Annotated in this window: 56 protein-coding genes (1 of these 56 running past the window's edge); 35 read left to right on the top strand and 21 right to left on the bottom strand. The window is 64.5% G+C overall.

Translation table 11 applies throughout. From position 1 onward, the window contains the following. Window positions 1–11: 11 nt before the first annotated feature. Together E4K64_RS40135 and E4K64_RS01575 are read right to left on the bottom strand one after the other, a co-directional pair. Complete coding sequence (locus E4K64_RS40135; RefSeq protein ID WP_167771740.1) at window positions 12–179, bottom strand: hypothetical protein; 168 nt, start codon at window positions 177–179, stop codon at window positions 12–14. Window positions 180–319: 140 nt separating this feature from the next. Further along, window positions 320–682 carry a hypothetical protein gene (locus tag E4K64_RS01575; RefSeq protein ID WP_126255597.1) on the bottom strand — a complete coding sequence of 121 codons (363 nt, stop codon included), beginning with the start codon at window positions 680–682 and terminating at the stop codon, window positions 320–322. Window positions 683–1,046: 364 nt separating this feature from the next. Between E4K64_RS01575 and E4K64_RS01570 the strand changes: the two genes are divergently transcribed. The 3 genes from E4K64_RS01570 to E4K64_RS01560 are packed head-to-tail and all read left to right on the top strand — an operon-like array spanning window position 1,047 to window position 4,573. Then, window positions 1,047–2,000: a sugar-binding protein gene (locus tag E4K64_RS01570; protein WP_126255596.1), complete on the top strand. Its 954-nt coding sequence runs from the start codon at window positions 1,047–1,049 to the stop codon at window positions 1,998–2,000. A gap of 33 nt (window positions 2,001–2,033) precedes the next feature. Continuing rightward, window positions 2,034–3,551: a sugar ABC transporter ATP-binding protein gene (locus E4K64_RS01565; RefSeq protein ID WP_135161848.1), complete on the top strand. Its 1,518-nt coding sequence runs from the start codon at window positions 2,034–2,036 to the stop codon at window positions 3,549–3,551. Further along, window positions 3,548–4,573, top strand: coding sequence for an ABC transporter permease (locus E4K64_RS01560; RefSeq protein WP_135161847.1), 1,026 nt, complete (start codon window positions 3,548–3,550; stop codon window positions 4,571–4,573). The genes E4K64_RS01565 and E4K64_RS01560 overlap by 4 nt, the downstream gene beginning before the upstream one ends. A gap of 80 nt (window positions 4,574–4,653) precedes the next feature. Here the strand turns inward: E4K64_RS01560 and E4K64_RS01555 are convergent, their stop codons facing one another. Continuing rightward, a complete protein-coding gene (locus E4K64_RS01555) occupies window positions 4,654–7,125 on the bottom strand; it encodes a TonB-dependent receptor (RefSeq protein ID WP_209311925.1) in 2,472 nt (823 codons plus the stop codon). A gap of 163 nt (window positions 7,126–7,288) precedes the next feature. Continuing rightward, window positions 7,289–8,647: a histidine kinase gene (locus E4K64_RS01550; RefSeq protein WP_167771739.1), complete on the bottom strand. Its 1,359-nt coding sequence runs from the start codon at window positions 8,645–8,647 to the stop codon at window positions 7,289–7,291. 218 nt (window positions 8,648–8,865) lie between these two features. Between E4K64_RS01550 and E4K64_RS01545 the strand changes: the two genes are divergently transcribed. Further along, a complete protein-coding gene (locus tag E4K64_RS01545; RefSeq protein WP_135161844.1) occupies window positions 8,866–9,486 on the top strand; it encodes a response regulator transcription factor in 621 nt (206 codons plus the stop codon). Between the two features lie 77 nt (window positions 9,487–9,563). Further along, complete coding sequence (fghA, locus tag E4K64_RS01540) at window positions 9,564–10,409, top strand: S-formylglutathione hydrolase (protein ID WP_135161843.1); 846 nt, start codon at window positions 9,564–9,566, stop codon at window positions 10,407–10,409. Between the two features lie 158 nt (window positions 10,410–10,567). Here the strand turns inward: fghA and E4K64_RS01535 are convergent, their stop codons facing one another. Beyond that, window positions 10,568–11,140 (bottom strand): DUF3280 domain-containing protein, encoded by a 573-nt coding sequence (locus E4K64_RS01535; RefSeq protein WP_135161842.1) that lies wholly within the window; start codon window positions 11,138–11,140, stop codon window positions 10,568–10,570. Window positions 11,141–11,200: 60 nt separating this feature from the next. On the opposite strand from E4K64_RS01535, the gene E4K64_RS01530 reads away from it, so the two are divergent. The 6 genes from E4K64_RS01530 (at window position 11,201) to E4K64_RS01505 (ending at window position 16,233) form a co-directional block, all read left to right on the top strand. Continuing rightward, the gene (locus E4K64_RS01530) at window positions 11,201–12,382 is read left to right on the top strand and encodes an ABC transporter substrate-binding protein (RefSeq protein WP_135161841.1); all 1,182 of its coding nucleotides are present in this window, start codon (window positions 11,201–11,203) and stop codon (window positions 12,380–12,382) included. Between the two features lie 193 nt (window positions 12,383–12,575). Beyond that, the gene (locus tag E4K64_RS01525; protein WP_167771777.1) at window positions 12,576–13,544 is read left to right on the top strand and encodes a YVTN family beta-propeller repeat protein; all 969 of its coding nucleotides are present in this window, start codon (window positions 12,576–12,578) and stop codon (window positions 13,542–13,544) included. Further along, window positions 13,541–14,347, top strand: coding sequence for an ABC transporter ATP-binding protein (locus tag E4K64_RS01520; protein ID WP_135161839.1), 807 nt, complete (start codon window positions 13,541–13,543; stop codon window positions 14,345–14,347). The genes E4K64_RS01525 and E4K64_RS01520 overlap by 4 nt, the downstream gene beginning before the upstream one ends. Beyond that, complete coding sequence (locus tag E4K64_RS01515) at window positions 14,344–15,192, top strand: ABC transporter permease (RefSeq protein ID WP_135161838.1); 849 nt, start codon at window positions 14,344–14,346, stop codon at window positions 15,190–15,192. The genes E4K64_RS01520 and E4K64_RS01515 overlap by 4 nt, the downstream gene beginning before the upstream one ends. Continuing rightward, complete coding sequence (locus E4K64_RS01510; RefSeq protein WP_135161837.1) at window positions 15,189–15,797, top strand: BAR domain-containing protein; 609 nt, start codon at window positions 15,189–15,191, stop codon at window positions 15,795–15,797. Before E4K64_RS01515 ends, E4K64_RS01510 begins: the two co-directional genes overlap by 4 nt. 136 nt (window positions 15,798–15,933) lie before the next feature. Continuing rightward, window positions 15,934–16,233, top strand: a complete 300-nt coding sequence (locus E4K64_RS01505) for a copper-binding protein (protein WP_126255585.1) — start codon at window positions 15,934–15,936, stop codon at window positions 16,231–16,233. Between the two features lie 53 nt (window positions 16,234–16,286). On the opposite strand, the gene E4K64_RS01500 is transcribed toward E4K64_RS01505, so the two are convergent. Together E4K64_RS01500 and E4K64_RS01495 are read right to left on the bottom strand one after the other, a co-directional pair. Continuing rightward, a complete protein-coding gene (locus E4K64_RS01500) occupies window positions 16,287–16,844 on the bottom strand; it encodes a PQQ-dependent catabolism-associated CXXCW motif protein (protein WP_135161836.1) in 558 nt (185 codons plus the stop codon). Beyond that, the gene (locus E4K64_RS01495; protein ID WP_135161835.1) at window positions 16,841–17,722 is read right to left on the bottom strand and encodes a substrate-binding domain-containing protein; all 882 of its coding nucleotides are present in this window, start codon (window positions 17,720–17,722) and stop codon (window positions 16,841–16,843) included. Before E4K64_RS01495 ends, E4K64_RS01500 begins: the two co-directional genes overlap by 4 nt. A gap of 127 nt (window positions 17,723–17,849) precedes the next feature. Here E4K64_RS01495 and E4K64_RS01490 point away from each other — a divergent pair, with 127 nt between their 5' ends. Further along, window positions 17,850–18,776: a quinoprotein relay system zinc metallohydrolase 2 gene (locus E4K64_RS01490; RefSeq protein ID WP_135161834.1), complete on the top strand. Its 927-nt coding sequence runs from the start codon at window positions 17,850–17,852 to the stop codon at window positions 18,774–18,776. Between the two features lie 162 nt (window positions 18,777–18,938). Continuing rightward, a complete protein-coding gene (locus E4K64_RS01485; RefSeq protein WP_135161833.1) occupies window positions 18,939–19,757 on the top strand; it encodes a quinoprotein dehydrogenase-associated SoxYZ-like carrier in 819 nt (272 codons plus the stop codon). A gap of 118 nt (window positions 19,758–19,875) precedes the next feature. On the opposite strand, the gene E4K64_RS01480 is transcribed toward E4K64_RS01485, so the two are convergent. Next, entirely contained in the window at window positions 19,876–20,235 is a 360-nt protein-coding gene (locus tag E4K64_RS01480) for a hypothetical protein (protein ID WP_135161832.1), read from the bottom strand. Window positions 20,236–20,322: 87 nt separating this feature from the next. Here E4K64_RS01480 and E4K64_RS01475 point away from each other — a divergent pair, with 87 nt between their 5' ends. Genes E4K64_RS01475 through E4K64_RS01455 form a run of 5 tightly spaced genes read left to right on the top strand, consistent with a single transcriptional unit; the run spans window position 20,323 to window position 24,007 of the window. Continuing rightward, window positions 20,323–21,321, top strand: a complete 999-nt coding sequence (locus E4K64_RS01475; protein ID WP_167771776.1) for an ABC transporter substrate-binding protein — start codon at window positions 20,323–20,325, stop codon at window positions 21,319–21,321. Window position 21,322: 1 nt separating this feature from the next. Continuing rightward, window positions 21,323–22,060 (top strand): ABC transporter permease, encoded by a 738-nt coding sequence (locus E4K64_RS01470; protein WP_126255579.1) that lies wholly within the window; start codon window positions 21,323–21,325, stop codon window positions 22,058–22,060. Further along, window positions 22,050–22,790 (top strand): ABC transporter ATP-binding protein, encoded by a 741-nt coding sequence (locus tag E4K64_RS01465; RefSeq protein ID WP_135161831.1) that lies wholly within the window; start codon window positions 22,050–22,052, stop codon window positions 22,788–22,790. Before E4K64_RS01470 ends, E4K64_RS01465 begins: the two co-directional genes overlap by 11 nt. 48 nt (window positions 22,791–22,838) lie before the next feature. Then, a complete protein-coding gene (locus E4K64_RS01460) occupies window positions 22,839–23,633 on the top strand; it encodes a pentapeptide repeat-containing protein (protein WP_167771737.1) in 795 nt (264 codons plus the stop codon). A gap of 26 nt (window positions 23,634–23,659) precedes the next feature. Then, complete coding sequence (locus E4K64_RS01455) at window positions 23,660–24,007, top strand: hypothetical protein (protein ID WP_135161829.1); 348 nt, start codon at window positions 23,660–23,662, stop codon at window positions 24,005–24,007. A gap of 149 nt (window positions 24,008–24,156) precedes the next feature. On the opposite strand, the gene E4K64_RS01450 is transcribed toward E4K64_RS01455, so the two are convergent. The 5 genes from E4K64_RS01450 to lanM all read right to left on the bottom strand — a co-directional run bounded on the left by E4K64_RS01450 (window position 24,157) and on the right by lanM (window position 26,643). After that, window positions 24,157–24,366, bottom strand: coding sequence for a hypothetical protein (locus E4K64_RS01450; RefSeq protein WP_135161828.1), 210 nt, complete (start codon window positions 24,364–24,366; stop codon window positions 24,157–24,159). A 180-nt stretch (window positions 24,367–24,546) separates the two neighbouring features. Beyond that, window positions 24,547–25,452: a DUF6662 family protein gene (locus E4K64_RS01445; RefSeq protein WP_135161827.1), complete on the bottom strand. Its 906-nt coding sequence runs from the start codon at window positions 25,450–25,452 to the stop codon at window positions 24,547–24,549. Between the two features lie 24 nt (window positions 25,453–25,476). Next, window positions 25,477–25,557 (bottom strand): pyrroloquinoline quinone precursor peptide PqqA, encoded by an 81-nt coding sequence (pqqA, locus tag E4K64_RS01440; RefSeq protein WP_008562446.1) that lies wholly within the window; start codon window positions 25,555–25,557, stop codon window positions 25,477–25,479. 227 nt (window positions 25,558–25,784) lie between these two features. Further along, window positions 25,785–26,123: a hypothetical protein gene (locus E4K64_RS01435; protein WP_135161826.1), complete on the bottom strand. Its 339-nt coding sequence runs from the start codon at window positions 26,121–26,123 to the stop codon at window positions 25,785–25,787. Window positions 26,124–26,250: 127 nt separating this feature from the next. Beyond that, window positions 26,251–26,643 (bottom strand): lanmodulin LanM, encoded by a 393-nt coding sequence (gene lanM, locus E4K64_RS01430; protein WP_135161825.1) that lies wholly within the window; start codon window positions 26,641–26,643, stop codon window positions 26,251–26,253. A 322-nt stretch (window positions 26,644–26,965) separates the two neighbouring features. Between lanM and E4K64_RS01425 the strand changes: the two genes are divergently transcribed. From E4K64_RS01425 to E4K64_RS01405, 5 genes are all read left to right on the top strand, one after another. After that, window positions 26,966–28,630 (top strand): methanol/ethanol family PQQ-dependent dehydrogenase, encoded by a 1,665-nt coding sequence (locus tag E4K64_RS01425; RefSeq protein WP_135161824.1) that lies wholly within the window; start codon window positions 26,966–26,968, stop codon window positions 28,628–28,630. A gap of 11 nt (window positions 28,631–28,641) precedes the next feature. Beyond that, the gene (locus E4K64_RS01420) at window positions 28,642–28,998 is read left to right on the top strand and encodes a c-type cytochrome (RefSeq protein ID WP_135161823.1); all 357 of its coding nucleotides are present in this window, start codon (window positions 28,642–28,644) and stop codon (window positions 28,996–28,998) included. After that, window positions 28,995–29,927, top strand: coding sequence for a type 2 periplasmic-binding domain-containing protein (locus E4K64_RS01415; RefSeq protein WP_135161822.1), 933 nt, complete (start codon window positions 28,995–28,997; stop codon window positions 29,925–29,927). Before E4K64_RS01420 ends, E4K64_RS01415 begins: the two co-directional genes overlap by 4 nt. A 159-nt stretch (window positions 29,928–30,086) precedes the next feature. After that, window positions 30,087–31,088, top strand: a complete 1,002-nt coding sequence (locus E4K64_RS01410; protein WP_135161821.1) for a tripartite tricarboxylate transporter substrate binding protein — start codon at window positions 30,087–30,089, stop codon at window positions 31,086–31,088. 117 nt (window positions 31,089–31,205) lie between these two features. Next, window positions 31,206–31,631: a hypothetical protein gene (locus E4K64_RS01405; protein WP_135161820.1), complete on the top strand. Its 426-nt coding sequence runs from the start codon at window positions 31,206–31,208 to the stop codon at window positions 31,629–31,631. Between the two features lie 154 nt (window positions 31,632–31,785). Here the strand turns inward: E4K64_RS01405 and E4K64_RS01400 are convergent, their stop codons facing one another. Further along, on the bottom strand, window positions 31,786–32,754 hold the full coding sequence (locus tag E4K64_RS01400; RefSeq protein WP_126255566.1) for a helix-turn-helix domain-containing protein: 969 nt from the start codon (window positions 32,752–32,754) through the stop codon (window positions 31,786–31,788). Between the two features lie 514 nt (window positions 32,755–33,268). Here E4K64_RS01400 and xoxF5 point away from each other — a divergent pair. The 7 genes from xoxF5 to E4K64_RS01360 all read left to right on the top strand — a co-directional run bounded on the left by xoxF5 (window position 33,269) and on the right by E4K64_RS01360 (window position 41,243). Further along, window positions 33,269–35,074, top strand: coding sequence for a lanthanide-dependent methanol dehydrogenase XoxF5 (xoxF5, locus tag E4K64_RS01395; protein ID WP_135161818.1), 1,806 nt, complete (start codon window positions 33,269–33,271; stop codon window positions 35,072–35,074). A 110-nt stretch (window positions 35,075–35,184) separates the two neighbouring features. Next, complete coding sequence (locus E4K64_RS01390; RefSeq protein ID WP_135162064.1) at window positions 35,185–35,676, top strand: c-type cytochrome, methanol metabolism-related; 492 nt, start codon at window positions 35,185–35,187, stop codon at window positions 35,674–35,676. A gap of 60 nt (window positions 35,677–35,736) precedes the next feature. After that, window positions 35,737–36,846: an S-(hydroxymethyl)glutathione dehydrogenase/class III alcohol dehydrogenase gene (locus E4K64_RS01385; RefSeq protein ID WP_135161817.1), complete on the top strand. Its 1,110-nt coding sequence runs from the start codon at window positions 35,737–35,739 to the stop codon at window positions 36,844–36,846. A gap of 32 nt (window positions 36,847–36,878) precedes the next feature. Beyond that, window positions 36,879–37,442, top strand: a complete 564-nt coding sequence (gene gfa, locus E4K64_RS01380; protein ID WP_135161816.1) for an S-(hydroxymethyl)glutathione synthase — start codon at window positions 36,879–36,881, stop codon at window positions 37,440–37,442. A 722-nt stretch (window positions 37,443–38,164) separates the two neighbouring features. Beyond that, entirely contained in the window at window positions 38,165–38,617 is a 453-nt protein-coding gene (locus E4K64_RS01370; protein WP_126255883.1) for a (2Fe-2S)-binding protein, read from the top strand. Between the two features lies 1 nt (window position 38,618). Then, window positions 38,619–40,931 (top strand): xanthine dehydrogenase family protein molybdopterin-binding subunit, encoded by a 2,313-nt coding sequence (locus E4K64_RS01365; RefSeq protein WP_135161815.1) that lies wholly within the window; start codon window positions 38,619–38,621, stop codon window positions 40,929–40,931. Between the two features lie 54 nt (window positions 40,932–40,985). Beyond that, on the top strand, window positions 40,986–41,243 hold the full coding sequence (locus E4K64_RS01360) for a hypothetical protein (RefSeq protein ID WP_135161814.1): 258 nt from the start codon (window positions 40,986–40,988) through the stop codon (window positions 41,241–41,243). 250 nt (window positions 41,244–41,493) lie between these two features. On the opposite strand, the gene E4K64_RS01355 is transcribed toward E4K64_RS01360, so the two are convergent. The 4 genes from E4K64_RS01355 to E4K64_RS01340 all read right to left on the bottom strand — a co-directional run bounded on the left by E4K64_RS01355 (window position 41,494) and on the right by E4K64_RS01340 (window position 45,730). Further along, window positions 41,494–43,221, bottom strand: coding sequence for a methanol/ethanol family PQQ-dependent dehydrogenase (locus E4K64_RS01355; RefSeq protein ID WP_135161813.1), 1,728 nt, complete (start codon window positions 43,219–43,221; stop codon window positions 41,494–41,496). Window positions 43,222–43,363: 142 nt separating this feature from the next. Then, window positions 43,364–44,017 carry a QcrA and Rieske domain-containing protein gene (locus E4K64_RS01350; protein ID WP_135161812.1) on the bottom strand — a complete coding sequence of 218 codons (654 nt, stop codon included), beginning with the start codon at window positions 44,015–44,017 and terminating at the stop codon, window positions 43,364–43,366. A 263-nt stretch (window positions 44,018–44,280) separates the two neighbouring features. Continuing rightward, complete coding sequence (locus tag E4K64_RS01345) at window positions 44,281–44,745, bottom strand: group III truncated hemoglobin (protein ID WP_135161811.1); 465 nt, start codon at window positions 44,743–44,745, stop codon at window positions 44,281–44,283. A 133-nt stretch (window positions 44,746–44,878) separates the two neighbouring features. Beyond that, window positions 44,879–45,730 (bottom strand): 3-hydroxybutyryl-CoA dehydrogenase, encoded by an 852-nt coding sequence (locus tag E4K64_RS01340; protein ID WP_135161810.1) that lies wholly within the window; start codon window positions 45,728–45,730, stop codon window positions 44,879–44,881. Between the two features lie 295 nt (window positions 45,731–46,025). Here E4K64_RS01340 and E4K64_RS01335 point away from each other — a divergent pair, with 295 nt between their 5' ends. Continuing rightward, complete coding sequence (locus E4K64_RS01335; protein WP_135161809.1) at window positions 46,026–46,724, top strand: ABC transporter permease; 699 nt, start codon at window positions 46,026–46,028, stop codon at window positions 46,722–46,724. Here E4K64_RS01335 and E4K64_RS01330 read toward each other — a convergent pair. Beyond that, the gene (locus tag E4K64_RS01330) at window positions 46,698–47,507 is read right to left on the bottom strand and encodes an ABC transporter substrate-binding protein (protein ID WP_135161808.1); all 810 of its coding nucleotides are present in this window, start codon (window positions 47,505–47,507) and stop codon (window positions 46,698–46,700) included. The two genes, E4K64_RS01335 and E4K64_RS01330, sit on opposite strands and share 27 nt — an antisense overlap. Window positions 47,508–47,669: 162 nt before the next feature. Here E4K64_RS01330 and E4K64_RS01325 point away from each other — a divergent pair, with 162 nt between their 5' ends. The 4 genes from E4K64_RS01325 (at window position 47,670) to E4K64_RS01310 (ending at window position 52,126) form a co-directional block, all read left to right on the top strand. Continuing rightward, window positions 47,670–47,942, top strand: coding sequence for a hypothetical protein (locus tag E4K64_RS01325; protein WP_135161807.1), 273 nt, complete (start codon window positions 47,670–47,672; stop codon window positions 47,940–47,942). Window positions 47,943–48,171: 229 nt separating this feature from the next. Continuing rightward, a complete protein-coding gene (locus E4K64_RS01320) occupies window positions 48,172–49,455 on the top strand; it encodes a hypothetical protein (RefSeq protein WP_347338618.1) in 1,284 nt (427 codons plus the stop codon). A gap of 63 nt (window positions 49,456–49,518) precedes the next feature. Beyond that, window positions 49,519–49,800, top strand: a complete 282-nt coding sequence (locus E4K64_RS01315; protein ID WP_135161805.1) for a Plug domain-containing protein — start codon at window positions 49,519–49,521, stop codon at window positions 49,798–49,800. Window positions 49,801–50,116: 316 nt separating this feature from the next. Further along, complete coding sequence (locus tag E4K64_RS01310; protein ID WP_135161804.1) at window positions 50,117–52,126, top strand: putative bifunctional diguanylate cyclase/phosphodiesterase; 2,010 nt, start codon at window positions 50,117–50,119, stop codon at window positions 52,124–52,126. Between the two features lie 7 nt (window positions 52,127–52,133). Here E4K64_RS01310 and hutU read toward each other — a convergent pair whose 3' ends face one another. Both hutU and hutH read right to left on the bottom strand, forming a co-directional pair. Further along, window positions 52,134–53,804, bottom strand: a complete 1,671-nt coding sequence (hutU, locus tag E4K64_RS01305) for a urocanate hydratase (RefSeq protein ID WP_135161803.1) — start codon at window positions 53,802–53,804, stop codon at window positions 52,134–52,136. Further along, window positions 53,801–54,861: the 3' portion of a histidine ammonia-lyase gene (gene hutH / locus E4K64_RS01300; protein ID WP_135161802.1), read on the bottom strand. Its footprint extends 511 nt past the window's final position; 1,061 of the gene's 1,572 nt are visible here — the last part of the coding sequence; its start codon lies off the right edge, out of view — the gene reads right to left on this strand; it ends in the stop codon at window positions 53,801–53,803. Before hutH ends, hutU begins: the two co-directional genes overlap by 4 nt.

The following is a 54,861-nucleotide window of genomic DNA, read 5'->3' as shown; positions in this document are numbered from 1 at the left end:
CTAAGAAAGCGTTAATTTCGCGGCCCGTTCCATTCCGGTCTGTCCTTGCGCAGCTCGGCTTCGAGCTCCTCGACGATGTCGTGAAGCAGACACGCGGCCAGCGGATCCGTCACCTCCCGCTCCAAACGCCGATAGCGGGCGATCCGGCATTCCTGCTCTCTCAATTGATGCTCTGTCATCACGCGGGCCCTCCGTCGAGTTGACGCGGAGAGTGCCGGGCAGTTTCGTTAAAGTTTTCAGATCATTTTTGATGGTTTCTGATTGGTAAAGACAGCGCTGCGCGGAACGGGACCAAAGCATAGCCAGGGCGCTATCGCCTCTACGTGGACAGACGAAGCCAGACGTCCTTGCTTGCCAGCGTGCCGTTGGGCGTTGCGATCTCCATGTCCACGACGTGGAGGGAACCGGGCTCGTCTGCATAGATGTACTTGAGATGCCACATCAGACCCAGGTCCGGTGAAACGACAAAATCGTCCAATGCGTCCGTGATATCTCGAACCGCCTCGCGGTGCGTCAAGGGCGCGGAAAACATCGCATCGATCAGGTCGGCGAGGCTCATGCCCTCGACGAGCATCAGTCGCGCGATCTCGTCGCCGTAGACGTGCCGAAGCGCTGAAACGATCGCAGCGACGGCATCCGGATTCTTCAACGACACGGCAAAGCAGGCCTCCGAAGCTATCATGCCGGAGGCGGAATATTCTGCAAGATCAGCGAGCACTCCAGCAGAGCAATGGACGCGGCGTCCGAGAGCGCGGCTGAGCCGGGCTCAGCGAGCGCGGGTCGGTGAGCTCGGCGCCACCGTTGCTGCGCTTAGGCAAGGCCTCGCGGTCGGCGCCGCGACCGTGCTTCCGATTGCACGCCCGGCGTGCTTCTGCTATCTTGAGGTACGTGCCTCATTTCACCTCGCCGGCCGCCGGAGAGTCGGCCCCGCCGCAACGATGCGGATGGCGGCTGATCGCCGCGCAGCTTGGGGTGAGACGTGCGTCCAATTTGGGCACAAGCAGAGTTGGCCTTCATCAAGGGCCGACCGCCTTAGGGAGGATAATATGCAGCGTCTCTTGGTTGCAGGTGTCTCTATTGCCTTCGCGATAGCATCGGGTGTCGGCTCGGCCGGTGCGGCAGACAAGAAGGTTCTGGCCTTCGTCGTCAACGGCGCATCCGACTTCTGGAAGATCGCTGAGGCCGGCGTGAAGAAGGCGCAGGGCGAGCTACCCAACTACGACCTCCAGTTCAAATATCCGGAACAGGCTGCGGCCGCCGTGCAGCAGCGCGTGATGGACGACCTCGTCGCCGCCGGCGCCGCCGGCATCATGGTCAGCGCGGTCGATCCGAAGAACCAGACCGATCACCTCAACAAGGTTGCGTCCCAGACGGTGCTGTTCACCACCGACAGCGACGCGCCGCAGTCCAAGCGCGTGGCCTATATCGGCTCCTCCAACACCGATCTCGGCAAGGAGGCAGGAAAGCTGATGGTCAAGGCGCTGCCTAACGGCGGCAAATGTGTCGGCTTCGTCGGCCTACCCGGCGCCGACAATGCGCGCGAGCGCATCGAAGGCGTGAAGGAGACGATCAAGGGCTCGAAGGTCGAGCTCGTCGATGTCCGCGGCGACGAGATCGACCAGACCCGCGCCAAGCGCAACGTCGAGGACATCCTTGCTGCGATGCCCGATGTGAGCTGCCTCGTCGGCTTTTATTCCTACAATACGCCGCGCATCTACGAGGTGCTCAAGGAAGCCGGCAAGCTCAACAAGATCAAGATCATCGGCTTTGACGAGGATCCGATCACGCTCGGCGGCGTCAAGGAAGGCAGCATCGTCGGCACGGTGGTACAGCAGCCGTTCGAATGGGGCTATCAGGGCATGAAGCTGATGGCGAACTACATCGGCGGCAACAAGTCTGGTGTTCCGGCCAACGGCATCATCATCGTGCCCGGCAAGGTCATCGAAAAGGAGAATGTCGACGACTTCATGGCCTCGATGAAGCAGATGCTGAAGAAATAGGAGCCATCCCCGCTGCCCGAGCCGCAGCCCGCCATGTCAGGACCGTTCCTCGAACTGATTGACATCAGCAAGAGCTATCCTGGCGTGGTCGCGCTCGATCGAGTCAGTTTGCAGGTGTCGCCCGGCGAGGTCATTGCGCTGATCGGCGAGAACGGCGCCGGCAAGTCGACGCTCATGCGCGTGCTTGGCGGGGTCGTGGAGCCGAGCGGCGGCGTCATCCGTGTGGACGGCGCCGCGCGAAGCTCGCTCACCGTGGCGGATGCGATCAAGGCCGGCATCGCCTTCGTCCATCAGGAGCTGAACCTCTTCGACAATCTGGACGTCGCCGCCAACGTCTTCATCGGCCGCGAGCCCGTGCGCGGCGGGCCCTTGCGGCTGATCGACCGCAAACGGATGCATGCCGGCGTCGCTCCGCTGCTCGATCGGCTGGGCTGCGATTTCGCCGCCGATGCGCCGCTCGCTGAATTGTCGCTGGCGCAGCGCCAACTCGTCGAGATCATGAAGGCGCTCTCGCTCGATGCTCGTCTCGTCATCATGGACGAGCCGACCTCGAGCCTGACGCTCACGGAGACCGACCGCTTGATGCGGATCGTCGCCGGCCTGAAAGCCCACGGGGTCAGCATCATCTTCATCACCCATCGGCTCAACGAGGTGATGCAGTGCGCCGATCGCGCGGTCGTGCTGCGTGACGGCCGCGTGGTAGGCACACTGACGCGCGCGGAGCTCTCGCCGGCGGCGATGATCCGCCTGATGATCGGCCGCGACCTGAAATCGCTTTACGTTCCCCCGGCCGCCCCCCCTGGGGACAGCGTGCTCCAGATCATCGATGCCGCCACCGACACCTACCCCGACCGCACCGTGAGCCTGTCGGTCCGCCGCGGCGAGATCCTCGGGCTTGCCGGCCTCGTCGGGTCCGGCCGCACGGAGCTCGCGCGCGCCGTCTTCGGCATCGACCGATTGCGTGGCGGCGCGATCAGACTAGATGGCGAACTGATCCGTATCGCAAACCCGAGAGCCGCCATCGAGCAAGGCATCTATCTGGTTCCGGAGGACCGCAAGGGCTCGGGCCTGTTGCTCGACGTCTCGATCACCGAGAACATCTCGCTGCCCGATCTCGCGTCCTATTCGCGCTTCTGGCTGGTGGATACGGCGCGCGAGAAGGAGAATGCGATGCGCCAGCGGGAGCGTCTCAATATCCGCGCACCCGACGTCGAGACCGCCGTCGGCTCTCTGTCCGGAGGCAATCAGCAGAAGGTCGTGCTCGCCAAATGGCTGTCGATGCGGCCGAAGGTCCTGATTTTCGACGAGCCGACGCGTGGCGTTGACGTCGGAGCCAAGCAGGAAATCTACGACATGCTGCGCCGTCTGACCGACGCCGGCGTCGCGATCCTGATGATCTCCAGCGACATGGAGGAGGTGATCGGGATCAGCGACCGGATCGCGGTCATGCATGAAGGCGCGATCTCGGGCTTCCTTGATCGCAGCCAGTTCAGCGAGCACAATGTGCTGCAGCTTGCCGTCGGTCACGCAATTGAGCCGGAGGGACCTTGAGCAAGAAAGACCTGAGCCTTCTGGTCCTGATCCTCTTGGTCGGGACCGTCGTCGCCCTCATCAATCCGAGATTCCTGTACGTTGGCAACCTCTCCAATACCGCCAACCAGGTCGGGCTGTTCGGCATCTTCTCCATCGCGCAAGCCTTCGTCATCATCATCGGCGGAATCGAACTGTCGGTTGGTTCCGTGATCGCATTGCTGGGCGTCCTGTTCATCGACCTCATCGTCAATCACGACGTCGACTGGTTGGTGGCAACCGCCATCATCGTTGCGGCCGGGCTCGTGATCGGCCTGGTTCATGGCACGCTGGTGACCAGGATGCGGATCCAGGCTTTCGTGGTAACGCTGTGCGGCCTCCTGATCTATCGCGGCGCGGCACGCTATTATACCGAGGACGCGACGGCGGGGTTCGGCTTCGGTGCGAGCTTTCCGATGCTGGAATGGCTGGCCGCTGGCCGCACCAACGTCCTCGGCTTTCCGCTGCCGCACAGCGTGGTGGCGCTTGGCGTAGTGACCATCATCGCTTGGGTGGTGCTGCACCGCTCCGTGTTCGGCCGCTATCTCTATGCCGTCGGCAAGAACGAGGAGGCGGCACGCTACTCCGGCATTCGCTCCAGCCGCGTGATCATCTCGGCCTATGTCATTTGCGGCGGGCTGACAGCATTTTCAGCCATCCTGATCGCGATGTACACCCGTTCGATTTCGCCGGCCGTGCACGGCTCGTTCTACGAGCTCTACGCCATCGCCGCCGCTGTGCTCGGCGGCTGCTCCTTGCGCGGCGGCGAAGGCTCGATCATCGGCGTCGTGCTCGGCACCGTGCTGCTCCAGATGCTACAGAATCTGGTCAACCTGCTGGGCATTCCGAGTTCGCTCAATTTCGCAGTGATGGGAACGGTGATCCTGGCCGGAGTGCTCGGCGATCAGTATCTGGTGCAGCGACGCCACCGCGTGGGCGCGGCCAAAGGCCGAGGGCAGGCGAGCGCCGCGGCCGTACCGATCGAGAAGATGAAGGCGGAGTGAAAGCGGCGGTTTGCGGGGGCGTACGTCCGACACAGACGGGTCAATCACGAGGGGACGCCAGCACTTCCAGAGTATCTAGTCTAGAACGTCACCCGCATCCCCGCGTAGAACGCGCGCGGCCTGGCCGGGCTCAGCGAGCGCGGGTCGGTGAACTCGGCGCCGCCATTGGTGAAGTTGGGCAAGGCCTCGCGATCGAAGAACTGTCCATAGGTCGCGTAGCGCTTGTCGAAGATGTTGTCGACGCGGCCGTAGAGCTGGACGTTCTTCGTCACCTGGTAGGAGGTGTGGAGATTGAACACGGTATAGGACGGCAGCTTGGCATATTGGTTGGACTCGTCGCCGACCAGATATTGGCTGGAGACGAACAGCGCGTTGCCGCCGACCTTCCAGACGTCGGTCAGGGCGTAATCGACGCCGACCTTGACGCGGTGGCGCGGGATCGCGGGGATCTGGTTGCCGGGCCTGACCTGGATGGTCTCGGTGGCGTCATCGGCAAACGGGCTTTCCGAGCCGAGCTCGAGCGGATCGAGGAAGCGCGCGTCGACGAAGGCGTAGCTCGCCTGGAACTGGAGCGTCGGCGACTTGATGTTGACCTCGGCCTCGAGGCCTTGCCGCCGCGTCCGGCCGACATTGGTGAAATAGCCGAAGCCCGTGCGCCCGACGACGGGGACCGCGACGATGTCGTCATAGTTGGTGGCGCGAAAGCCGCCGATTTTCCAACCGAGAGTGCCGATATTCAGCTCCTTGGTGCCGCGGAAGCCGGCCTCCACGGTCTTGGAGACGACCTGCTTCAATGGCGGATCCGCAACCAGGAAGGCCGCGATGAGGCAGGGCCGGGCCGGATCTGCGCAGCCAAGCTCGAGCGGGGTCGGCACGCGGTTGGCCTCGGAATAGCCGGCATAGGCGGTCAGTCCCGGCGTGATCTTGTAGGTGCCCCCGATCATCGGATTGAAGCGGGTGAAGGTGTGATCGCCGTTGAGCGCGGTGCCGAGCTGGTCCTCCAGCGAGATCCGCGCCGCGTTGAAGCGACCGCCGCCGGTGATCGCGAAGGCGTCCGTGACGTTGAACGTGTCCATCGCGTAGAGGCCATTGTATTGATTGACGGTCCGCAACGAGACGGGGCCGGCCACGGGATCTGCCGTGGGAGTCGCCCCCAGGAAAACGCCGCTGCCGCTGACGACGTAATTCTCACCCATCGAGCCGATCTCGGCGGTCGCGTTGTAGCGCGTCACGCTGGCGTCATAGGCTGCGCCCACCACGAAGCGGTTGTCATGGCCGAACAGTTGATCGGTGTTGGTAGCCTGCCCTGACACGCCGAACGTGGTCGAACGGATCGAGCTCCGATCGATCTCGCCGAGAATCGTTCCCGGTGCGAAGGGATTGGCGAGCTGCACGCCGCCTGCGCCGTTGGCGGGCGTGGCGTCATCGCCGAAGCAGAGCAGCGCCGGATCGGCGCATTCCTGCACGTCGGTCGGATTGCCGTCGACGAGCTTCTGCTCGTACCTGCGCACATGCGCGGTACTTTCGAGCGTCCAGGTCGGCGTCGCATCGACCTTTCCGGTCAGATTGAGATAGCCGACACGGTTGGACGTCGTCTGCGGGGTGGTGTAGGTCGCGCCCCAATATTTGTCGAGCAGTTCGGCCGGGACGGTGGCGCTGGCGCCGAAATCGTTCTTGGCGACGCCCATATTGGCATGGAATTCGCTGTCGCCGGCCTTGTAGCCGATATCGCCGTAGAACCGCCGCACGGTGGATTGAGAGTAGTTGCGGAAGCCGTTGTCGCGCAGGCCTTCCAGCGCGGCATAGACGGCGTAATTGTTGTCGACCTGCTTGCCCCATTGCGCCGAGCCCTGGATGCGGCCGAACGAGCCACCCATCAGATCGAGTTCCGCACCCTGATAGTTGAAGCCGTCCTTCATTTGCAGATTGAGCGCGCCGCCCAGGGCGTTGAGGCCGAAGGCGGGATTGTTGGTCACCAGCGTCACCGACCTGATCGCGGCGGTGGGGATAAGGTCCCAATTGACCGCGTCAGAGAAGGCCTCGTTGATGCGGACGCCGTTCTGATACACCGCAAGGCCCTGCGGCGTGCCCGTCACGGGTGAGGCGACGAAGCCGCGGAATTCGACATCCGGCTGGAACGGATTGCCGGTGACCTCGGTGATGTTGACGCCGGCGATGTTGTCGCGGAGCGCGTCGGTGACGTTCAGCGAACCGGTGCGCTTGATCTGGCTCGGATCGACGGCGTTGATCGCCGACGGCACCTTGTCGACATCAAGACCTCTGCCGATGCCGGGCGCGGTGGGGTAGACGTAAAGGCGTGTCCTGGGGCTGGCTGACGCCGGCGCCCCTATGCGCGCGACCGGTCGCGCCGGTGAGACGCGCCTCGCCGCCGAAGGCGGCGGCGCCGCCACCTCGACCGGCGGCAAATTCTGGACGTTGGTCTCCTCGTCTTGCGCGGCCCCCGCGGGGCTCGCGAAGAGCATCCCGGACACCAGACCGGTCGACACCGAAGCCATCAACAAACGACGCTTGAACCAAAGAACCTTGCCCATCCCCGCCTTCCCATCCGTGACCACCGGCTGTTTTGACCTTCGCCGATTGGTCGGGACGAGTGTAATCGGAGGCAAGTCGCGCGCCAGCCACAAAAGGTCGGGCAATATCCGCACCCGTTTTCCCGACCAAATCGGGAATTATTCCCGATCGCCTCGGGCGCGGTCAGGCGGCCGCGGTTGGAACCAGCGCCTCCACCGTCAAGCCGCCTGCGCCGGAGACGACGTTGAGCGTGCCACCGAGTGCCAGAATCCGCTCACGCATGCCGACGAGGCCGAAGCCGAGCTTCTGGCCCGGCTCCATGCCGCGGCCATTGTCGCTGACCCGGACCCGGGCGCAGCAGCGGCCATCGTGAGCCGATTGCTCCGCCGGTTCGATGACGACATTGACCGCGGTCGCGCTGGCGTGGCGGAACACATTGGTAAGCGCCTCCTGCACGATGCGGTAGATCGTGAGATCGGCCGTCTCGCCCGTGGGCCCGAGCGCGGGTGAGATCACGGTCTCGATCGCGACATCGGGATGCGATTCCCGCCACAGCCGCGACAGCGATTCCAGGGCCTGACGCAGGCCGAGCTCGGCGAGCCCGACGGGACGGAGGCGCTCCAGCACGCGGCGATTGAACTGCTGCAGCGCGTTGATCTGCTCCAGCATGGCGCTGCCGTGTTTTCGCACGGCCTCCGCATTGGGAACGCGTCCATCCGCCTGCTTCGCCAGCGCGCCGGCATGGGCGCGCAACGAGAACAGATACGGCCCGAACTCGTCGTGGAGCTCGCGCGCGATCTCCTTCCGCTCGATATCCTGAAGCGACACCGCACGCTCGGCAAGACGCCGCTTGTCCTCGACCGCCGCATGAAGCGTTGCGGCAAGGTGGTTGAGTTTGGTGCAGATCGCGGCGAGCTCCGGCGCGCCGCCCGGCGTGACTCGGGCCTCATAATGTCCACCTTCGAGCTTCCCCATCGCCTCCGCCAGCGATTGCAGCGGCGCCAGCGCCCGGCCGACCACATTCATCATCAAGAAAAACAGCGCCAGTGCGATCACCGAGCCGACCTCGAGCTGGGTCACGATGCCGTCCCAGATCTCGGCGATCTCGTCATCGGGATGCGAGGTGATCAGGAGCGAGCCGGGCCTGCCGTGGATCGACACCGGAACGCTCACTGCGGTCTGGTCGGGATGAACCAGGCTGACGAACCAGGCCGGCGGCCCGCGCGTGTCGGCATCGGCGTCGGCCCGCGGCGGCGTCAGCGGATGGCCGCCGGCGTCCCGGAGCGTGATGCTGACATGACGCAGACGGCTGAGATCGCGTGCGATCTGGTTCAGCCTGGCATCCGGATCGGGTGCCTCGTTGAGGTCGGCCACGATCATTTCGATGAACTCGCGCGCCAGGCGGATCACGCTCTGGTCCTCGGCCTGCACGCGGGGGCCAGCCTCCGCGACCTGGCGGCCGATATTGACCGCGAGCCCCAGCGCCAGCAGCAGTGCCAGCAAGAGGTTGATCCGCCCGCGCAAGGATAGATTTTGCCACATGGGTGTCGCTCGTGCCTCGCGAAGCTCTGCCCGCCGCTGTCCGACGACGTTGACAGGGGCGGAGCGGCGGATATCTAATCGGAAGCGTACAGCAATCCCGGCCGGGTTGCATGAGGCGAGCTCGGACACATCGCTCACGCGCCTGTCCCAGGTCGGTATCATGCGGCGCAGAATAGGCGAGTTTTGTCACAGGGAACGCGCTGTCACGGGGAACGCCTATGCGTATTCTGATCGTCGATGATCATCCCATCGTCGCCTCCGGCTGCCGCGCCGTGCTGGCCGACGAGGGCGAGATCGAGATTTTGGAGGCCGCCGACGCCGAAGAGGGCGAGTGCGTCTTCATCGTCGAGCGTCCCGACCTCTGCATCATCGACATCAATTTGCCGACCGTCTCCGGATTCGAGCTTGCCCGCCGCATCCTCGAGCGCGCGCCTGAGGCCCGCATCATCATGTTCAGCATGAACGACGACCCGGCCTTCGCCGCGCGCGCGATCGAATGCGGCGCCAAAGGCTACGTCTCCAAGACCGGCGACCCCGACGACCTCGTCGAGGCGATCCGCGCCGTCGGCGGCGGCGGCACGTACTTGCCGAGCGCGATCGCGCGCAGCATCGCCTTCGCCGGACCGACCCTGGCGCAAAGCCCGTTGTCGAAGCTGAACGCGCGGGAGATGGAGATCCTGCGGCTGCTCAGTGCCGGAAAGAGCCTGTCCGAGATCGCCTGGCTGGTGCAGTCGTCGTACAAGACGGTCGCCAACACCTCCTCCATCATGCGCCAGAAGCTCGGGGTGAAGACTTCGGTCGAGCTGGTGCGGTTGGCGATCGACAGCGGTGTCGCCTGACGCACGGGCCGCCGGCCACAAATTCGGTCACACAAGCGTTGCAATGTTGATGTGGTGAGATGCCACGGAGCTAAGGCATGACGATTCAGACTGTCTCGACCAACAAATCCTATGGCGGCGTCCAGGGCGTGTACCGCCATGCGAGCCAGGCGACCGGAACCGACATGGTGTTCTCGGTCTATGTCCCCCCGCATGCCGAAGGCGCGAAGCTGCCCGTGGTCTGGTATCTGTCCGGCCTCACCTGCACGCATGCCAACGTCACCGAGAAGGGCGAATTCCGCAAGGCCTGTGCCGAGCTCGGCCTGATCTTCGTCGCGCCCGACACCTCACCCCGCGGCCCCGACGTGCCAGGCGATGCCAACAACGCCTATGATTTCGGCCTCGGGGCCGGCTTCTATGTCGACGCCACGCAGGAGCCGTTCGCGCGCAATTATCGGATGTGGAGCTACGTGACAGACGAGCTGCCCAAGCTCGTGGCGGGAAATTTTCCCGTCGACGCCAAACGGCAATCGATCATGGGCCATTCGATGGGCGGTCACGGCGCGCTGACGGTGGCGCTGCGCAACCCGCACCGCTATCGCGCGGCAAGCGCGTTCGCGCCGATCGTTGCGCCCTCGCTTGTGCCCTGGGGCATTAAGGCGCTGACCGGCTATCTCGGACCGAACAAGGAGGCCTGGCGCAGCCACGACACTGTGGCGCTGATCGAGGACGGCGCGAAGTTCTCCGGCTTCCTGGTCGATGTCGGCGAGGCCGACAACTTCCTGAAGGAGCAGCTCAAGCCGGAGCTGCTCGAAGCCGCCTGCACCAAGGCGGGCATCCCGCTGACGCTGCGGCGACAGGCGGGCTATGACCATAGCTATTATTTCATCTCGACCTTCATGGGCGATCACCTGCACTGGCATGCGGAGAAGCTGAAGGGGTGATTGCTTCCCCCTCGCCCCGCTTGCGGGGAGAGGGTCGGAGTGAGGGGCTCTCCGCGCAGACGGTCGCAGTTGGGCTCGCGGAGAGCCCCCTCACCCGGAATTTGCTGTCGCCAATTCCGGCCTCTCCCCGCACGCGGGGAGAGGCGAAAAGACACGCCCTACTCCGGCCTGCCGTAATTCGGTGCGAGCAAGCGGTTGCGGATCAGATAGCTCATCGTGCGCGTCCAGGCTTCATCGGTGTTGCCGCGCATGTCGGCGCTCGCCGCGGTGATCATGGCGCCTGTCTTCACGTCGCGCAGATAGACGTTGAGATTGATGATCAGGTTCGAGACCTTCTGCACCATGCCGGTGATCTCGAGGTCTGCTCCGAGCTGGGCGGCGAGCTTGAGATCGCAGCCGCCGCAGGCCTGTAAATTGGCGTGACGAGCCGCGTCCCTGACCGGCGCGATGTCCAGCACCTGGAACCTGCCGGAATCGGTCAATTCCTTACGGAGCTGCTCGCTGATGCGCAGGAGCCGCGCCTCTTCAGGCCTGGAGCCGTAGAACTCCCCGGGCAGGCTGGTGTCGATCAGCTCGAAGTCGAACACGGCCAGCTTCGGCGGGTCGGCGCGCGCGACCGACGGCGTCAACAGCAGAGCAACGATCATCATCGATGCTCGCATGATCGTGATTCCGGACGTGGCGAGCGCGCGGACGAAATGCGGGGTTGCATGGCCTGACAAATTGGTCATGCTTGAAGCAGAGACAATTCTTCACCTGCGGTCAAGCCGGGGAGATCGTCCGGAGGAAACATGATCCGATGGTTGGCCGGTCTGATCGGCTTTGGTCTTGCTGCGACGAGCGCGCTCGCGGCGGAGCCTGCCCTGATCGGCGTCGGCTATCTCGGCGTCGCGGCTCCCCGATCGACGCTGTCGCTGATCGCGCAGCCCGCGGAGAATGACGGCGTCGCTGGCGCGCGCCTCGCGATCGACGACAACAACACTACCGGAAAATTCCTCGGCCAGCGGTTCGCGCTGGAAGAGCGCCGCGTCAAGGAAGGCGAGGACCCGGTGCAGGCCGCGACCGCGCTGGCAGAGAAGAACGGCTTCATCATCACCGACCTGCCGGCCGATGCGCTGCTGAAAGTCTCGGATGCCTTGCGCGACCGTGGCACGCTGCTGTTCAATGCGGGGGCGATCGACGAGCGGCTGCGCGAGGCCGATTGCCGCGCCAACGTGATCCACACCGCGCCGACGCGCGCCATGCTGGCCGATGCACTCGGGCAATATCTGGTGTGGAAGAAGTGGTCCCGCTGGCTGCTGGTGGTCGGCTCGCACGACGAGGACAAGCTGTTCGCGGACGCCCTCCGGCGCGCCGCCGCACGGTTCGGCGCCAAGATCGTGCAGGAGAAGACTTTCGAAGACAAAGGCGGCGCGCGGCGTACCGACAGCGGCGTCACGCTGATCCAGCGCCAGATGCCGGTGTTCACGCAAGGCGCGCCGGCCTACGACGTGCTGGTCGCCGCCGACGAGAGCGAGGTGTTCGGCGGCTACCTGCCCTATCGCACCTGGGATCCGCGGCCCGTCGCCGGCTCGGCCGGGCTCGTGCCGCGCAGCTGGGACGCATCGCAGGACCAGTGGGGCGCGATCCAGATGCAGAACCGCTTCGTCAAGCTCAACTCGCGGCGCATGACGGCGCTCGACATGCAGGCCTGGACCGCGGTGCGCATGATTGGGGAAGCCACCTCGCGCACCAATTCAGGCGACGTCACGAAGGTCACGGACTTCATCAAGGGCCCGGATTTCTCGGTCGCCGCGTTCAAGGGCACGCGATTGACCCTGCGCGACTGGAATTTGCAGCTGCGCCAGCCGATCCTCTTGGTCGACGGCCGCATGGTGGTGTCGGTCTCGCCGCAGGAGGGGTTTCTGCACCAGGTCTCCGAGCTCGATACGCTCGGCTATGATCGTCCGGAGAGCAAATGCAAGCTGAAGTGAGCAATTTGAGATGAGATCAAGCTGGCACCGTGACGATGCTGCGCCCCCTCCCCCGCTTGCGGGGGAGGGTTGGGGAGAGGGTGTCTCCGCAAGCGATAGCCCCCGAGAGGAGAGAGCCCTCTCCCGCATCGCATCTTGCGATGCAATGCGACCTCCCCCGCAAGCGGGGGAGGTGAAGACAGCCCGCGGACAGATGTCGCGCATCCTCGCAACGCCGTTGCTGGTCACCCTCATACTGGCGGCAGCGCCCGCGCATGCCTTCATCGCCTATGTCTCGAACGAGAAGAGCAATACGGTAACGGTGATCGACACCGACAGCTGGACCGTGACCAAGACCATCAAGGTCGGCCAGCGTCCCCGCGGCATCGATTTCACGCGCGACGCCAAGTTCGTGATGGTCGCGGTCGGCGACGACGACACCATCCAGATGATCGACGCCAAGACGCAGAGCGTCGTGGACAGCCTGCCCTCAGGCCCCGACCCGGAATTGTTCGCCCAGGATGCGGCCGGCAAGATTCTCTATGTCGCCAACGAGAACGACAACACGGTGACCGTGATCGACCTAGAAAAGCGTGTCCGGCTCGGCGACATCCAGGTCGGCGTCGAGCCCGAGGGCATGACCATCAGTCCCGACGGCAAGACGCTGATCAATACGTCGGAAACGACCAACATGGCGCATTTCATCGACACGGCCTCGCGCCAGATCGTCGCCAACGTGCTGGTCGATGCGCGGCCGCGCTTTGCCGAGTTCAAGCACGATTCGTCCGAAGTGTGGGTCTCCTCCGAGATCGGCGGCACCGTCTCGATCATCGATCCCAGGAAGCACGAAGTGATCGGCAAGGTCACGTTCGAGATTCCGGGCCTGCGGAAAGAGGCGATCCAGCCGGTCGGCATCGGCATGACCAAGGACGACAAGACCGCCTTCGTCGCGCTCGGACCGGCCAACCGCATCGCCGTGGTCGATGTCGCCTCGCGCAAGGTGACGAAATACCTGCTGGTCGGGCAGCGGGTCTGGCACATGGCGTTCACGCCCGACGAAAAATATCTGCTGACCACCAACGGCGTCTCGAACGACGTCTCCGTCATCGATGTCGCCGCGCAGAAGGTGATCAAGACCATTCAGGTGGGCGAACTGCCCTGGGGCATCGCGATCGCGCCATGACCAGCCCTGCTCCGATTCCCGAACCACAGGGGGCGCCGAGGCCAGCAGCGGCCACGGCGCCGGCGCTGTCGATCGACGGCGTCAGCCATGCCTATGGTCCGCGCCGGGCGTTGATCGACGTCTCCTTCAATGTGCAGCCGGCAAGCTTTACCGCCCTGCTCGGCCTTAACGGCGCCGGCAAGAGCACGCTGTTCTCGCTCATCACGCGCCTGTTCGGCATCCAGTCCGGCCGCGTCGGAATCTTCGGTCATGACATCAGCAAGAGCCCCGGCGAGGCGCTGCGGCTGCTGGGGGTCGTGTTCCAGCCGCGCACGCTCGATCTCGACCTGTCGCTGACGCAGAACCTGCTCTATCACGCCGCACTCCACGGCATCGGCCGGAGCGACGCCGCAGCGCGCAGCGCCGAGCTGCTCGGCCGCATCGGGCTCGAAGAGCGCGCCGGCAGCAAGGTGCGCGATCTCTCCGGCGGACAGATGCGGCGGCTGGAGATCGCGCGGGCGCTGCTGCACCGGCCGCGGCTATTGTTGCTCGACGAGCCGACGGTCGGCCTCGATGTCAAGGCGCGCGCCGACATCATCGGCCAGGTCCGCCAGCTCGTCACGGAACAAGGCATCGGCGTGCTCTGGGCCACGCACCTGTTCGACGAGATCATGCCCAGCGACGACCTCGTGGTGCTGCACCAGGGCAAGGTGCTGGCGCGGGGGCCGATGAGCCGCGTCGTCACCGAGGCCGGCGCCCAGGACGTCAACACCGCCTTCATGCGCCTGACCGGCGCGCAAACCATGCCGGGAGGCGGCGCATGAGCAGCATCACGGCGCGCGAGGCCCGGCGCGGCTTCTCATTTGCCGAGTACATGACCTGCCTCACCGGCATCGTCTGGCGCGAAGGCCTGCGCTTCCTGCATCAGCGCGAGCGCTTCGTGTCGGCCCTGGTGCGGCCGCTGGTGTGGCTGTTCATCTTCGCCGCCGGCTTCCGCCAGGTGCTCGGCATCTCCATCATCCCGCCCTACGAGACCTACATCCTCTACGAGGTCTATATCGCGCCCGGGCTGATGGCGATGATCCAGCTCTTCAACGGCATGCAATCCTCGCTGTCGATGGTCTATGACCGCGAGATGGGCAACATGCGCACGCTGCTGGTGAGCCCGCTGCCGCGCGGCTTCCTGCTGTTCTGCAAGCTGCTGGCGGGGACCGCGGTGTCGCTGCTCCAGGTCTATGCGTTCCTTCTGATCGCCTGGTTCTGGGACATCACCCCGCCGTCATCGGGTTATCTCACCGTGCTGCCGGCGCTGATCCTGTCCGGGCTGATGCTGGGCTCGCTCGGCATGCTGATCTCCTCCGGCATCAAGCAGCTGGAGAACTTCGCCGGGGTCATGAACTTCGTCATCTTCCCGATGTTCTTCGCCTCCTCCGCGCTCTATCCGCTCTGGCGTGTGCAGGAGGGCAGTCCCTATCTGTACTATCTCTGCGAGGCCAACCCGTTCACCCATGCGGTCGAGCTGATACGTTTTGCACTCTACGGGCAAATCAACTGGATCTCGCTGGCCGTGGTCGCGGCTTGCACAATCGTCTTCATGATCGGCGCAATTCTGGCCTATGATCCCTCGCGTGGGCTGGCGCGACGGGGGCCCGCAGGAGGCGAAGGATGAAGGTTCTGGCGATGGCTGTTCTGGCGCTCGCGCTGGCGGGCACGGCCGCCCGCGCCGCCGATCCGCGCTACCCCAACTGGCCGTGCACGCAGGCCAAAGTGCCGGAGATCTCGCTCGCCGCCGTCTGGGCCGGCCCCGCGCTCGACGACGCCGAGACCAGGTGGAAGAACGACACGAAAATCACCGCGCTGGTCGCAAGACTGTCGGCGCGCAAGACGCCGATGGACGAGGCCGAGAAGTTGGTGAAGGACTTCCTGGCTGCCTCTTCCGCCGACAAGAGCACCAACGCAAAGCTGCTGTTCGCCGGCCTGTTCGAGACGCTTAACGCCCAGCGTTCGCAGGTCATGAACGGGCTCGAACGCGTCAGCCGCAAGCAGCGCGAGGCCGCCGACAAGATCCGTGAGGAGACAATTCAGCTCCAGGCCCTTCAGAGCGCCACGCCGCGTGACGAGGCCAAGGTCGAGGCGCTCGGCAACGAGCTGATCTGGAAGACCCGCATCTTCGAGGACCGCAACAAGGTCGTGCGATTCGTCTGCGAGGTTCCAACCACGATCGACCAGCGCCTGTTCGCGCTCGGCCGCGTGATCCAGCAGGAGATGGAATAGCGTCAGCCTCCCTGATGGCATTCGGAAGTTCCCGCGATAGCGACACCATCGTTAACCTTTGCCCCGGCTATCCGCCGGAACCAAATCGATCTAGGATGGCTTGTCGAAGTGAACTCCAGGATGTCGGGAGGCCTCGATGGGAACCACCAAATTTATCTGGGCGGGTGCTGCGGCCCTCAGCCTGCTCGCAACCAGCGCTCTTGCTGACGACATGACCGGCATGGTGATGCGGATCGATCGGCTCAACGGCACGATCTCGATCCAGCAGACGCAGAAGGGCACGGTCGGCGCCAGCACCGGAAGTGCCGGCGCGCTCCAGGAGTTCAAGGCCAAGGACGCCGCGATGCTGGACGCCGTTCATGCCGGCGACAGGGTGAACTATTCTGCAACTGAAACGAACGGCACCGGCACTCTGACGAAGCTGCAGAAGCAGTAGCGCCTGCTTCGCCTCGCTTGCGGGGCGAGGCGGCAGACCCTGCGTTCACGCGCCTATTGCTCCGGCCGCGGTTCCGGCTGCGCCTCTTCGGTCGGAAGCTTGGCGCGCTCCCAGCCGTCGGTGCCGTCGGGGTACCAGGCGATGTTGGAATAGCCATAGGCCAGCGCGCGCTTGGCCGCGTTCCAGGACATCCAGCAATCGGCCAGGCAGTAGATCACCAGCAGCGTGGCCTTATCGCCGCCCGAGACACGAGTAAGCCCGCGCTGGAAATAGTCATCCATCGCCGGCGGCAGAGATCCGTAGCCGGTATCCGGCAGCCAGACGCCGCCCGGAATGTTCCTGCGCGGCGCATCGCGCCACACCGTGCCTTCCGGAAGGTTCTTCGGCTTCGGTGGGCGCGGCAGCACGTCGACGAACACACCGCTCTTCGCCCGCCAGATCGCTTCGGCTTCCGCCGTGGTGAGCACGCGCGCGCCGGCCAGCGTCGCCGGCACCGGCGCGCGATAATTGTCGGCGCGATAATTCTCGGGCTCGAACGGCTCCTGCTGCTGCGCCAGGACCGGCGCCGCCAGCACGGCGGCGACGAGCGCAACGGCGGGAAGCCGCCTCATGGCGACTTCTTGGCCGTCTCCGCATTGATCGGCCGATCGCTCTCGTCGAGCAGCGGTACGCCGAAGTCGATCAGGATCTTGTTGATCTCGCCCTGGTTCTCCTGGATCAGCTTGTTGAGCTGTCGCTTCCAGTTCTGGTCGGCGGGACGCACGCCCATGCCGATGCGATAAACCAGTTTCGGTCCCGTGGTCTCCTTCACCAGCGGCGTGACATGAAGCGCGCCGACCTTCTTCGCGTAGTAGCCGGCCATGGGACCCCACAGCACGCCGGCGTCGATCTTGCCGGCTGCGAGGTCGTCGATCATGGCCTGCGCCGAATTGTCGTAGCGCGTGTCGATCATCAGCGGATAGGGCTTCGCATCGCCCATCAGGCCGGCAATGGCCATGTTGGTCGCCGGCGGCGTTCCGGCGACGATGCCGACATGCTTGCCCTTCAGCTTCGGGTCCTCGAGCGTGTCGACCTCCTCGAGCCCGCTGCCGGTCTTGGCGACCAGCGCATAGGTCGTGCGGTAATAGGGATTGGTGCCCTGCACGACGTCGTCGCCCTGCGGAAAGCCCATGATGACGTCGCAGCGATGCGCCCCCAGCGTCATCCGCACGAAGCCCGTGGCCTGCGGGAAGAAGACGTAGTCGAGCTTCTTCTTGAGCCTGTCTGCAAACAGCTCGGCCAGCTTGTTCTCGAACCCCTCGCCCTTTTCGTTCGAGAACGGCAGATTGCGTGGATCGGCACAGACGCGCAGCACGTTCGGGTCGACTAGCTCGAACGAGAGGTCACCGCTGTCACTGGTCTGCGCGATGGCGACCTCGCCGAGTGCGCAGGACGCAATCACGACCCACAGTGACAACAACCAGCGACGATGTCGTCCGGCCTTCGTCATCGCGCTTCCTCCTCGTTTTGTTTGAATGCTATCCATGCAACGCATGACGCGCCATGTTTTGCCAGACTGTGCTGGCTTTGCTTTGTTGCAGTGCAATGCAGCCAATCCTTTGAACTGAGGCGGAAAAGTGTCTCGCATCGCTCGAGTGATCGCAGCCTTGTCCCTGTTGGGGACAGCAACGCTAGCACGGGCCGGGGCGGCCGAATTGCCTGTGAGCGAAGTCGCGCCGGGAATCTTCGTACACTCCGGGGCCATTGCCCTGATGACCCGCGAGAACGAGGGCGACATTGCCAATGTCGGCTTCATCGTGGGCGATGATGCCGTGGCTGTCATCGACACTGGCGGCAGCTTGCGCGAAGGCGAGGCCCTGCTGGCGGCCGTGCGGGCCCGTACGCCCAAGCCGATCCGCTATGTCATCAACACCCACGGCCACCCCGACCATGTCTTCGGCAATGCGGCCTTCGCCGCCGCAGACACGACCTTCGTCGGCCATAGCAAGCTGCCCCAGGCGCTCGCGACGCGCGGGCCTCACTATCTCGACAATTTTCGCCGCATCATGGGCAGCGCGTTGATCGATCCCGTGAAGATCATTGCTCCAACCCTCCTGGTCTCAGACACGATGACGCTCGATCTCGGATCGCGCCGCTTGGCTTTGCGCGCCTGGCGGGCCGGACACAGCGACAACGACGTCACCGTTTACGACGAGACGACCAAGACCCTGTTTGCAGGCGACCTCGTCTTTATCCGCCACATTCCGGTCATGGACGGCAGCATCCGCGGTTGGCTCGAGACGTTGAAGGAGTTGGAAGCCATTCCAGCGCAGCGCGTCGTTCCCGGTCACGGACCCGTGAGCGACTGGCCTGCTGCGTTGACCGATGAACGACGTTACCTGTCAACGCTGCTGTCCGACGTTCGCGCGCTGAACAAGAACGGCGAGCCGATCCGGGCCGCCGCCGACAAGGCGGCCGCCGAGGAGCGACCGCGCTGGGAGCTGTTCGGCGATTACAACGCCCGGAACGCGACTGCAGCATTCTCGGAAATTGAATGGGAGTAGCCGGCGCGCTAAGATACGCAGGAGTTCAGCTTCGCTGACTGCGGGGACAAGATCAGCTTCGCTAACTCGGAGGACGAGATCAGCTTCGCTGACTCGGGGGACGAGATCAGCTTCGCTGACTCGGGGGACGAGATCAGCTTCGCTGACTCGGAGGACACGACCATGACGGGATGCACACGCCGCCTGCCCCTGATCGCCGCACTGCTCGGTCTCGCCTTTGCTGTGCCGGTGCAGGCCGAAGAAGCCTACGATCCCTGGCCGGGCCTGGTGCAGGACATCTTCAATGGCCGCCCGATGAATGACGGCAGTGCCGTCATCGGCATCGAGATGCCGTATCGTGCCGAGGACGCGGCGATCGTGCCGGTGACCCTGCGCAGCAAGCTGTCGCCCGCAGACAGCCGCCGGATCCGTTCGATCACGCTCGTGATCGACCGTAACCCGGCGCCGATGGCGGCGAAGTTCGAGCTCGGCACCGATGCCAATGTCAGCGAGATCTCGACGCGCGTGCGTATCAACAATTACACCGACGTCCATGCGGTGGCCGAGCTCAGCGACGGCCAGCTCTATGTCTCGAAAGTCTATGTGAAGGCCTCCGGCGGCTGCTCGGCGCCGGCGGGAAAGAATGTCGAGGAAGCCAACAGCCGGCTCGGCAAGATGCGCTATCGGCAATTCGCGCGCGAGGAGGCGGCGGCCAGCCGCGTCCGCGAAGCACAGATCATGATCGGCCATCCCAACAATTCTGGTCTGCAGATGGACCAGGTCACGCAGCTCTATATTCCCGCCTTCTTCATCAACCAGTTGAAGCTGACGCAGGACGACAGCCCCGTGCTGTCGATGGAAGGCGGCATCTCGATCTCGGAAGATCCCAACCTGCGCTTCACCTATGTCTCCAACGGCGCCAAGCGTTTCCGTGCGGAAGCCAGGGACACCGAGGGACACGTGTTCCGCAACGAGTGGGATGTCGAGAAGCCGGGGACGTAGGTCCCTCACCCGTCATGGCCGGGCTTGTCCCGGCCATCCACGTACTTCGCGCCTCATCACAAGAACGTGGATGCCCGGGACAAGCCCGGGCATGACGAATGCGTTGGTTGCTGCACCGTCAAAAACACCTCACCTCGGCTTCCGCCTGCGCCCGCCGCAGATCGTTCACTGCCGTGTTGGCCTGCTCCGAGGTGCGGAACTGGACGCCGAGATTGCCGCGGACCTGCGACATGCTGAGCGCGGTCTCCGCGGTAACATAGCGCTCATAGGGGACGATCGAGGCCACCACATCGATCGAGCAGGAACATTGCTCGATCGACTGCCGGCCCTCGCCATTGGCCTTCATGCAGCCATAGACGTACTCCGCGCGCGCCGACGTGGGATAATCGTTGGCGTCCTCGGCCCGCGCCACGCATGCCGTTGCCGCCAGGACCGTCAATGCGGCGACAATCGGTCGTAGCTGTCCGGCCAGTTTCATGCGCATCCTCCCGCTGGTTGCGATCAAAGCTATGCTATGCGTATTGTCCTGAAAAGCACTCTGTCAGAGGAAACGGCTCACAAGGTGATGAGAGCACTTGGCCTGATAAGGGCACTTGGTCGACCATTGGCGCTCGCGACGACGCTGGCGCTGACGCTGGCCGCACCCGGCCGCGCCGCGGAGACGATCCGCCTTGCGGTGCAGAAAACCGGAACATTCTCCTGGGAGCTGGCCGCGATCCGCGCGAGTGGACTCGACAAGGAAGCGGGCCTCGCGCTGGAGGTCACCGAACTCGCAAGCACCGAGGCCGGCAAGATCGCGATGCGCGCAGGCAGTGCCGACATCATCCTGTCGGACTGGCTGTGGGTGTCGCGCGAGCGCGCGCTCGGTGCCAAGCTCACCTTCTATCCCTACTCCAGTGCGCTCGGCGCGGTGATGGTGCCGTCCTCATCGCCGATCAAGTCGCTTGCCGACTTGAAGGGCCGCAAGCTCGCCGTCGCGGGCGGGGCCATCGACAAGAGCTGGCTGCTGCTGCAGGCGCGCATGAAGCAGGATGGCATCGACCTGAAGTCGGAGGCGACCATCGCCTATGGCGCCCCGCCCCTGATCGCCGCCAAGGCGCTCGACGGCGAGATGGAGGCGAGCCTCAACTTCTGGAATTTCTGTGCCCAGCTCGAAGCCAAGGGTTTTAGGCGCCTCGCCGGCATCGAAGACATTTTACCGAAGCTGGGTGCCAAGGGCGCCGTCTCCGCGGTCGGTTACGTCTTCGACGAGAATTGGGCCGCGAGCCATCGCGACGCCGTGGCGCGCTTCATCGCCATGACCCGCAAGGCCAAGCAATTGCTGGTCACCTCGGATGCGGCCTGGGACAAGATCGCGCCGCTGACCGGCACGAGCGATGTCACCCTGCTCAAGACCTATCGCGAGCGCTATCGCGACGGTATTCCGCACCGGAGCATCGCTGAGGAGGAACAGGACGCGCGCGTGCTGTATCGCGTGCTGGCCGAGATCGGTGGCCGCGACCTCGTCGGCCCCGCGCCCGAGCTCGATCCCGGCACGTTCTACCACGCCGTGCCTGGAGACTGAGGTGCTGCGTCTTCTCTCGTTCGCCCTGTTCCTCGTGTCCTGGTGGATTGCCGCGCTGTTCGTCGGCGGCGCGAAGCTGCCGTCCCCGCCGGCCGTGCTCGAGGTGATGATTGCGGAAGCCTCGTCCGGCGCGCTGTTCCTGCATCTCGGCGCCACGCTGGCGCGCGTCGCGCTCGCCTTCGTGCTGGCGATGTCGCTCGGCAGCGCCATCGGCTACCTGATGGGACGGGTCAGGCTCGCAGACCGGCTCGGCGATCCCTGGCTGATCCTGCTGCTCAACCTGCCCGCGCTGGTCGTGATCGTGCTGGCCTATATCTGGGCCGGCCTGACCGAGACCGCCGCGATCGCGGCGATCGCCATCAACAAGCTCCCGACCGCCGTCGTAACCTTGCGCGAGGGCACCCGCGCGCTCGACCGCTCGCTCGACGAGATGGCAAGCGTGTTCGCGATGCCGCGCTGGCGCGCATTCCGCCATGTCGTGCTGCCGCAGCTTGCGCCCTATATCGCGGCCGCCGCCCGCTCCGGACTATCGCTGGTGTGGAAGATCGTGCTGGTCGCCGAACTGCTCGGACGTCCGAACGGGGTCGGTTTCGAGATCGGCGTCGCCTTCCAGCTGTTCGACACGCCGCGGCTGCTGGCCTATTCGCTGACATTCGCCGCGGTCGTTCTCGTGATCGAAACCTTGCTGGTGCAGCCGTTCGAAGCCCGCACGACACGGTGGCGGCCCCGTGCGGCTTGAGGTCGACATCACGGGCAAGACGTTCACGAGTGCCGCGGGCGGGACCCACGAGGTGCTCGCGCCGCTCAAGTTCGCGCTCTGCCCCGGCGAGGTCGGCGTACTCATCGGTCCGTCCGGCTGCGGCAAGAGCACGATGCTGCGCATCATCCTCGGGCTCGATGGCGATTTCAGGGGCCATATCGCGCGGCCGCCGCGGGCGCGGATCGGAATGGTGTTCCAGGAGCCCCGGCTGCTGCCGTGGCGTTCCGTCGAGCAGAATGTGCGGCTGGCTGCCCCTGATGTGACCGAGCCGAAGCTGTCGGAGCTGTTCAGGATTCTGGAGCTGGAAGCGCATCGCAGCCACTTTCCCGGCGAGTTGTCGCTCGGCCTTGCCCGACGCGTAGCGCTCGCCCGCGCTTTCGCGGTCGAGCCCGACCTCCTGGTGCTCGACGAACCCCTCGCCTCGCTCGACGACGCCCTCGCCGGCCGCTTGCGCGACGAGATCGCGATGCTGGTGGCGCGGCGTCCGGTGATGACGCTGCTCGTGACCCATAGTCTCGACGATGCGATCCGGCTCGGCGACCGCCTGTTCGTCTTGTCGCCGCGTCCCGCGCGGATCGTACAGGAGCTTCCGATCGCCATCCCGCGCGCCGCGCGCAGCGAAGCCGAGATTGCGGCGATCAGGACCGAGCTTGCACGGCACATCCAGGCGGAACAAGGCGACGTTCACGCCGGGCGGGATGTCTCATAGGCAACCGCACGAGGCCCGTGCTAAATTGGGTCGCAGCGGAGTCTGCTGATGAAGCGAAGGATCGCCCTGACGGCACTTGGCCTTGCTCTGCTCGCGACGACGACGCGCGCGCAGGACATGATGCGCGATCTCGATCTGACGTCACCCGCCATGGTCTCCGCCGAGATGAGCCGGCAGGAGGTCGAGGCCGCGCTGGCCAGAGCGAGCGCCGGCACACCCGCCGATTTGACCGGCAAGCGGTTATCGGGGCTCGATCTCAGTGGTCTCGACCTCGCCAACGCAAGTCTCCGTACGGCACGGCTCAACAAGACGAAACTCGCCGGTGCCCGGCTTGATGGGGCGATCCTCGATCAGGCGTGGCTGCTGGAGGCAGATCTCACGGGCGCGAGTCTGAAGGGCGCCAGTTTGTTCGCGTCACAGATGGTACGTGCTCGCCTCGACGGCGCCGATCTGACTGGTGCGCGCATCACGGCAGATCTCACCGGCGCGAGCATGGTCGGCACGTCGATCGCGGATGCGCATCTCGGTGCCGACATGCGCAACCAGTCAATGGGGCTGATGCGCGCGGTGCTGAGATCCGCCAATATGGATCGACTGAACGCGCGCAACGCCGATTTGTCACGCGTCGACCTTGAATTCGCGGTCCTCAGGGGCGCCGACCTGAGCGGCGCATCGCTGAAAAACGCCCAACTCGGCGGAGCCGATCTGACCGGCGCCATCGTCGTCGACGCCGATTTCGACGGCGCCGATCTCGCCTCGGCGAAGCTGATCGCGCCGATCGGCCTTGACCGCGCCAAAAATTTCGACAAGGCAAAGAACCGCGAACGCCTGATCAGGGAATGACGGCGCGCCTGTGGGAGGACTGCTTGATGCGTTGGGTACTTGCATTGATCGCGTTGTCGACGCTTGCCGGCGACGCCGCCGCGCAGGCCAAGGGCAAGGGCATCAGGCTCTGGAACCTGACGATGGAGACGATCTCCGGATTCCAGCTCTCACCGGCCGGCAAGACCGACTGGGGCCCGAACCAATGCCTGAACGACAAGGACAAGGAGGTCGACCACGACGAGCGGCTACGCATCACCGGCGTCGAGCCCGGCCGCTACGACGCCAAGGTCGGCTATCCCAACGGACGCCAATGTGTGGTCCGCGACATCGAGATCAGGGCCGACGCAGTGTTCTCGATCGCCGACAAGGATTTGAAGGACTGCACCAAATAGCTACCCCCTTCATGGTGAGGAGCGCGAAGCGCGTCTCGAACCATGAAGGCCCGGCTGATGCAGCTCGACCTCGATCCTTCGAGACGCCGCTACGCGGCCCTCCAGGATGAGGGGCTTGCCCGTGACTCGGCCCGATCAACGCCCGAGGCTCACGCCTTGTCGTTCGGGTGCGGATATTCGCAGCGCCACCGCACCGCCTGCCACTTCGGATGCTCCCCGACCCATTGCGCGATATAGGGCGGCGCGGCCATCGCACATTGCCGCGGCGACCCAGCATAGCTGAACATCAAATGCTGCTCCTCGCAGGTCGCCGGCGAGAGTACCGCACACACAGTCACCACCAGGTCAATCGGGCTCATGCCGGGATCCTCTCGCAAGGGCGATCAAGATTAGCACAAAGAGCTACGCTCGATGGAGGGGTAAGTTTCAATTTTGCGGGGGGAATGAGCTGGAACTGGCTCAGTCAGTTCGCTGCTGGCGAAACGCAAAACGCCGCCACATCGTCATGGCCGGGCTTGTCCCGGCCATGACGCCTCCTTCTAGAAGTTCACCCCGAACACCATCCGGGCCTGGTGGCGTTCGAAATTGACGAGGTCGAGATTTCCGCCCGATCCGGCTGGACGGCCCCAGGCCTGCGTGCTCCAGCTCAAGGTCAGCCGTGAGCGCTCGGACAATTGGAAATAAGCGGTCGGGCCGACGAACAGGGCCTGGCCCGAAAGCTCGCCAAGGCCGATCCCCTCATATTGCCGGAAGTAGCGCAGCTCCCCGCCGAGCAGCACGTTGGACCGCACACGCACGAGGCCGGCCAACGCCGCCCCGATCGTCGAGCTCTTCTCGGACACGCCCGCCACCTCGAAGCGCGCCCATTCCGGTTGATAGATCAGGTTGAGAGCGCCGATGGCGAAGTTCGGAATGAGTTCGCGGTCGAATGCCAGCGTGAATTCGGTGCCGTACATCCGCCCTTTCGCGCCGCTGGTCTCATCGATGCGGTCGCCATGGAGCTCGGCGGCGATGGTGAGGCCGAACGGCGCACGCGCGCGGTCGAGCAGGCGGTAGCGCAGATCGAGCGAGGCGCCTTGAAAATTGAACTGGCGGCGGTCGTCGATATCGGGGACGCCGGTGATGTCGTGCAAGCTCGCGGTGCCGCCGACCTCGATGCGGAAGTTCGGCAGCGGCACGACTTCGATTTCGAATTCGTTCTCGAGGGCGCGATATCTGCCGCCGCCCTTGCCGAAGCGCCCCGTGGTCTGGTTCTGGAATTCGCGCTCGCCGGGATTGCCGACATCGGTGCCGATCATGAAGCCGAAGATGTGCTCGGTATCGAAGCCATCCTCGGCATGCACATGCGCCGGTGTCAGCGCGACCGCGCAGGCAGCAATAGTCCAGAAGCTGTTGGCTCTCGCGCGCATTCCCGACACTACCACGGCTTCGACGGCGTTTGCCATCGAAGCCGCGGCAGGTCGTCAGTCTTACTTGCGCGAAGCGCAGGCGTACATGTTGATTTCCATGCCGACCGGCACTTCCACGATCTTCGGAGCTTTCCAAGCCATTCGGGTCTCCCCAAGGTATTGAGCGCGACATCGCGCGGCGCAAAACCTAGGGCTGCCTCAGATGCAGTTCAAGCCTCGATTCGGCTGCGGAGCGCGTCTGTGTCGATTCTTCGCGGCTGCATTTCTCTCTCGGACAAAGCCAGTTCTCTCTTGGTCAAGCACGACCTGCGGAGACGCTGGCTGTGCGACGCCCCGCGCGTCGAATCGACACCAACGACACCGCGCCGTCAGCAGTCCTTGTCGGCCATTGCCGAGCCGCTCGGCTTGGCGCCTTCGGCCCGCTGAGCCGCCGTCGGCTCGCTCTGCATTTGCCGCTGCGCATCTTCGGACGACGCCGGCGTTTCGCCGCTGGCACGATTCATCGTGCTGGTCGGCGGATGCTGGCTGGAGTCGCCGGCCGAACCGGACGAGTGCGATTGCGCTGCGCCCACGGTGACCGGACCAGAGCCAGCATCCTTGTCGGTGCTGGCGCTGCCCGTGTTGCACGGGCCGGCGACGGCGAGGCCGGCGCTCAGAGTCAGGATTGCGCAGGCGGCAAGAACGGAATGTTTCGTGTTCATCTGCATCTCCTCTTCTCCCGCCGCGCGGCCCCGGCGCCGGCCAGGATATCGCGGAGAGAACAGACCGAGCTGCCCGATGTTCCGAGCGACGGCTCGCAAAAAGCCGCACTCACGTTTGTTCCGATTGTCCCGCTCAGCGCAACAATCGCACAAGCGCGCGGCCGGCACGCGAGTTCAGCTCCTTCGTATCCAGCGTTCCATCCTTGTCGGGGTTGGCCGCATTGAAGCGCTGCTCGACCACGGACAGGTATTCGTCGAGCGTCAGTGTCCCGTCGCGGTCGGGATCGGCGGCGGCGAGCTCTTTCGCCGTCAACCGTCCGCGCAATTCGCGCGCATCGAGCGTGCCGTCGCGATCCGGATCGAGCTTTGCGAACAATCCGGCCGCCGCCTTCTTGACCTCGGCCAGATCGAGCGTGCCGTCGTTGTCGGTATCGAACAATTTGACCGCATTGCCGGAGGCCGGCCACGCCGGACCGGACAACAACGCCATCGAGAGCGCAAGTGCAACTGAGCGACGCGAAATCATCAAGACCTCCAGATAAAGAGCCCCGGTGCGGGCCAGCAACGAGTTAAATCCGCAAGCGGGTCTGGTTCAAGTCCGGAATTACAACTTACGCGCGCCACAACTCACGAATCCCCGCGGCTCGGCCAGCCCCCTGGATCGGAGCTGCATTGCGGCGCGGAATTTCCCCAGCGTCTCTGCACAAATCGGCCGGTTTCCATGAGGTGACCGGCTATTGCATTCGCCGATATCGGCACGACACTTGCGACTTTCGTATTGACGCGTTTTTGTTTCCGACGGAGTGTTAGTGCCGCAGCGTCAAAGGCGCGCATATTGGGAGGGACGGATGAAACGCTTTGCGATGGCCGCGGGCCTCGTCATGCTTGCATCGACGTGTGCAAGCGCACAGACCACCGAGCAACTGGTCAAGGGCGCGACTGATACATCGAACGTTCTCAATTACGGGATGGGCTACAATCTGCAGCGCTTCTCGACGCTGAACCAGATCAACAAGGACACCGTCAAGAACCTCGTCCCGGTCTGGAATTATTCCTTCAACGACGATCGCAGCGAGGAATCGCAGCCGCTGGTGTACCAGGGCGTGATCTACGTGACCTCGCACAATGCGACCATGGCGGTCGACGCCAAGACCGGCAAGCAGATCTGGAAAACCAAGGTCGAATATCCCGCCGAGACACCCCGAATCGTCTGCTGCGGCATCATCAATCGCGGCGTCGCAATCCACGAAGGCAAATTGTTTCGTACGACGCTCGACGCCCACGTGATCGCGCTCGACGCCAAGACCGGCAAGGAATTGTGGCGGCAGAAGGCGGCCGACTTCAAGGAAGGCTATTCGATGACGGTCGCCCCGCTGGTTGCCGACGGCGTCGTCATCACCGGCATCTCCGGCGCCGAGTTCGGCACGCGCGGCTTCATCGACGGCTGGGAGCCCGCGACGGGTAAGCACCTCTGGCGCACCCATTCGATCCCCTCGCCGGAGGAGCCCGGCGGTGACACCTGGAAGGGTGACACCTGGAAGCTCGGCGGCGGCTCGACCTGGATCACGGGCTCTTACGATCCGGAACTGAACACGATCTATTGGGGCATCGGCAATCCCGGCCCGTTCAATTCTGCTGTCCGGCCCGGTGACAATCTCTACACCTGCTCGGTGCTGGCGCTGGATCCGAAGACCGGCAAGATCAAGTGGCACTACCAGTTCTCGCCGAACAATCCGTTCGACTACGACGCCGTCGCAGAGATGGTGCTCGCCGACATGACGATCGAGGGCAAGCCGACCAAGGCGCTGCTGAATGCCAACCGCAACGGCTTCTTCTACGTGCTCGACCGCACCAACGGGAAGCTGCTCGCGGCCAATCCGTACGTGAAGGTCAACTGGGCGACCGGGATCGACATGAAGACCGGACGTCCGATCGAGACCGACATTTCCAAGGACGCCCGCGAGGGCAAGAAAGTGACGGTCTATCCGTCCATCCTCGGCGGCAAAAATTGGGAGCCGATGTCGTTCAATCCGCAAACTGGCCTCGCCTATGCCAATACGCTCGCCTTCGGCGGCAGGTACAAGACCGAGCCCGTCACCTACAAGCAGGGTGAATGGTATCTCGGCATGGATCTGACCGACCTCTGGGAGTACGGGGACGGGCCGCGCGGTCATCTCAAGGCCATCGATCCCATGACCGGCAAATCGAAGTGGGAAGCGCCGAGCGACATTCCGCGCTTCTCGGGCGTGCTGTCGACGGCCGGGGGCGTCGTGTTCTCAGGCGCACTGACCGGCGAGTTCGAGGCCTTCGACGCCGATACCGGCAAGAAGCTCTGGCAGTTCCAGACCGGCTCCGGCATCGAGGGACAGCCCGTGACCTGGCAGCAGGATGGCGTACAGTATGTCGCCGTGACGAGCGGCTATGGCGGCGTCTACTCACTGTTCTCCGGCGACGAGCGGTTGGCTCAGGTGCCGCCCGGCGGCTCGCTCTGGGTCTTTGCAGTCAAGCAGTAACCACGGCTGCGATGCTGAAACTGATCTCTCACAAGACGGTGGCGAGCCTCGCCACCGTCGCGGTGCTGACGGTCGCGCTTGCGGCGACCGTTCGTGCCGCGGACGACGCGAACGGCAATCCAGTGCAGGCTCAGATCGACCATGGCAAGTCGACCTATGCCTCGAAATGCTCGCACTGCCACGGCCCCAATCTGATGAACTCTGGTACAGTCACGCCGGACCTGCGCGCCATTCCCGACGACAAGGCGCGCTTCGTCACCACGGTGAAGAACGGCAAGAACAACAAGATGCCGCCCTGGGGCGACATCCTTTCAGACGACGAGATCGGGAATCTCTGGGCGTTCGTCTCCAGCCGGAGAAAGCCATGAGACGCCTCTCCATCTGGAGCGTCGCGGCGATCCTCTTGGCAGCGCCTCTCGTTGCGAGCGCGGTCGCCGCCGAGGATCCGCTCAAGATATGTCTCGATGAAGACCGGCCGCCGCTGTCGGTGCATCGAAAGGGCAAGCCGGATGCCGGCTTCGACGTGCTGCTGGCGCAGGCCGTGGCCGAACGCCTGCGACGGCCGCTCGCGATACAATGGTTCGAGAGCAGGCTCGATGAGGATTCCAGCCCGCAGCTCGAGGCCAATGCGCTGCTCTCGGATGGGCGCTGCTCCCTCGTCGGCAGCTACGCGCTGACGCAGGATTCGCTCGTCGTGCCGGGGATGAAGACGGCCCGCCTGCCGGGTTTCGCCGGGGCCACGCGCGACGATCGGCGGCGTCGCGTCGCGCTGGGCGTGCTCGCGCCAAGCCAGCCCTACATCTATTCGCCGATGACGGTGGTGCTGGGGCCGAAGGCCAAGGGCCGCAAGATCGGCGACATCGGCGATCTCGCCGGGCTTCGCCTGGCCATCGAAAGCGGCTCGCTCGGCGACGCCATCCTGATGACCTTCGACAAGGGGCGGCTGATCGACAGTATCACCCATCTCGTCCCCGGCCGCGACGATCTCCTGGGCGCTCTCGAGCGCGGCGACCATGACGCGACCCTGATCGATCTTGCCCGCTTCGATGCCCACCGCGCCGCGCACCCTGACACGGCGATCACGGCGTCCGGCTACTATTACCCGATCGGAGCCAATCGCGGCTATGTCGGGCTGGCCAGCGATGGCGCGCTGATCGAGGCCGTCAACAAGGCACTGACGGAGCTCGCCGCTGAGGGCAAGATCGCCGAATTCGGCAAGCAGGCCGGCCTCTCCTATCTGCCGCCGCGCGAGCCCGCCATTCTGGGCGACGTCTGGACCAAGATCATTCAGCGGTGACTGGAATGGCCGGGTCTGCCGGCAGCGCTGCGTCCGGGGCACGAACGCCGTGCTCGCCAAGTCACACCCCTGTCCGACGGAATGCGCCAATCTGTCTCGCCTGACGCCCATGGCAGCGCCGGCCGGGTGCAGTACCCTGCCCGGAATCGGGAGAGAATCATGTCCAAGAAAATCGATCGCCGCCACTTCATCGCCGCCGGAGCCGGCGCATTCGCGATGCCTTTCGTCTCGCGCAGCGCCTCGGCGCAAGCTGCATCACAAGGCGCCTGGCCAACGCGGCAGATTCGCATGATTTGCAGCTATCCCGCCGGCGGGCAGACCGACCTGCTCGCGCGCGCCTATGGCGAATTCATCTCCAAGCAGGTCGGCAAGACCGTGGTCGTCGAGAACAAGCCCGGCGCTTCCGGCGCGATCGGCACGGCGGAGGTCGCCCGCGCCGAGCCCGACGGCCACACCATCCTGTGCTCGATCTCGACCACCTACATCATGAACCGGGTGGTGATGAAGAATCCCGGCTACGACATGGACAAGGATCTGACGCTCGTCAGCGTCATTCCGGGCGCCGGCCTGTTGCTGGTGGCCAACCCGAAGACCGGGGTCAAGACGCTGGAGGATTTCGTCGCCTTCGCGCGCAAGAGCGGCAAGGTGAATTTCGGCACCTACAGCGCAGGCTCGGCCCCGCACATGACGATCAACGAGCTCAACAAGCAGTACGGTCTCAACATCGAGCCGATCCATTACCGCGGCGAGGCCCCGATGTGGACCGGGATGCTCGAAGGCACGCTCGATGTCGCCATGGGAAGCTACACGGCTGCCCAGTCGGTCCTGCAAAGCGATCGCGGCACCGTATTCGCGGTGCATTCGAAGAAGGTCGACGCGATCCCGACCATCAAGACCCTTCCGGAGCAGGGCGCGACGTCGAAATTCTTCACCGTCAGCGGCTTTTCGGGTTGGGCTGTGCCCAAGGCAACGCCGCAGGCCGTCGTCGACCGCCTGGCGGAGCTCTGCGTCGCGGCCAACAAGGATCCAAAAGTGAAGGAGGTTCTCGCGACCTTCGTGCTCGAGCCCGCCATCGGCTTCAAGGAGACCAACGAGCTCTATCAACGCGAATTGCCGATCTGGATCGAGAGTGCGAAGTCCCTCGGCCTCGAGCCGGCCTGAGTCTCCCGGCCGGCGCCGGTCGCCCTTTCGCGGCCCGGCCTTCGACCAAAGCCTAGTGCCGGACACGCATTTTGCCGCTATGATTGCCCGCCTCTGCGGACAACAAGGGCCGATCGCATGATACCGGATGCAGTCGCCGTCGCTGTTATGATCATCCTGCTCTTTCCGATGGGCTATTTCACGCTTGCCTCGCCCGCCTTCCTGCTGGTGAAGCTCGATATCCCGCCCGTCGCGCAGCTGTTGCGCGGAATGTTCAACGCCCATTTTCTGGTGATGCGCGTTGCCGGACTCATCGCGACGGTGGCTTTGCTGCTCGATGGTCGCCCGCTCGCCGCGATCGGCGTTGGCCTGCTTGCAGCTCTCGCGATCGGCGGGCGCCGCTGGTTCTTGCAGCGGATGGACGAACAGCTCAGCGCCAGCGAAGCTGGCGACACCAGTGCCGCGGCTCGGCTGCGCCGGCTGCATTGGAGCGGAATGCTCTGCAACGCCGTGCTGCTTGCCGCTCTCCTGGCCAGCATTCCCTATATTTCCGCGTCGGCGTGAGCGGCATTTGGTCCGTCGAGCGACGTGATCGCCGCAGCGGCTTCGGCATCGTCTGATCTAAAGCATGATCCGGAAAAGTGCGCAGCGGTTTTCCGGATCATGCTTAAACAACAACCTAAAGCGCGATGACGACTCATCCTAATCGCATCGCGCTTTAGTGCTCGTTCGAGTTCGCCGCGCTCTGCTGCGCCTTGTGGATCGAGGACGGCACCACACCGAAGTATTTCCGGAACACGCGGCTGAAATGCGATGAGCTGGAGAAGCCCCAGGAGAACGCGACGTCGGTGATGGTCTTGCCGGCGTGAGCCTCGAGCTCCTGGCGGCAGTTCTGCAACCGCGCCTGCCAGATGTAGTCGCTCACCGTGGTGCCGCGCTCCGAGAACAGCATGTGCAGATAGCGCTTGGAGCAGCCGAGCTCGGCGGAGATCTGGTCGATGCACAGATCCGGATCGCGCAGATGCTCGCGGATGAAGAACTGCGCGCGCACATACATCGCTTCGGGCCCGACCCGGTCGAACATCGTGTCGGCTTCGCGCAGCGGCAGCAGCAGCAGGTCGATCAGCGAATCGGCGACGCCGACCGCGCTGTTCGCCGACAGCTTGGCCGCTTCGTCGAAGGTCGCATGGACGAAATCGTGCGCGATCCGCCCCGTGCCCGTCTTCGCCGACAGCTTGCAGGCCGGCATCCGCTGCGAGGGGAAGCCGCGGTCGCGCAGCAGCGCCTTCGGCACGATCACCACGTCGTGACGCGTGAAGGCCGGGCTGATGATCGAATGCGGGCAGGAGACGTCATAGGCGATGATATCGCCGGGGTTGATCTCGATGTGGCGGCCTTCCTGTTCGAAATAAGACACGCCGTAGGTCTGGAAGTGAATCTTGATGTAGGGGTGCTCATTGGCCTTGGCGCGCGCCAGCGTATGCGCGATGCGATGCTGGCTCACCTCGATCTGGCAGAGCTTCAGGCGCGAGACGCTCGTGTAGTCGATGCGGCCTTCGAGCGAGGACGCTTCCAGCGGATCGACATCGAAATGCCCGCACAGGCTCGTCAGCCCGTCGATCCAGCTCTGGATCTGGCGCTTCGGCGTCATACCGGTCGTCGAGAGCGTGTGAATGGTGTCGGACATCAATCCAGCCACTGTTTTGATCCGGAGATTCGACGCGAATCGCGACCAGCGCTTGCTGAAGCCCTCAGCCGTGATTGCGTGACGTTTACCTCGAACTTGAGCGGTCTGTTGGCACGAGCGCCATCGTTCCATTGCCACCCTTGAAAGTTAATCCTCCGCCTTAGTTGCAGCGCCGTCAAGGGGAACCTGAGCGTTGAGAGCGGCCCCAAGCCGCGCGGAAGCCGCTGAATTCGCTACTGCAAAATCAAATTCTTTTCCGCCGTGCGCTGTCGAGCAAACCGGCTTCTCTCTTGGGCAAGTTTCCCGATGACGAAGTCGTTAGGGATTGCGGCAGGAACAACAAGAACGGGCCGCTCCTGCACGTGGACCCGTGGCTCTCATCAGGAGGAGGAAACAGCACAGCATCGTTTCTGGTCCCAATCGTGACCGCCCTGCACGAGCAGACGCCGGACGAGAAGCCCGGTGAATCGATTTTGCTTCGGAAACAATAAACGAGACCAACGGAGGAATGACTATGCGCAAGGTGCTACTGGCGACCTTTCTTGGCTCAGCGGCGGCTCTCGCCGTCGGGAGCGCGTCCGCCAATGACGAGCTGATCAAGATGTCGCAGAACCCGAAAGACTGGGTGATGCCGGCCGGCGATTACGCCAATACCCGCTATTCCAAGCTCAACCAGATCAACGCCCAGAACGTAGGCAAGCTCCAGGTAGCCTGGACGTTCTCGACCGGCGTGCTGCGCGGCCACGAAGGCGGCCCGCTGATCATCGGCAACATGATGTACGTCCACACCCCGTTCCCGAACAAGGTCTACGCCATTGACCTTTCGCAGGAGAACAAGATCGTCTGGAAGTACGAGCCGAAGCAGGATCCGAACGTCATCCCCGTGATGTGCTGCGACACGGTTAACCGCGGCCTGGCCTACGGCGACGGCAAGATCTTCCTGCATCAGGCCGACACCACCCTCGTCGCACTCGATGTCAAGACGGGTCAGGTGGCGTGGACCGCCAAGAACGGCGATCCCGGCAAGGGCGAGACCGGCACATCGGCACCGTTGGTCGTGAAGGACAAGGTGCTGGTCGGCATCTCCGGCGGCGAATTCGGCGTTCAGGCCCACCTGACCGCCTACGACATCAAGACCGGCAAGCAGGCATGGCGCGGATATTCGGAAGGACCGGACGACCAGATTCTGGTCGATGCCGAGAAGACCACCGCGCTCGGCAAGCCGATCGGCAAGGACTCGAGCCTCAAGACCTGGCAAGGCGATCAGTGGAAGATCGGCGGCGGCGCCACCTGGGGCTGGATCTCCTACGATCCCGAGCTGAACCTGATCTATTACGGCTCGGGCAATCCCTCGACCTGGAACCCGAAGCAGCGTCCCGGCGACAACAAATGGTCGATGACGGTCTGGGCGCGCAATCCGGACACCGGCCTCGCCAAGTGGGTCTACCAGATGACGCCTCATGACGAATGGGACTATGACGGCGTCAACGAGATGATCCTCTCGGATCAGTCGATCAACGGCCAGCCGCGCAAGCTGCTGACGCATTTCGACCGCAACGGCCTCGCCTACACCATGGACCGCGCCACCGGCGAACTGCTGGTCGCCGAAAAGTACGATCCGAAGGTGAACTGGACCTCCGGCGTCGACATGGACAAGAACTCGCCGACCTACGGCCGTCCGAAGGTGGTCACCCAGTATTCGACGGAAGCGGGCGGAGAGGACAAGAACACGAAGGGCATCTGCCCGGCCGCGCTCGGCACCAAGGACGAGCAGCCGGCAGCCTACTCGCCGGACACGCAGCTGTTCTACGTTCCGACCAACCACGTCTGCATGGACTACGAGCCGTTCAAGGTGAGCTACACCGCGGGCCAGCCCTATGTGGGTGCGACGCTCTCGATGTATCCGCCTCCGGGTGAAACCCACATGGGCAACTTCATCGCCTGGGACGGCAAGACCGGCAAGATCGTCTGGTCGAACAAGGAGCAGTTCTCGGTCTGGTCGGGTGCACTCGCAACCGCCGGCGGAGTGGTGTTCTACGGCACGCTCGAAGGCTACCTGAAGGCGGTCGACGCCAAGACCGGCAAGGAGCTCTACAAGTTCAAGACTCCCTCCGGCATCATCGGCAACGTCACCACCTATGAGAATGGCGGCAAGCAGTACGTCGCAGTGCTCTCCGGCGTGGGCGGCTGGGCCGGCATCGGCCTGGCAGCAGGTCTGACCGATCCGACCGCGGGTCTCGGCGCAGTCGGCGGCTACGCGGCCCTCAGCAATTACACGGCACTCGGCGGCACGCTGACCGTGTTCTCGCTGCCGAACTAGGCCCATCAGCATCGCTCCGGCGCGTGGATCAGCTCCACGCGCCGGCTCGTCTCCCCCGGGCTTCTTCGAGGATAAATCTCTTGCGTAAAATCTGCTCTGTCATTGCTGCGATGATCTTGGTTACGTCCGGAGGAATTGCGGTCGCGGACGGTCCGGTCGATCCAGCCGCCGTGAAGAAGGAAGACGACGGAAAGTGGCTCGATAAAGAGGGAACACCGACCTACAAGATTTCGGCCGACGGCACCGTGGACTGGTTCACCTATTCCGGATACCGCCGCTATCACTCCGACTGCCACGTCTGCCATGGACCTGACGGCATGGGCTCCACCTACGCGCCGGCGCTCAAGGATTCCGTCAAGACGATGAGTTACGGCGACTTCCTCGGCGTGGTCGCCTCCGGTCGCAAGAACATCTCGACGGCACAGGAGAACGTCATGCCGGCTTTCGGCGACAATCCGAACGTCGCCTGCTACATGGACGACCTCTACGTCTATCTCCGCGCCCGCTCCACCGAAGCATGGGGCCGGCAGCGTCCCGCCAAGAAGGAGGAGAAGACAGAGGCCTACACCAAGGCGGAAGACGCCTGCATGGGCAAGAAGTGAACGCTACGAGGACTGCCAAGACGACTTACTGGCGTCTTATGAGAATTTGAGGAGCTACCGATGAAGACACGCGCCGCCGTCGCTTTCGAAGCCAAGAAACCGCTCGAGATCGTCGAGGTCGACCTGGAAGGCCCGAAGACCGGCGAAGTCCTGGTCGAGATCAAGGCGACGGGCATCTGCCATACCGACGCCTATACGCTCGACGGCTTCGACAGCGAGGGAATCTTCCCGTCGATCCTGGGGCATGAGGGCGCGGGCATCATCCGCGAGATCGGCCCCGGCGTGACCTCGGTGAAGCCGGGCGACCACGTCATTCCGCTCTACACGCCGGAATGCCGGCAGTGCAAAAGCTGCCTCAGCCAGAAGACCAATCTCTGCACCGCGATTCGCGCGACGCAAGGCAAGGGCGTGATGCCCGACGGCACCAGCCGCTTTTCCTACAAGGGCAAGCCGGTCTACCACTACATGGGTTGCTCGACCTTCTCGAACTTCACCGTGCTGCCGGAGATCGCGGTCGCCAAGATCCGCGAGGACGCCCCCTTCGACAAGAGCTGCTACATCGGCTGCGGCGTCACCACCGGCGTCGGCGCCGTCGTCAACACCGCGAAGGTCACGCCGGGCTCCAACGTGGTCGTGTTCGGCCTCGGCGGCATCGGCCTCAACGTGATCCAGGGCGCTAAGATGGCCGGCGCCGACAAGATCATCGGCGTCGACATCAACGACGCCAAGGAGGATTGGGGCCGCAGGTTCGGCATGACCGAATTCGTCAACCCCAAGAAGGTCACCGGCGACATCGTCCAGCATCTCGTCGGCCTCACCGACGGCGGCGCCGACTACACGTTCGATTGCACCGGCAACACCACGGTGATGCGCCAGGCGCTGGAAGCCTGCCATCGCGGCTGGGGCACATCGATCATCATCGGCGTTGCCGAGTCCGGCAAGGAGATCGCCACCCGCCCGTTCCAGCTCGTCACCGGACGCAACTGGCGCGGCACGGCGTTCGGCGGCGCGCGCGGCCGCACCGACGTGCCGAAGATCGTCGACTGGTACATGAACGGAAAGATCCAGATCGATTCGATGATCACCCACGTGCTCAAGCTCGAGGAGATCAACAAGGGCTTTGACCTCATGCACGAGGGCAAATCCATCCGTTCAGTCGTCGTGTTCTAGCCCGAAACCGTCACCCCAAGGAGGATCGACCCATGACTGTTGCACTCCACCCCTCGATCGACAACGGCCTCAAACAGGGCAGCGGCAGCTTTGCCGGCGGCACGCTCGTCTGCAAATGCAAGGACCATCCGGTCAAGGTCGGCATCAAGGGCGACGTCGCCCACAATCATGCCTGCGGCTGCACCAAGTGCTGGAAGCCGCAAGGCGCGACGTTCTCCGTCGTCGCCGTGGTGCCGCGCCAGAACGTCACCGTGCTCGAGAACGGCGACAAGCTCCAGATCGTCGACCCCTCCGCAGTGATCCAGCGCCACGCGTGCAAGGCCTGCGGCACCCACATGTACGGCCGCATCGAGAACAAGGGCCACCCGTTCTACGGTCTCGATTTCATCCATCCCGAGCTGTTCCAGGAGCAGGGCTCGCAGGCGCCGCAATTCGCCGCCTTCGTCTCCTCCGTGATCGAATCGGGCGTGAAGCCGGAGCAGATGGCGGGCATTCGTGCGCGGTTGAAGGAAATCGGGCTCGAGCCCTATGATTGCCTGTCACCGGCGCTGATGGACGCGATCGCGACCCACGTCGCCAAAGCCAAAGCCGCCTGAGCAGGGCCGCTAAAGCATGATCCGGAAAAGTGCGCAGCGGTTTTCCGAAAAGATCATGCTTAAACAACGACCTAAAGCGCGATGACCATTCATCCTAATCGCACCGCGCTTTAGACGTTCGCCGAACCCCGTCCGCTCGATGGCCCCGACCGGAGCCAGTGAATCGGACGGGCTCGCCCGGGACGATCGCGGCGATGCCGCCGCCTCTGCAACTCGCGCGTCTACGAGGGTGATGAGCTCCCTCAGTCCTGGTCTCTGAATGACTGCGCAGCGCCGCCGACCTCCATCTTGAAGTCCCGGCGCCTGCGTTTCTCCCTCCCTCGACTGAGGCATCCTGCTTCGTCCGTGCAGTCTTGCTGGCGGACGAAGCCTTTTTCGTCGCGCTCCGCGTTTGCGAACGCGACGTGCACGCGGCGCGCTGATGCGCCCTGCTTTTGACAAATCATCGATGCAATCTTTTCCCGGTGAGAACACCCGGCTGTGAATGCCGGGCAGGCGCGATCTTTGCTACGATCGCGCCGTCACGATGCCGCGCGAAATACAATCAATTAAGAACAAACGGGAGGTATCGAACACATCCGGACATCGAGATTCGTATTCCTGCCCCCTGCCGGGATCTGCCCGTGCGGGATCGTGGGCCGGGATGCGACGCAACTGGCATTGCGCCGACCGGCGTCGGCGAGTTTTGAATTTGGCATGCTTACGAAGAGCGAGGGATGACCATGATCAAAGTGAAGATCAACGGACAGGAACAGAGCTGGGACGGCGACCCGGATCTCCCGCTACTCTGGTTCCTGCGTGACGAGGTTGGGCTGACCGGCACCAAGTTCGGTTGCGGGCAGGCTCTGTGCGGCTCCTGCACCGTCATCGTCGACAAGGAAGCGGTGCGCGCCTGCATCACGTCGGTCAACGACGTTGCCGGACGCGAGGTCACGACGATCGAGGGGCTGCATCCGAACGGCGATCATCCGGTGCAAAAGGCCTGGCGCCAGGTCAACGTGCCGCAATGCGGCTTCTGCCAGACCGGGCAGATCATGCAGGCCGCCGCGCTTCTGATGGACAATCCGAAGCCCTCGCATGACCAGATCCGCGAGGCGATGTCCGGCAACATCTGCCGCTGCGGCTGCTACCAGCGCATCGAGAACGCGGTCCATCTCGCATCGACGGGAGTGTGACATGAATTTCATCGACAATCCCGGCAAGCTCCGTGGCTTCGAAAAGAACATCAAGGTCGAGAAGGTCTCGCGCCGCAGCATCCTGAAGGGGCTCGGCATCACCGGCGGTTTCGTGCTCGCCGCCCCCGTGATGTCGCGCCAGGCGCTTGCCTATGAGACCGGTGCCGGCAAGATGCCGCACGGCGTCGTGGTCGATCCGAGAATCTTCGTCTCAGTCGCCCCGGACGGCATCGTCACCATCGTCGGGCACCGATCGGAAATGGGCACCGGCGTGCGCACAAGCCTGCCGCTGATCGTGGCCGAGGAGATGGAAGCCGACTGGTCCAGGGTCAAGGTGCAGCAGGCCCATGGCGACGAGGTGAAGTTCGGCAACCAGGATACCGACGGCTCACGCAGCACGCGGCACTATCTGATCCCGATGCGCCAGATCGGCGCCTCGGCCCGCACCATGCTGGAGCAGGCTGCGGCCAAGCGCTGGGGCGTGCCGGCGACTGAGGTCAAGGCGGTCAATCACGAGGTCGTGCACAGCGCCAGCGGCCGCAAGCTCGGCTTCGGCGAGCTCGCAGCCGACGCCGCCAAGGAATCGGTGCCTGCAATCGAAGGCCTCAAGCTGAAGGACCCCAAGGACTTCCGCTATCTCACCAAGGGCCAGATCGGCATCGTCGATCTGCACGACATCACCACCGGCAAAGCGCGTTACGGCGCCGACGTGCGGCTGCCGGGCATGAAATATGCCGTGATCGCACGCCCGCCGGTGACCGGCGGCAAGCTCGTCTCGTTCGATCCGGAGGCGGCGCTGAAGGTCCCCGGCGTCGAGAAGGTGATGAAGGTTCAAGGCTGGCCGTGGCCGTCGAAGTTCCAGCCGCTCGGGGGCGTCGCCGTGATCGCGCGCAACACCGGCGCGGCCATCAAGGGCCGCGACGCATTGAAGCTGACCTGGGACGACGGCGCCAACGCCAGGTACGACTCGGTCGCCTATCGCAAGGAGCTCGAGGAGGCCTCGCGCAAGCCGGGTCTCGTCGTGCGCAAGGAGGGCGATGCGGAGGCGGCCTTGAAAGGCGCGGACAAGGTCATCGTCGGCGAGTACTACCTCCCGCATCTGGCCCATGTCGCCATGGAGCCGCCGGTCGCGGTCGCCGACATCAAGGGCGACAAGGCCGAGATCTGGGCGCCGGTGCAGAGCCCGGGCGGCACCCGCGAGGACGTCGCCAAGACGCTCGGCATTCCCGAAGGCAATGTCACCGTCAACGTGACCCTGCTCGGCGGCGGGTTCGGCCGCAAGTCGAAATGCGACTTCGCGCTCGAGGCCGCCCTGCTGTCCAAGGAACTCGGTGCCCCCGTGAAGGTGCAGTGGACGCGGGAGGACGACATTCGTAACGGCTTCCTGCACACGGTCTCGGCCGAGCGGATCGAGGCCGGCCTCGACAAGAACGGCAAGGTGATCGCATGGCGCCATCGCAGCGTGGCTCCCAGCATCGCCTCGACCTTTGCCGCCGGAACGGTGCATCAGGCGCCGTTTGAAATCGGCATGGGCCTCGTCGACATGCCGTTCGAGATCGCCAACATCTCCTGCGAGAATCCGGAAGCCGCCGCGCATACCCGCGTCGGCTGGTTCCGCTCGGTCTCGAACATCCCGCGCGCCTTCGCGGTGCAGTCGATGGTCGGCGAAATCGCGCAGGCGACCGGCCGCGACCAGAAAGACATGCTGCTCGAGCTGATCGGCTCGCCCCGCATCGTCAAGCCCAACGTGAAGGACCTCTGGAACTATGGCGAGCCCCAGGACAGCTACCCGATCGACACCGCGCGCTTGCGCAAGGTGGTCGAGCTGGTCGCCGAGAAGGGCGGATGGGGCCGTCAGGTGCCGAAGGGCCACGGTCTCGGCATTGCTGCGCACCGCAGCTTCGTCAGCTACATCGCGACCATCGTCGAGGTCGCCGTCGACGACAAGGGCAAGCTGACGGTGCCAAGGGTCGACACCGCGATCGATTGCGGCACCTATGTCAACCCCGAACGCATCGCCTCGCAGATCGAGGGCGCTGCGATCATGGGGCTGAGCCTCGCCAAATACGGCGAGATCAGCTTCAAGGACGGCAAGGTCCAGCAGAAGAATTTTGATGACTTCCAGGTCATCAGGATGGACGAGTCCCCTGCGGTGACCAACGTCTACATCGTGCCGCCCGGACCCGACACGCCGCCGAGCGGTGTCGGCGAGCCCGGTGTCCCGCCCTTCGCGCCGGCACTGATCAACGCGATCTTCGCTGCGACGGGAAAACGTATCCGGAGCCTGCCGATCGGCAAGCAGCTGGAGGCGTAAGACGGAACAGAAGCGGCCTCGCGCCGTTTCCATCGATCTGACAGGAGCAGATCGATGACCAACCTCTCAAAGGCGCTCGCAGTGTCGCTGTCGAGCGCCTTTCTTTTGACGGCCGCAGGCGCATTTGCCCAGAGCAATACCGCCCCGCCGACCACGGCCACGCGTCCCGGCACCCCGGACCAGAACTCGCTGCCCAACGCCAACGCCCCGCCCGCCTCGACCACCCAGACCACCGGCCAGCATAATCCCGATCCGAAGGTTCGTGAGATGAACCAGAAGGAGAAGGACAAGGTCGAGCGCGAGGGGAAGTAGACTTTTGCGACCTCATGCCGGCACGGCCGGGTTTATCCCGGCCATCCACGGCCTTTGCCGCGGCACGACGTAGATGCCCGGGCCTTCGCCGCGCCGGAGCGGCGTCGGACGCGCAGGCGGGACAAGCCCTGGCATGACGAGTATGCGGCCCGCGAGCAATCCCAGCGCACAAACAAAAATGCGGCGGACGTTGCCGTCCGCCGCATTCCCACCCCCCGGCTGCTCCGCTGTCTTCGATCCGCCCGCGGAGCTATTTCTTCAGTGCGAACACCCAGATGACCCCGCCTTGCGGCACATTGGCCTCGATGCCGATGTTGTTGGTCACCAGCGCATCCTGGATGCGTTGCGCGTCCACGCCCCATCCTGACTGGATCGCGATATATTGGGTGCCGTCGATCTCATAGGACACCGGCATGCCCATGATGCCGGAGTTGGTCTTCTGCTCCCACAGCAGCTCGCCGGTCTTGGCGTTGAAGGCGCGGAAGTTGCGGTCGTTGGTGCCGCCGACGAAGATGAGATCGCCCGCGGTCGCCGTGACCGAGCCGAACAGATGCGATTTCGCGAAGTTGTGCTGCCACACCTTCTTGCCCGTGGCGGGATCCCAGGCCTGCAGCTCGCCGAAATGATCCGCACCCGGCTTCGCCTTCAGGCCGATGTCCTCCGGCTTAGTGCCGAGCCAGAGCTCGCCCGGCTTGAGCGCGACCTTCTCGCCGGTGAACCCGCCGCAGAAATTCTCGTTGGCGGGCACGTAGACGAGGCCGGTCCTCTGGCTGTAGGCCGCCGACGGCCAGTCCTTGCCGCCCCACAGCGACGGACAGAACTCGACCCGCTTGCCGATCACCGGCTTGTGCGCGGGGTCGACGATTGGCTTGCCGCTCTCGGGTTCGATGCCCTTCCAGACGTCGGTGGAGACGAACGGCCAGCCGGCGACATAGTTGATCTTGGTCGGCGTGCGCTCGAGCACCCAGAAGATCGCGTCACGGCCCGGATGGACCAGGCTCTTGATGTTGCGACCGTCGCGTTGCAGGTCGATCAGCATCGGCGCCTCGACCTCGTCCCAGTCCCAGGAATCGTTCTGGTGATACTGGTGGTAGGTCTTGATCTTGCCGGTGTTGGGATCGAGCGCGAGCACCGAGGAGGTGTAGAGATTGTCGCCGGGATGGCTGTCGCCGGGCCACGGCGCGGCGTTGCCGACGCCCCAATAGATCGTCTTGGTCTCCTTGTCGTAATTGCCGGTCATCCAGGCCGAGCCGCCGCCGTTCTTCCAGTCGTCGCCCTGCCAGGTGTCATGGCCCGGCTCGCCTTCGCCCGGAATGGTGTAGGTCCGCCACAGCTCCTTGCCGTCCTTGGCGTCATAGGCGGCGACATAGCCGCGCACGCCGAACTCGCCGCCGGAGCCGCCGACGATGACCTTGCCGTCGACGATCAGCGGCATCAGGGTCATGTACTGGCCCTTCTTGTAGTCCTGCACCTTGGTGTCCCACACCACCTTGCCGGTCTTGGCATCGAGCGCGACGACGTGATCGTCCGTGGTGGCGAGGTAGAGCTTGTCCTCCCAGAGGCCGACGCCGCGGCTGGTCGGATGCAGCTGGAACAGGTCGTCAGGGAGCTGCCGCTTGTAACGCCAGTATTCATCGCCGGTCTTGGCATTCAGCGCGATCACCTGCCCCATCGGGGTTGCCACGAACATCACGCCGTTGTTGACGATCGGCGGGGCCTCGTGGCCTTCGACGACGCCGGTGGCAAAGGTCCAGACCGGCGTCAGATTCTTCACGTTGGAGGTGTTGATCTGGTCGAGCGGGCTGTAGCCGTGCCCGTCATAGGTGCGCCGATAGAGCATCCAGTTGCTTGGCTCCGGATTCTCCAACCGCTGCGCGGTGACCGGTGCGTAGTTCTCGATCGGACCGGACATGGCGGCGGTCGAAGCGAGACAGGTGAAGGCGACGAAGCCGGACAGCAACCATTGCTTCCTGGTCATGGACGCTTTTCTGGACGTTCTCATGGACGTTCCCCTTTTTCATCCGTTTGAATTCTTGTTGTGAATTCTTGTCGTTCGTCCCGCCGTCCGCCCACCGGCGGATACGGCCTCTCGTGACGCGGGCGCGGCCCGCACCGTCCGTTCATCCTGGCTGCGCGCCACCTACCTTTCCGATGAAGTTGCCGGCAACGCTGAGCGAGCCGTCAGCGAGCGCGAGCGGCAGCGCCGCGAGCCGTCGCGGCGCCGGTCCGAACACGACCTGTGCGCCCGCACGAGGATCGTATTCGGAGTTGTGACACATGCACTTGAACACCTCCTTGTCGCCGACATCGCTCTTCACCCAGGCGGTGACGGGACAGCCGGCATGCGAGCAGATCGCCGAATAAGCGAGGATGCCATCGACGGCGCGAGCGCGGGCCTTCTCGTCGAGCTCGGCCGGATCGAGCCGGATGATCAGGATCTCGTTGAGCCGCGAGCCGCTGCGCACCACCGATGTCTTGGGATCCTTCGGCCAGGCGTGCACCGGCGGTCCGCCGGCCGGCAGGTCGGCCGCGCTGATCAGCTTTCCCTCCTTGTCGCCTTCGGAGAAGACGAACACATCGCCTTTCTGGGGCCGTTCGTCAGACCCGGGCGGATCCTCATTCGCGCGCGCATGCGCGGAGCAACCGAGACAAGCGGTGGTGGCGAGCGCACCAAGCAGCACCGTTCGCCGCGTCTGCTCGGCATAGGCCTCGGCGTCGGGTTCCCAGGAGCTTTCGGACGATGAGGAATTGGTTGTGAACGATGCGCGGGACATGTTCATAAGCAGGCGCTGGAACTCTGCCGAAAACAAGGCGAAGAATTGGCGCCGCAGTGCATCAATATGGCTTTGCTCGCGTTGATTGAGCAAGACTGAATGCATTCAAACGCGTTTTCGCGATTTCAACGTCGCGCCGCGCGATCGGCATGATGATTTTGCAGATCAGACCGATGATGTCGGAATTGGTGCAGCGCGCTATTCGTGGCGCTGCGCAAACGCAGCGTGACGCATCTGCATGTATTGCAGGCAGCCGGTGGTCGTCAGGGCCTGAGCACGTGGCGCGGTGCGGCGATCGAACCGGCAACGGTTGCCGACGCCATTTCGAAACTGTCGGCGATGCGACGCGCCTTGTCGATGAACAGATTGGCCGCCGGCGGCGGGCAGACCTCGCGCGCGGTCTGCTCGAACAGATCGAGCCAGCGGTCGAAATGGTCGCCAGCCAGGCTGAGCGGCAAATGTGCCCGCATCGGCGAGCCGTGATAGCGGCCGCTCATCAGCACGACCGAGGACCAGAAATCCCTGAGCTTGGCGAGATGCTCGTCCCAGTTCTGCACGACCGCAAACACCGGACCAAGCTTGGCATCTTCGCGCACCCGTCCGTAGAAGCGGGTGACAAGCTCCCCGATCATCTCATCGGTGATCCCGGTGCGCTCGATCGCATCCTGCGTCAACAGGCTCCGCCGTGCGGCCGCCGCCTCGCGCTCGGCCTTCAGTCGATCCGACATATCCTCTGTGTCCGTTCCGTTGTTCCCGCGGGCCGTCCGACATTGTCGGGCCAGTTGCGCGCGGCGTCTTTGTCGCGGCGCAAAGTGCGGGATCCGGCGGCGAGCGCGAAAGGCCCGCCGCCGGCCGCCCTGATCAGGCGCTGTAGGTGTAAAAGCCCTGCCCGGTCTTGCGGCCGAGATGGCCGGCATCGACCATTTCCTTCAGCAGCGGCGCTGGCCGATATTTAGGATCGTTGAAGCCCTTGTAAAAGACCTCCATCACCGAAAGCATGGTGTCGAGCCCGACCAGATCGGCCAGAGCCAGCGGTCCGATCGGATGGTTGCAGCCGAGCTTCATGCCGGCGTCGATCTCTTCCGCGGTCGCGATGCCTTCCTGGAGCGCGAAGATCGCTTCGTTGATCATCGGGCACAGGATGCGATTGACGGCAAAACCCGGGCTGTTCTTGGCGGTGATCGCCACCTTGCCGACCCGTTTGGCGAAATCGAGCGCCTTGGCATGGGTCTCGTCGGAGGTCTGCAGGCCGCGGATCAGTTCCAGCAGGGCCATCACCGGAACCGGATTGAAGAAGTGCATGCCGATGAAGCGATCGGGACGGTCGGTTGCGGCGGCGAGCTTGGTGATCGAGATCGACGAGGTGTTGGTCGCGACCAGCGTGCGCGGCGACAAGCTGGCGCAGAGGTCCTTCAGGATCTTGACCTTGAGCTCCTCGTTCTCGGTCGCGGCCTCGATGACCAGGTCGCAATCCGACAGCTTCGCCCGGTCGGTGGTGCCGGTGATGCGCTTGAGCGCGGCGTCGCGATCGGCCGCCGACATCTTCTCCTTCTTGACCAGGCGCTCGAGGCTGCCGCCGACGGTTGAAAGCCCGCGGTTCACGGCCGCATCGGAAATGTCGACCATCACGACCGAGAGCCCGGCCGCCGCGCAGACCTGCGCGATGCCATTGCCCATGGTCCCTGCCCCGATGATGCCAACGGTCTGGATCATTGCCTCACATCCTTCTCATCCTGCAGCCGATGCCAGCATGGCACGGCCATTGTTTCCGCATCAGGTCTAGCACCGCCGCAAGACGGCTGCGACCCGATCCTGCCCCTCCCTTAAAGCATTCATGGACGGAATAAAGCGCCTGTCGGGCTTAAAGCACCGGCCTCGGGCGCCCCGAGGCCGGTTTGCGGCCTCCAAGCCCTCCCGCGGCAGCCCAGTCCGGGTCTTGATTATGGCAGCCGCAACGGCGAGAAGGCACGTAGCGGGAGCCCCGCGGAACGGAGTTGCCTGAGGCCGGATGAACGACTTTGCACGATCTATCGGCTCCGCCCTCACCCTGATCGCCGAGGCTGACGCCGAGCTGCTCGGCATCGTCGCATTGTCGGTGCGGGTCAGCCTGACCGCCAGCATCGTCGCGCTCCTGATCGGCGCACCGTTGGGAGCCCTGCTTGCGATCACCCGTTTCCGCGGGCGTCAGGTGATCATCGTACTGACCAATGCGCTGCTCGGCCTTCCGCCGGTCGTGGTCGGGCTCGCGCTCTATCTCCTGCTGTCGCGGTCCGGTCCGCTCGGGGCGGCGGGCTTGCTGTTCACCCCGGCTGCCATGGTGGTTGCGCAGACGCTGCTGGCCGCTCCGATCGTGGTCGCCCTGGTGCATCGGCCCGCGAGCCTGCTGTGGGCGGAGTATGGCGACCTGGCGCGGATCGATGGATTGTCGGCCCTGCGCAGCATGGCGCTCCTGTTCGCGCTCGGCCGGACCTCGCTGCTGACGGCCTTTCTCGCGGCGTTCGGGCGCGCCATCGCCGAGGTCGGCGCCATCATCATCGTCGGCGGCAACATCCGCGGCTTCACGCGCACGATGACGACCGCGATCGCGCTAGAGACCAGCAAGGGCGACCTGCCGCTGGCGCTCGGACTCGGACTGATCCTGCTCGCGCTCAGCGTGGCGGTGTCGACCGTCGCATTCCTGCTAGTGGGCCGCGTTGGGGAAAAATAGCGGCTCGCCGCCAACCTTGTAGCCGGCAATCGCTTCCTGCCCCTTCGACGAGACGAGCCAGTCGATGAAGGCCTGTCCATCCTTCGCCTTCACGTTCGGGTGCTTCTCGGGATTCACCAGCATGACGCCGTACTGGTTGAAGAGCCGCTTGTCGCCCTCGGTCAGGATGGCGAGCTCGCCGCGGTTCTTGAACGAAAGCCAGGTGCCGCGGTCCGACAGCAGATAGGCATTTGAGGACGAGGCCATGTTCAGCGCCGGGCCCATGCCCTGGCCGATCTCCCGGTACCAGCTGTCCTTGCCGGCACCGAGGTCGACGCCTGCCTCTTTCCACAGCCTCAGCTCGGCCGCATGCGTGCCGGACTTGTCGCCGCGCGAGATGAACGGCGCCTTCGCGGTCGCGATCTTGCGCAGCGCCTCGACCACATCCTTGCTGCCCGATATCCGCGCCGGGTCGCTTTTGGGCCCGACCACGACGAAGTCGTTGTACATGACGTCGAAGCGCTTCACGCCCTGCCCTTCCGACATGAACTTGTCTTCGGCGGGCCTGTCATGGACGAACACGACGTCGGCATCGCCACGCCGGCCGATATCCAGCGCCTGGCCGGTGCCGACGGCGACGACCTTCACCCTGATGCCTTCGGCCTTCTCGAACAGCGGCAGCAGATGGCCGAACAGGCCTGATTGTTCCGTCGAGGTGGTCGAAGCGACCGTGATGGTGCGATCCTGCGCGAACGCGATCGTGGACCAGAGCAGAACCGCTCCAAGGGTGGCAATCTTCCTCATGCGTCGTTTCCAATATGCGATGACGGTCCCTCAATAGCCGCTTGGGACGTTGACGGGAACCCCCGACGTTCAACCGCTCAGGGTTGAAGCGATGGCCACAATTCGGCAGGAACGTCGCTTGCGCAGGCGGATTGTCTGGGATGTAAAGTCAAGGAGAATCCAATGAAGAAGCTCATCTTGGCATCGGCATGCATCATGGCGCTGGCGACCGGTAGCGCCGTCGCCCAGACACAACCCGCCCCGGGCGCCTCCGGCCAGGTCGACGTCGGCCCCTCGTCGCGCGGCCCCGCCACCAAGGGCATGACGACCGGACGTTCGTCGAACATGCAGAACGAGGCCAGCGACGGCAAGGGTGCGCAGCAACCATCGGCCGGCGGCGCCAACACCAACAACACGGGCAGCCAGGCCGGCGGCAGCGCGGGCGCCGGCAAATAGTCGGAAGATCGAAAAATCCCGCTTCCCTCTCCTTCGCCTTCGAAGGAGCGTGCTCAACTCGGCGCGGCTCTATTGTGGTCGCGTCAAGTTGGGCGGCGGCCCAATCACGCTCGGGCTTCACGGCGATCACAGTCTCTCGGTGATGGCTGACACTTCATCGGGTCGCCCACCCGCACCCGACGAACGTATCTGATGTTCTGCAATTGATCTCACCTAGATTGACAGAGGTGTGACGGCCGGGGCAGTTTTTCATATTGCTGGCGAATCAGCGATTGCCTCACGCCGAGTATCTCTTGGACAACGCCTAGTGCTTTCGAGACTGATATCGTTGCTGCGCCGTATCCCTGCGGTGAAATGGGCGTTCACCAGGCTTCGGCCCGTGCAGCACGGCGGCAGCATTGATGCCACACCGGCCGCAGCAGACGTCTCGCCCGTCATCGCCCAAGACATCGTCCAAGACATCGCGGTCCAAGACGTCGCCGTCCAAGGCGTCGCGGCTCAAGACGTCGCGGAAGCCGCTTCGACTCAAGGCGCCGAAATCGGCACGGCTTCGGGGCTCGGCGAGGCCGAGAGCGAGGCCGCGGCTCCCTCCGCCCAGGATGATGCCGCGATCTCCGTCATCGCGGAGAGCCCGCCGGCCGCGCCAACCGAGGCCGGCGCCGGCGACGATTCCTCCCGGCAGACGCCGCCCGACATCGGGCCGGTCGTCGAAGAGGAGGCTTCGGCCGCCGCGATCGAAACGGCAACGGAAGATGCTCCCGAGCCAGCCATCGGCAACGATCCACTCCCGGTCGCGGCCGAGGCCGTCGTCACGGTGGAGACGTCATCGCCCGGCGACGCCGAGCGTGATCCGCTTGATGCCGCTGCCCTTGTTGTGGACGACGCTCGCGCCTCTGATGTCATCGTGGACGTTGAGCCGACGGTAGACGCGCCGTGCGTCACGTCTGCCGATGCCGAAGTTCTGGCACAGCCTGCCTCCGAGACTGATTTCGACAGCGGTCCCTCGCCGGACGATGCGGGGGCCATCGAGCCGGCAGTTGCGGATGGTGTTGCGCCCGTCGCGGCGGTGGTCGCAGAGCACGGCCCCGCCGATACGGCCAACGTCGCCACCGAGGTCGCGCAGGCTCCGGCGCTCGTCTCGCCTGCTCCGGAAAGGCGGAGCGCGCCGATAGTTCGCGCGAGAGCCGCTGAACCTGCCGATCGCACCGCGCTGATCAGGCAGCGCTGGGCGGAAAGCGGGATCAGGATGTGGAATCCGCGACTTCACGGCACCGGCGAAGCCACGCTGAACATCCAGGGATGCGTCGGGCTGCTGCCGCCCGCCCCCGGCGAGACGATGCCGCGCTATGACAAGCTGGAATTCATGATGCTCGGCGGACAGATCGTCTGCGAGGGCGTCATCGTCGAGGCCCCCGCGCAGGCGAGCCAGCGCAGTTTCACGCGGCTCGCCGAGCCTGCGAAACTCGAGCGAGTTCGCGAACCGGCGCGGGAGCGCCAGGCCGCTCTGGCCTGATCCCTTCCCCTGCAACGAACGCCGCGACGTGCTAGGCTGATATTCCGACAGGGGAGATCGCCTGTGCGCGCAAGCTCGTTGCTTCTGGTCGTGATCGCCGCCTTCTGCGTCTTGCAGCCGGCCTTTGCCACGGGCAAACGATCCCGCCACCCGCCTGCGACCGTTCCCGTCACCGATCCAGCCGCGTCCTACAAGGCCGATCGGCTCTCGTCCTCGCGCGGCGAGGCGATCCTCGACATGCCGGGCCAGACCACCGTGCTGACGCGACAGGTGCTCGACGACATGAACGCGACCAGCCTGAGAGGCGCCATGCGCTCGACCGCCGGCGTGACGATCGGGCGCTAAAGCGAAACGCGTCTTGGTGAACGATACGTAACGAGAGCTCAGGTCATTCTCCCCGACGAGGAGAGGTGGGGCATGCCGTTGCGCCGGCCCGCATGGTTAGCAGAACGTAGCCCCAGCTTTGCCGGACGGTGCAGCCGATGCGCCTGCTTTCTTCGGCCCCTTATCGTTAACGCGGCCTCACCGGCGCCCACGAACGGAAGAGATATTGTGGCGTCCGGCCTGATCCGGCTGTCGCTGCGTATCGATCTAACGCGCCCTTTACCCCCGTCATGCAACATCGCCGACGTTTTCAGGGTAGCCGGGGCTCGTATTTTCAATGCCTGTTGCCGATTTGAAGTCTCTTCTCGCCGCCGCAATCCGGCTGTTTCGCGTTCCGGCCGACAATCCGGATCTGATGCGCGCGCAGTTCGGCGCCTTCTCCAAGCAGGTCCCGCTGCTCTACTTCATCCTCATGAGCAACACGATCGCGGTGGCCTACACCTATGTGAACGTGGCGCCGGACTGGCTGACGATGATCGTGCCTGGCGTGCTGACCGTGCTCGCAGGCTTGCGGACCTATTGGTGGCTGCGCCAGCGTCACCTGGTGCGCAGCGACGCCGACATCCTGCGCAATCTGCGCGCCACCAACTGGCTGACCCTGCCGATCGGCGCCGGCTTCACCGCCTGGTCCTTCGCGCTCTATCCCTACGGCGATCCCTTCGCCAAGAGCCAGGTCGCCTTCTACATGGCGGTCACGGTGATCGGCTGCATCTTTTCGCTGATGCATCTGCGCTCGGCGGCGCTGATCGTGACGCTGATCGTCGACGTGCCCTATGTGCTGTTCTTCTTCGCCACGGGCGAGCCGACGCTGAAGGCGATCGCCGTCAACAACCTCCTGGTTTCCGGCGCGATGGTGACGGTGCTGTTCATCTATTACCGCGATTTCGCCGATCTCGTCGCCAGCCGCAAGTCGCTGCTCGCACAACAGGCGGCAACGCAGGCGCTCTCTGACGAGAACTTCCGCCTCGCCAATCTCGATTCCCTCACCGAGCTGCCGAACCGCCGCCGCTTCTTCGCCGAGCTGTCGAGCGCCTTTGCCGACGCCGAGCGCAGGCACGTTCGCGTCGCGGTCGGGATCATCGACCTCGACGGCTTCAAGCCGATCAACGACAATTACGGCCACTCGGTCGGCGACCGCGTCCTGATCGAGGCGGGCCGGCGCATCCGCGAGGTCTGCGAGGGCTTTGGCCCGCAGCGCGTGGAATTCGCCCGGCTCGGCGGCGACGAGTTCGGCCTCGTCGTATGCGGCGACCCCGAGGACGCGGACCTGACGCGGCTCGGCGAACGCATCGGTAGTCAGGTCAAGCTGCCGTACCAGCTCGACACCGCCCATACGGGCTTGTCCTGCTCGATCGGTTTCGCATCGTTCCCGGACTCCGCGACGACGTCGGAGGTGCTCTATGAATGTGCCGACTACGCGCTCTACCACGCCAAGCGCCATCTGCGCGGCCGCACCGTGATCTTCTCCAGCGAGCTCGAGGCCGAGATCCGCAGCCGCGGCGTCATCGAGAACCTGTTGCGCACCTCCGATTTCGGCACCGAGATGGAGCTGGTTTTCCAGCCAATCGTCGATGCCATGAGCGAGCACACCGCGGGTTTCGAGACCCTAGCGCGCTGGCACAGCCCCCGTCTGGGCTGGGTCTCTCCGGCCGACTTCATTCCCGCCGCCGAGCGCATCGGCCTGATCCGTCCTTTGACGCAGGCGCTGCTGGCGCGCGCCCTCGCCACGGCCAAAACCTGGCCCGACGACCTCCGCCTGTCGTTCAACCTGTCCGCTCACGACATCTGTGCCGCCGAGGGCATATTGCCGCTGATCTCGATCATCGAGAAAAGCGGTCTGTCGGCCCGCCGGATTGACTTCGAGATCACCGAGACTGCCGTCACCTTCGATTTCGTCCGCGCGCAGCAGTCGATCGCCACGCTGAAGGCGATGGGTTGCGGCATTTCGCTGGACGATTTCGGCACCGGCTATTCGTCACTGAGCCACGTGCACCGGTTGCCGCTGGACAAGATCAAGGTCGACCGCAGCTTCGTCGCCGAGATCAACGAGAATCCGGTGAGCCACAAGATCGTCAAATCGCTTGCGGGCCTCTGCGACGACATGGAGATCGCCTGCGTCGTCGAGGGCGTCGAGACCCGCGCCCAGCTCGACAGCCTGCGCCGGCTCGGGTGCGATTTCATCCAGGGCTACTACTTCGCAAAACCCATGCCGGCCGATGCGATCGCCGACTATCTGGCGAATGAACGCCAGCGCCTCGACGGCCGCGGGGCCAGGGTCGTGGCCTGAGGCGCCACTACTTCGAAAGGCTCGGCAGATCGAGGCCTTTGTCGCGGGCGCAGTCGATCGCGATGTCGTAACCGGCATCGACGTGGCGCATGACGCCGCTGGCGGGATCGTTCCACAGCACGCGTTCGATGCGCTTGGCAGCCTCGGGCGTGCCGTCGGCGACGATCACCATGCCGGCGTGCTGCGAATAGCCGATGCCGACGCCGCCGCCGTGATGCAGCGAAACCCAGGTTGCACCGCTGGCGCAATTGAGCAGCGCGTTGAGCAGCGGCCAGTCCGACACCGCATCCGAACCGTCCTTCATCGCCTCGGTCTCGCGGTTGGGACTCGCGACCGAACCGCTGTCGAGATGATCGCGGCCGATCACGATCGGCGCTTTCAACTCGCCGCGCGCCACCATCTCGTTGAAGGCAAGGCCGAGGCGGTGACGATCGCCGAGCCCAACCCAGCAGATCCGCGCCGGGAGGCCCTGGAATTTGATGCGCTCCTTGGCCATGTCGAGCCAATTGTGCAGGTGCTTGTCGTTCGGCATCAGCTCCTTGACCTTGGCATCGGTCTTGAAGATGTCCTCGGGATCGCCCGACAACGCAGCCCAGCGGAACGGTCCGACGCCGCGGCAGAACAGAGGGCGGATATAGGCGGGCACGAAGCCGGGGAAATCGAAGGCGTTCTTCAGCCCCATGTCCTGGGCCATCTGGCGGATGTTGTTGCCGTAGTCGAGCGTCGGAATGCCCTGCGCATGGAAATCCAGCATGGCCTGGACGTGCTCGACCATCGAGGTCTTGGAGGCGCGCTCGACCGCCTTCGGATCGGACGCGCGCTTGGCTTCCCACTCTGCGAGCGTCCAGCCCTTCGGCAAGTACCCGTTGATCGGATCATGCGCGCTGGTCTGGTCGGTGACGATGTCAGGCTTGACGCCGCGGCGAACCAGCTCCGGGAAAATCTCCGCGGCATTGCCGAGCAGGCCGACCGAGATTGCCTTCTTCGTCTTTGCAGAGTCCGCCATGATCGCGAGCGCTTCATCGAGGGTTGCGGCCTGACGGTCGAGATAACCGGTGCGCAGGCGCATCTCGATGCGGCTCGGCTGACATTCGACTGCGAGCATTGAGGCGCCGGCCATGGTCGCGGCCAGCGGCTGCGCGCCGCCCATGCCGCCCAGGCCGGCGGTGAGAATCCATTTGCCCGAGAGGCTGCCGCCATAATGGCGCCGCCCGACCTCGACGAAGGTCTCGTAGGTGCCCTGCACGATGCCCTGGCTGCCGATATAGATCCACGAGCCCGCGGTCATCTGGCCGTACATCATCAGGCCCTTCCGATCGAGCTCGTTGAAATGGTCGAGCGTCGCCCAGTGCGGCACGATGTTGGAGTTGGCGATCAGCACGCGTGGCGCGTCGGTGTGGGTGCGAAATACGCCGACCGGCTTGCCGGACTGCACCAGCAGCGTCTGGTCGGCTTCGAGCTTGCGCAGGGCCGCGACGATCCGGTCAAAACTCTCCCAGTCGCGCGCGGCGCGGCCGATGCCGCCATAGACGACGAGCTCGCTCGGACGTTCCGCGACGTCAGGATCGAGATTGTTCATCAGCATGCGCAAGGGAGCTTCCGTCAGCCAGCTCTTGGCGCTGATCTCGCTGCCGCGGGGCGCGCGGATGGTGCGGTCGTTGTCCAGTCGGCGGTTCATGCGGACCTCTCATCAAGTCTCGGAAACGGATCGGATGGAAGCGCCGTGAGCGCGGTAGCTGGCAGAGCGTCGGCCTCGACCAGCGCAGCGGCCTTGGCGAGATCGCCGGCCATGTAGCGATCGGCACCCAGTGCGGGCACCTGCTCGCGCAGCGCGGCGATGACCGCCGCCAGCGGCCTGCTGGTCGCATGCGGCTCGCGCAGCGTGATGCCTTGGGCGGCAACCAGGAGTTCGATGCCGAGGATGGCGGCGAGATTGTCGGCCATGTCGGACAGCCGCCGCGCGGCGTGCGCCGCCATCGAGACGTGATCTTCCTGGTTGGCGCTGGTCGGCGTCGAATCGATCGAGCACGCAGCTGCGCGCTGCTTATTCTCGGCATAGAGTGCCGCCGCCGTCACCTCGGCGATCATGAAGCCGGAATTGATGCCGGGATCGGGAGTGAGGAACGGCGGCAGGCCGAAATTGAGCGTCGGATCGACCAGCGTCGCAATGCGCCGCTCGCTGATGGCGCCGATCTCCGACAGCGCGAGTGCGATGGCATCGGCGGCGAACGCCACCGGCTCGGCGTGAAAGTTGCCGCCGGAGACGATCTCGCCGGTCTCGACCAGCACCAGCGGATTGTCGGTGACGGCATTGGCCTCGACGATCAGCGTGCGCGCGGCCTGCGCGATCAGATCGAGCGCGGCTCCCGCGACCTGCGGCTGGCAACGCAGGCAATAGGGATCCTGCACGCGCTCGTCACCTTCGAGATGCGACAGGCGGATGTCGCTGCCCTCGAGCAGCGCGGTCAGCGTCGCGGCGGCCGCGATCTGCCCGGCATGGCCGCGCAGCGCCTGGATTTCAGGACGGAACGGCGCCGTCGATGCCATCGCCGCATCGACCGACAATGCGCCGGTGACGAGCGCTGCGCGCGCAAGGCCGAAGGCGCGCAGGACCGCGGAGATGGCATAGGCGGTCGAGAATTGCGTGCCGTTGATCAGTGCGAGGCCCTCCTTGGGTCCCAGCGTCAGCGGCACGAGGCCGGCGGATGCCAGCGCTTCGCCGCCGGGCACGATTT

The sequence above is a fragment of the Bradyrhizobium frederickii genome (genome assembly GCF_004570865.1).
Lineage (GTDB): Bacteria > Pseudomonadota > Alphaproteobacteria > Rhizobiales > Xanthobacteraceae > Bradyrhizobium > Bradyrhizobium frederickii.
Note: the sequence above shows the minus strand (reverse complement) of the source record. Positions and strands in the feature narration are given on the sequence as shown.

What these genes read in the sequence shown, in the direction of transcription:
- xoxF5 (WP_135161818.1), top strand. Translation starts at nt 33,269, where the DNA reads ATGCGCAAGGTGCTACTGGCGACCTTTCTTGGCTCAGCGGCGGCTCTC.
- gfa (WP_135161816.1), top strand. Translation starts at nt 36,879, where the DNA reads ATGACTGTTGCACTCCACCCCTCGATCGACAACGGCCTCAAACAGGGC.
- E4K64_RS01365 (WP_135161815.1), top strand. Translation starts at nt 38,619, where the DNA reads ATGAATTTCATCGACAATCCCGGCAAGCTCCGTGGCTTCGAAAAGAAC.
- E4K64_RS01545 (WP_135161844.1), top strand. Translation starts at nt 8,866, where the DNA reads ATGCGTATTCTGATCGTCGATGATCATCCCATCGTCGCCTCCGGCTGC.
- E4K64_RS01420 (WP_135161823.1), top strand. Translation starts at nt 28,642, where the DNA reads ATGCTGAAACTGATCTCTCACAAGACGGTGGCGAGCCTCGCCACCGTC.
- E4K64_RS01455 (WP_135161829.1), top strand. Translation starts at nt 23,660, where the DNA reads ATGCGTTGGGTACTTGCATTGATCGCGTTGTCGACGCTTGCCGGCGAC.
- E4K64_RS01500 (WP_135161836.1), bottom strand. Translation starts at nt 16,844, where the DNA reads ATGAGGCGGCTTCCCGCCGTTGCGCTCGTCGCCGCCGTGCTGGCGGCG.
- E4K64_RS01570 (WP_126255596.1), top strand. Translation starts at nt 1,047, where the DNA reads ATGCAGCGTCTCTTGGTTGCAGGTGTCTCTATTGCCTTCGCGATAGCA.
- lanM (WP_135161825.1), bottom strand. Translation starts at nt 26,643, where the DNA reads ATGATTTCGCGTCGCTCAGTTGCACTTGCGCTCTCGATGGCGTTGTTG.
- E4K64_RS01355 (WP_135161813.1), bottom strand. Translation starts at nt 43,221, where the DNA reads ATGACCAGGAAGCAATGGTTGCTGTCCGGCTTCGTCGCCTTCACCTGT.
- E4K64_RS01485 (WP_135161833.1), top strand. Translation starts at nt 18,939, where the DNA reads ATGACGGGATGCACACGCCGCCTGCCCCTGATCGCCGCACTGCTCGGT.
- E4K64_RS01410 (WP_135161821.1), top strand. Translation starts at nt 30,087, where the DNA reads ATGTCCAAGAAAATCGATCGCCGCCACTTCATCGCCGCCGGAGCCGGC.
- E4K64_RS01435 (WP_135161826.1), bottom strand. Translation starts at nt 26,123, where the DNA reads ATGCAGATGAACACGAAACATTCCGTTCTTGCCGCCTGCGCAATCCTG.
- hutU (WP_135161803.1), bottom strand. Translation starts at nt 53,804, where the DNA reads ATGAACCGCCGACTGGACAACGACCGCACCATCCGCGCGCCCCGCGGC.
- E4K64_RS01415 (WP_135161822.1), top strand. Translation starts at nt 28,995, where the DNA reads ATGAGACGCCTCTCCATCTGGAGCGTCGCGGCGATCCTCTTGGCAGCG.
- E4K64_RS01335 (WP_135161809.1), top strand. Translation starts at nt 46,026, where the DNA reads ATGAACGACTTTGCACGATCTATCGGCTCCGCCCTCACCCTGATCGCC.
- E4K64_RS01575 (WP_126255597.1), bottom strand. Translation starts at nt 682, where the DNA reads ATGATAGCTTCGGAGGCCTGCTTTGCCGTGTCGTTGAAGAATCCGGAT.
- E4K64_RS01345 (WP_135161811.1), bottom strand. Translation starts at nt 44,745, where the DNA reads ATGTCGGATCGACTGAAGGCCGAGCGCGAGGCGGCGGCCGCACGGCGG.
- E4K64_RS01330 (WP_135161808.1), bottom strand. Translation starts at nt 47,507, where the DNA reads ATGAGGAAGATTGCCACCCTTGGAGCGGTTCTGCTCTGGTCCACGATC.
- E4K64_RS01480 (WP_135161832.1), bottom strand. Translation starts at nt 20,235, where the DNA reads ATGAAACTGGCCGGACAGCTACGACCGATTGTCGCCGCATTGACGGTC.
- E4K64_RS01385 (WP_135161817.1), top strand. Translation starts at nt 35,737, where the DNA reads ATGAAGACACGCGCCGCCGTCGCTTTCGAAGCCAAGAAACCGCTCGAG.
- E4K64_RS01555 (WP_209311925.1), bottom strand. Translation starts at nt 7,125, where the DNA reads ATGGGCAAGGTTCTTTGGTTCAAGCGTCGTTTGTTGATGGCTTCGGTG.
- E4K64_RS01530 (WP_135161841.1), top strand. Translation starts at nt 11,201, where the DNA reads ATGATCCGATGGTTGGCCGGTCTGATCGGCTTTGGTCTTGCTGCGACG.
- E4K64_RS01495 (WP_135161835.1), bottom strand. Translation starts at nt 17,722, where the DNA reads ATGACGAAGGCCGGACGACATCGTCGCTGGTTGTTGTCACTGTGGGTC.
- E4K64_RS01515 (WP_135161838.1), top strand. Translation starts at nt 14,344, where the DNA reads ATGAGCAGCATCACGGCGCGCGAGGCCCGGCGCGGCTTCTCATTTGCC.
- E4K64_RS01390 (WP_135162064.1), top strand. Translation starts at nt 35,185, where the DNA reads ATGATCTTGGTTACGTCCGGAGGAATTGCGGTCGCGGACGGTCCGGTC.
- E4K64_RS01505 (WP_126255585.1), top strand. Translation starts at nt 15,934, where the DNA reads ATGGGAACCACCAAATTTATCTGGGCGGGTGCTGCGGCCCTCAGCCTG.
- E4K64_RS01520 (WP_135161839.1), top strand. Translation starts at nt 13,541, where the DNA reads ATGACCAGCCCTGCTCCGATTCCCGAACCACAGGGGGCGCCGAGGCCA.
- E4K64_RS01525 (WP_167771777.1), top strand. Translation starts at nt 12,576, where the DNA reads ATGTCGCGCATCCTCGCAACGCCGTTGCTGGTCACCCTCATACTGGCG.
- fghA (WP_135161843.1), top strand. Translation starts at nt 9,564, where the DNA reads ATGACGATTCAGACTGTCTCGACCAACAAATCCTATGGCGGCGTCCAG.
- E4K64_RS01460 (WP_167771737.1), top strand. Translation starts at nt 22,839, where the DNA reads ATGAAGCGAAGGATCGCCCTGACGGCACTTGGCCTTGCTCTGCTCGCG.
- E4K64_RS01475 (WP_167771776.1), top strand. Translation starts at nt 20,323, where the DNA reads ATGAGAGCACTTGGCCTGATAAGGGCACTTGGTCGACCATTGGCGCTC.
- E4K64_RS01445 (WP_135161827.1), bottom strand. Translation starts at nt 25,452, where the DNA reads ATGGCAAACGCCGTCGAAGCCGTGGTAGTGTCGGGAATGCGCGCGAGA.
- E4K64_RS40135 (WP_167771740.1), bottom strand. Translation starts at nt 179, where the DNA reads ATGACAGAGCATCAATTGAGAGAGCAGGAATGCCGGATCGCCCGCTAT.
- E4K64_RS01550 (WP_167771739.1), bottom strand. Translation starts at nt 8,647, where the DNA reads ATGTGGCAAAATCTATCCTTGCGCGGGCGGATCAACCTCTTGCTGGCA.
- E4K64_RS01325 (WP_135161807.1), top strand. Translation starts at nt 47,670, where the DNA reads ATGAAGAAGCTCATCTTGGCATCGGCATGCATCATGGCGCTGGCGACC.
- E4K64_RS01535 (WP_135161842.1), bottom strand. Translation starts at nt 11,140, where the DNA reads ATGACCAATTTGTCAGGCCATGCAACCCCGCATTTCGTCCGCGCGCTC.
- E4K64_RS01510 (WP_135161837.1), top strand. Translation starts at nt 15,189, where the DNA reads ATGAAGGTTCTGGCGATGGCTGTTCTGGCGCTCGCGCTGGCGGGCACG.
- E4K64_RS01360 (WP_135161814.1), top strand. Translation starts at nt 40,986, where the DNA reads ATGACCAACCTCTCAAAGGCGCTCGCAGTGTCGCTGTCGAGCGCCTTT.
- E4K64_RS01400 (WP_126255566.1), bottom strand. Translation starts at nt 32,754, where the DNA reads ATGTCCGACACCATTCACACGCTCTCGACGACCGGTATGACGCCGAAG.
- E4K64_RS01350 (WP_135161812.1), bottom strand. Translation starts at nt 44,017, where the DNA reads ATGTCCCGCGCATCGTTCACAACCAATTCCTCATCGTCCGAAAGCTCC.
- E4K64_RS01425 (WP_135161824.1), top strand. Translation starts at nt 26,966, where the DNA reads ATGAAACGCTTTGCGATGGCCGCGGGCCTCGTCATGCTTGCATCGACG.
- E4K64_RS01370 (WP_126255883.1), top strand. Translation starts at nt 38,165, where the DNA reads ATGATCAAAGTGAAGATCAACGGACAGGAACAGAGCTGGGACGGCGAC.
- pqqA (WP_008562446.1), bottom strand. Translation starts at nt 25,557, where the DNA reads ATGGCTTGGAAAGCTCCGAAGATCGTGGAAGTGCCGGTCGGCATGGAA.
- E4K64_RS01450 (WP_135161828.1), bottom strand. Translation starts at nt 24,366, where the DNA reads ATGAGCCCGATTGACCTGGTGGTGACTGTGTGTGCGGTACTCTCGCCG.
- E4K64_RS01340 (WP_135161810.1), bottom strand. Translation starts at nt 45,730, where the DNA reads ATGATCCAGACCGTTGGCATCATCGGGGCAGGGACCATGGGCAATGGC.
- E4K64_RS01565 (WP_135161848.1), top strand. Translation starts at nt 2,034, where the DNA reads ATGTCAGGACCGTTCCTCGAACTGATTGACATCAGCAAGAGCTATCCT.
- E4K64_RS01405 (WP_135161820.1), top strand. Translation starts at nt 31,206, where the DNA reads ATGATACCGGATGCAGTCGCCGTCGCTGTTATGATCATCCTGCTCTTT.
- E4K64_RS01310 (WP_135161804.1), top strand. Translation starts at nt 50,117, where the DNA reads ATGCCTGTTGCCGATTTGAAGTCTCTTCTCGCCGCCGCAATCCGGCTG.